This is a genomic window from Streptomyces sp. B15 (genome assembly GCF_018070605.1).
GTDB lineage: Bacteria > Actinomycetota > Actinomycetes > Streptomycetales > Streptomycetaceae > Streptomyces > Streptomyces smyrnaeus.
Genome location: NZ_JAGPXJ010000005.1, coordinates 1 through 56450, shown reverse-complemented (window position 1 = coordinate 56450; position 56450 = coordinate 1). Strand labels below are relative to the sequence as shown.

Annotated in this window: 54 protein-coding genes (1 of these 54 running past the window's edge); 39 read left to right on the top strand and 15 right to left on the bottom strand. The window is 73.5% G+C overall.

Annotated elements, in window-relative coordinates; translation table 11 throughout:
• Window positions 1–3, bottom strand: partial view of an SDR family NAD(P)-dependent oxidoreductase gene (locus tag KBY19_RS04300; RefSeq protein WP_210965186.1) — the start only. 795 nt of this gene lie to the left of the window's left edge; 3 of the gene's 798 nt are visible here — the first part of the coding sequence; it begins with the start codon at window positions 1–3; the stop codon falls past the left edge of the window.
• The gene (locus KBY19_RS04295; RefSeq protein ID WP_185016899.1) at window positions 3–1370 is read right to left on the bottom strand and encodes a hypothetical protein; all 1368 of its coding nucleotides are present in this window, start codon (window positions 1368–1370) and stop codon (window positions 3–5) included. The genes KBY19_RS04300 and KBY19_RS04295 overlap by 1 nt, the downstream gene beginning before the upstream one ends.
• A 299-nt stretch (window positions 1371–1669) precedes the next feature.
• Between KBY19_RS04295 and KBY19_RS04290 the strand changes: the two genes are divergently transcribed.
• Window positions 1670–2959 (top strand): DUF4185 domain-containing protein, encoded by a 1290-nt coding sequence (locus tag KBY19_RS04290; RefSeq protein WP_099881110.1) that lies wholly within the window; start codon window positions 1670–1672, stop codon window positions 2957–2959.
• Between the two features lie 9 nt (window positions 2960–2968).
• Here the strand turns inward: KBY19_RS04290 and KBY19_RS04285 are convergent, their stop codons facing one another.
• Entirely contained in the window at window positions 2969–3457 is a 489-nt protein-coding gene (locus tag KBY19_RS04285) for a YbaK/EbsC family protein (protein WP_099886517.1), read from the bottom strand.
• Window positions 3458–3514: 57 nt separating this feature from the next.
• Window positions 3515–4942, bottom strand: a complete 1428-nt coding sequence (nhaA, locus tag KBY19_RS04280) for a Na+/H+ antiporter NhaA (protein WP_210965185.1) — start codon at window positions 4940–4942, stop codon at window positions 3515–3517.
• Window positions 4943–5397: 455 nt separating this feature from the next.
• Here nhaA and KBY19_RS04275 point away from each other — a divergent pair, with 455 nt between their 5' ends.
• From KBY19_RS04275 to KBY19_RS04225, 11 genes are all read left to right on the top strand, one after another.
• Complete coding sequence (locus KBY19_RS04275; RefSeq protein WP_099881105.1) at window positions 5398–6147, top strand: hypothetical protein; 750 nt, start codon at window positions 5398–5400, stop codon at window positions 6145–6147.
• A gap of 206 nt (window positions 6148–6353) precedes the next feature.
• Window positions 6354–7700, top strand: coding sequence for a hypothetical protein (locus KBY19_RS04270; protein WP_210965184.1), 1347 nt, complete (start codon window positions 6354–6356; stop codon window positions 7698–7700).
• An 8-nt stretch (window positions 7701–7708) separates the two neighbouring features.
• Window positions 7709–9010 carry a CpaF family protein gene (locus KBY19_RS04265; protein ID WP_099881103.1) on the top strand — a complete coding sequence of 434 codons (1302 nt, stop codon included), beginning with the start codon at window positions 7709–7711 and terminating at the stop codon, window positions 9008–9010.
• A gap of 4 nt (window positions 9011–9014) precedes the next feature.
• Entirely contained in the window at window positions 9015–10040 is a 1026-nt protein-coding gene (locus KBY19_RS04260) for a type II secretion system F family protein (protein ID WP_099881101.1), read from the top strand.
• Window positions 10040–10969, top strand: a complete 930-nt coding sequence (locus KBY19_RS04255) for a type II secretion system F family protein (protein WP_210965183.1) — start codon at window positions 10040–10042, stop codon at window positions 10967–10969. Before KBY19_RS04260 ends, KBY19_RS04255 begins: the two co-directional genes overlap by 1 nt.
• Before the next feature lie 53 nt (window positions 10970–11022).
• Entirely contained in the window at window positions 11023–11277 is a 255-nt protein-coding gene (locus KBY19_RS04250) for a hypothetical protein (RefSeq protein WP_099881097.1), read from the top strand.
• Window positions 11278–11363: 86 nt separating this feature from the next.
• A complete protein-coding gene (locus KBY19_RS04245; RefSeq protein ID WP_247690594.1) occupies window positions 11364–11744 on the top strand; it encodes a TadE family protein in 381 nt (126 codons plus the stop codon).
• Complete coding sequence (locus KBY19_RS04240) at window positions 11744–12181, top strand: TadE/TadG family type IV pilus assembly protein (protein WP_210955280.1); 438 nt, start codon at window positions 11744–11746, stop codon at window positions 12179–12181. Before KBY19_RS04245 ends, KBY19_RS04240 begins: the two co-directional genes overlap by 1 nt.
• Window positions 12178–12660 carry a TadE/TadG family type IV pilus assembly protein gene (locus KBY19_RS04235; RefSeq protein WP_099881093.1) on the top strand — a complete coding sequence of 161 codons (483 nt, stop codon included), beginning with the start codon at window positions 12178–12180 and terminating at the stop codon, window positions 12658–12660. Before KBY19_RS04240 ends, KBY19_RS04235 begins: the two co-directional genes overlap by 4 nt.
• Before the next feature lie 136 nt (window positions 12661–12796).
• Window positions 12797–16366 (top strand): BTAD domain-containing putative transcriptional regulator, encoded by a 3570-nt coding sequence (locus KBY19_RS04230; RefSeq protein ID WP_307843432.1) that lies wholly within the window; start codon window positions 12797–12799, stop codon window positions 16364–16366.
• A 112-nt stretch (window positions 16367–16478) separates the two neighbouring features.
• Window positions 16479–18092: a von Willebrand factor type A domain-containing protein gene (locus KBY19_RS04225; RefSeq protein WP_247690580.1), complete on the top strand. Its 1614-nt coding sequence runs from the start codon at window positions 16479–16481 to the stop codon at window positions 18090–18092.
• Window positions 18093–18185: 93 nt separating this feature from the next.
• Here the strand turns inward: KBY19_RS04225 and KBY19_RS04220 are convergent, their stop codons facing one another.
• Both KBY19_RS04220 and KBY19_RS04215 read right to left on the bottom strand, forming a co-directional pair.
• Entirely contained in the window at window positions 18186–18863 is a 678-nt protein-coding gene (locus tag KBY19_RS04220; protein ID WP_099881087.1) for a transglycosylase family protein, read from the bottom strand.
• A gap of 291 nt (window positions 18864–19154) precedes the next feature.
• The gene (locus tag KBY19_RS04215) at window positions 19155–19994 is read right to left on the bottom strand and encodes an endonuclease I family protein (RefSeq protein WP_210955282.1); all 840 of its coding nucleotides are present in this window, start codon (window positions 19992–19994) and stop codon (window positions 19155–19157) included.
• Between the two features lie 348 nt (window positions 19995–20342).
• On the opposite strand from KBY19_RS04215, the gene crcB (KBY19_RS04210) reads away from it, so the two are divergent.
• From crcB (KBY19_RS04210) to crcB (KBY19_RS04200), 3 genes are read left to right on the top strand one after another with little or no spacing between them, the layout of a single operon-like run.
• Complete coding sequence (gene crcB / locus KBY19_RS04210) at window positions 20343–20789, top strand: fluoride efflux transporter CrcB (RefSeq protein ID WP_247690593.1); 447 nt, start codon at window positions 20343–20345, stop codon at window positions 20787–20789.
• Window positions 20786–21217 carry a DUF190 domain-containing protein gene (locus tag KBY19_RS04205; protein WP_099881082.1) on the top strand — a complete coding sequence of 144 codons (432 nt, stop codon included), beginning with the start codon at window positions 20786–20788 and terminating at the stop codon, window positions 21215–21217. The genes crcB (KBY19_RS04210) and KBY19_RS04205 overlap by 4 nt, the downstream gene beginning before the upstream one ends.
• Window positions 21214–21588 (top strand): fluoride efflux transporter CrcB, encoded by a 375-nt coding sequence (gene crcB, locus KBY19_RS04200; RefSeq protein ID WP_185016891.1) that lies wholly within the window; start codon window positions 21214–21216, stop codon window positions 21586–21588. The genes KBY19_RS04205 and crcB (KBY19_RS04200) overlap by 4 nt, the downstream gene beginning before the upstream one ends.
• Before the next feature lie 21 nt (window positions 21589–21609).
• On the opposite strand, the gene KBY19_RS04195 is transcribed toward crcB (KBY19_RS04200), so the two are convergent.
• Window positions 21610–22029, bottom strand: coding sequence for a pyridoxamine 5'-phosphate oxidase family protein (locus tag KBY19_RS04195; protein WP_099881078.1), 420 nt, complete (start codon window positions 22027–22029; stop codon window positions 21610–21612).
• A gap of 20 nt (window positions 22030–22049) precedes the next feature.
• Window positions 22050–23120, bottom strand: coding sequence for a CdaR family transcriptional regulator (locus KBY19_RS04190; protein WP_099881076.1), 1071 nt, complete (start codon window positions 23118–23120; stop codon window positions 22050–22052).
• Between the two features lie 252 nt (window positions 23121–23372).
• Between KBY19_RS04190 and KBY19_RS04185 the strand changes: the two genes are divergently transcribed.
• The 5 genes from KBY19_RS04185 (at window position 23373) to KBY19_RS04165 (ending at window position 33095) form a co-directional block, all read left to right on the top strand.
• Window positions 23373–24002 carry a hypothetical protein gene (locus tag KBY19_RS04185; protein ID WP_099881075.1) on the top strand — a complete coding sequence of 210 codons (630 nt, stop codon included), beginning with the start codon at window positions 23373–23375 and terminating at the stop codon, window positions 24000–24002.
• A gap of 123 nt (window positions 24003–24125) precedes the next feature.
• Window positions 24126–26150: a hypothetical protein gene (locus tag KBY19_RS04180; RefSeq protein ID WP_099881073.1), complete on the top strand. Its 2025-nt coding sequence runs from the start codon at window positions 24126–24128 to the stop codon at window positions 26148–26150.
• A 115-nt stretch (window positions 26151–26265) separates the two neighbouring features.
• Window positions 26266–31209: a DNA repair ATPase gene (locus KBY19_RS04175; protein WP_210965181.1), complete on the top strand. Its 4944-nt coding sequence runs from the start codon at window positions 26266–26268 to the stop codon at window positions 31207–31209.
• A gap of 144 nt (window positions 31210–31353) precedes the next feature.
• The gene (locus tag KBY19_RS04170) at window positions 31354–32436 is read left to right on the top strand and encodes a PP2C family protein-serine/threonine phosphatase (RefSeq protein ID WP_210965180.1); all 1083 of its coding nucleotides are present in this window, start codon (window positions 31354–31356) and stop codon (window positions 32434–32436) included.
• Between the two features lie 71 nt (window positions 32437–32507).
• Entirely contained in the window at window positions 32508–33095 is a 588-nt protein-coding gene (locus tag KBY19_RS04165; protein ID WP_247690579.1) for a MarR family winged helix-turn-helix transcriptional regulator, read from the top strand.
• Between the two features lie 33 nt (window positions 33096–33128).
• Here the strand turns inward: KBY19_RS04165 and KBY19_RS04160 are convergent, their stop codons facing one another.
• Window positions 33129–34841: a chloride channel protein gene (locus KBY19_RS04160; RefSeq protein ID WP_210965206.1), complete on the bottom strand. Its 1713-nt coding sequence runs from the start codon at window positions 34839–34841 to the stop codon at window positions 33129–33131.
• Window positions 34842–35076: 235 nt separating this feature from the next.
• On the opposite strand from KBY19_RS04160, the gene KBY19_RS04155 reads away from it, so the two are divergent.
• Both KBY19_RS04155 and KBY19_RS04150 read left to right on the top strand, forming a co-directional pair.
• Window positions 35077–35535, top strand: coding sequence for a hypothetical protein (locus tag KBY19_RS04155; protein WP_099881064.1), 459 nt, complete (start codon window positions 35077–35079; stop codon window positions 35533–35535).
• Window positions 35532–35888, top strand: coding sequence for a transcriptional regulator (locus tag KBY19_RS04150; RefSeq protein WP_307842291.1), 357 nt, complete (start codon window positions 35532–35534; stop codon window positions 35886–35888). Before KBY19_RS04155 ends, KBY19_RS04150 begins: the two co-directional genes overlap by 4 nt.
• Window positions 35889–36032: 144 nt before the next feature.
• Here the strand turns inward: KBY19_RS04150 and KBY19_RS04145 are convergent, their stop codons facing one another.
• Window positions 36033–36362, bottom strand: coding sequence for a LysR family transcriptional regulator (locus KBY19_RS04145; protein ID WP_210965179.1), 330 nt, complete (start codon window positions 36360–36362; stop codon window positions 36033–36035).
• 354 nt (window positions 36363–36716) lie between these two features.
• Between KBY19_RS04145 and KBY19_RS04140 the strand changes: the two genes are divergently transcribed.
• From KBY19_RS04140 to KBY19_RS04080, 13 genes are all read left to right on the top strand, one after another.
• Entirely contained in the window at window positions 36717–37754 is a 1038-nt protein-coding gene (locus KBY19_RS04140) for an ABC transporter ATP-binding protein (protein WP_210965178.1), read from the top strand.
• Complete coding sequence (locus tag KBY19_RS04135) at window positions 37751–38866, top strand: ABC transporter permease (protein WP_099881058.1); 1116 nt, start codon at window positions 37751–37753, stop codon at window positions 38864–38866. Before KBY19_RS04140 ends, KBY19_RS04135 begins: the two co-directional genes overlap by 4 nt.
• Window positions 38866–40356 (top strand): YcaO-like family protein, encoded by a 1491-nt coding sequence (locus KBY19_RS04130; RefSeq protein WP_210965177.1) that lies wholly within the window; start codon window positions 38866–38868, stop codon window positions 40354–40356. The genes KBY19_RS04135 and KBY19_RS04130 overlap by 1 nt, the downstream gene beginning before the upstream one ends.
• Before the next feature lie 81 nt (window positions 40357–40437).
• Window positions 40438–41103 carry a TOMM precursor leader peptide-binding protein gene (locus tag KBY19_RS04125; RefSeq protein WP_099881054.1) on the top strand — a complete coding sequence of 222 codons (666 nt, stop codon included), beginning with the start codon at window positions 40438–40440 and terminating at the stop codon, window positions 41101–41103.
• Window positions 41104–41108: 5 nt separating this feature from the next.
• Entirely contained in the window at window positions 41109–42827 is a 1719-nt protein-coding gene (locus KBY19_RS04120; RefSeq protein WP_210965176.1) for a hypothetical protein, read from the top strand.
• The gene (locus KBY19_RS04115; RefSeq protein ID WP_210965175.1) at window positions 42824–43567 is read left to right on the top strand and encodes a nitroreductase family protein; all 744 of its coding nucleotides are present in this window, start codon (window positions 42824–42826) and stop codon (window positions 43565–43567) included. The genes KBY19_RS04120 and KBY19_RS04115 overlap by 4 nt, the downstream gene beginning before the upstream one ends.
• Window positions 43568–43660: 93 nt before the next feature.
• Window positions 43661–43828, top strand: coding sequence for a thiocillin family RiPP (locus KBY19_RS04110; protein WP_107488700.1), 168 nt, complete (start codon window positions 43661–43663; stop codon window positions 43826–43828).
• Window positions 43829–43881: 53 nt separating this feature from the next.
• The gene (locus tag KBY19_RS04105; RefSeq protein WP_099881052.1) at window positions 43882–44061 is read left to right on the top strand and encodes a thiocillin family RiPP; all 180 of its coding nucleotides are present in this window, start codon (window positions 43882–43884) and stop codon (window positions 44059–44061) included.
• A gap of 59 nt (window positions 44062–44120) precedes the next feature.
• Entirely contained in the window at window positions 44121–44297 is a 177-nt protein-coding gene (locus tag KBY19_RS04100) for a thiocillin family RiPP (RefSeq protein WP_107488699.1), read from the top strand.
• Between the two features lie 52 nt (window positions 44298–44349).
• Window positions 44350–44523, top strand: coding sequence for a thiocillin family RiPP (locus KBY19_RS04095; RefSeq protein WP_107488698.1), 174 nt, complete (start codon window positions 44350–44352; stop codon window positions 44521–44523).
• A gap of 202 nt (window positions 44524–44725) precedes the next feature.
• The gene (locus tag KBY19_RS04090; RefSeq protein ID WP_210965174.1) at window positions 44726–45835 is read left to right on the top strand and encodes a PqqD family peptide modification chaperone; all 1110 of its coding nucleotides are present in this window, start codon (window positions 44726–44728) and stop codon (window positions 45833–45835) included.
• Window positions 45832–48411, top strand: a complete 2580-nt coding sequence (locus KBY19_RS04085) for a hypothetical protein (RefSeq protein ID WP_210965173.1) — start codon at window positions 45832–45834, stop codon at window positions 48409–48411. Before KBY19_RS04090 ends, KBY19_RS04085 begins: the two co-directional genes overlap by 4 nt.
• Complete coding sequence (locus KBY19_RS04080; RefSeq protein ID WP_210965172.1) at window positions 48408–49316, top strand: lantibiotic dehydratase C-terminal domain-containing protein; 909 nt, start codon at window positions 48408–48410, stop codon at window positions 49314–49316. The genes KBY19_RS04085 and KBY19_RS04080 overlap by 4 nt, the downstream gene beginning before the upstream one ends.
• 79 nt (window positions 49317–49395) lie before the next feature.
• Here KBY19_RS04080 and KBY19_RS04075 read toward each other — a convergent pair whose 3' ends face one another.
• Both KBY19_RS04075 and KBY19_RS04070 read right to left on the bottom strand, forming a co-directional pair.
• Window positions 49396–49866 (bottom strand): DUF2267 domain-containing protein, encoded by a 471-nt coding sequence (locus KBY19_RS04075; protein WP_099881043.1) that lies wholly within the window; start codon window positions 49864–49866, stop codon window positions 49396–49398.
• A gap of 211 nt (window positions 49867–50077) precedes the next feature.
• Entirely contained in the window at window positions 50078–50512 is a 435-nt protein-coding gene (locus KBY19_RS04070; RefSeq protein WP_099881041.1) for an Hsp20/alpha crystallin family protein, read from the bottom strand.
• A gap of 137 nt (window positions 50513–50649) precedes the next feature.
• On the opposite strand from KBY19_RS04070, the gene KBY19_RS04065 reads away from it, so the two are divergent.
• The 4 genes from KBY19_RS04065 (at window position 50650) to KBY19_RS04050 (ending at window position 53813) form a co-directional block, all read left to right on the top strand.
• Entirely contained in the window at window positions 50650–51330 is a 681-nt protein-coding gene (locus KBY19_RS04065) for a type III effector protein (protein WP_099881039.1), read from the top strand.
• A 301-nt stretch (window positions 51331–51631) separates the two neighbouring features.
• Entirely contained in the window at window positions 51632–52537 is a 906-nt protein-coding gene (locus KBY19_RS04060) for a SigB/SigF/SigG family RNA polymerase sigma factor (protein WP_099881035.1), read from the top strand.
• Window positions 52538–52630: 93 nt separating this feature from the next.
• The gene (locus tag KBY19_RS04055; protein ID WP_099881033.1) at window positions 52631–52906 is read left to right on the top strand and encodes a DUF5133 domain-containing protein; all 276 of its coding nucleotides are present in this window, start codon (window positions 52631–52633) and stop codon (window positions 52904–52906) included.
• A gap of 298 nt (window positions 52907–53204) precedes the next feature.
• Complete coding sequence (locus tag KBY19_RS04050; protein ID WP_210965171.1) at window positions 53205–53813, top strand: universal stress protein; 609 nt, start codon at window positions 53205–53207, stop codon at window positions 53811–53813.
• A 15-nt stretch (window positions 53814–53828) separates the two neighbouring features.
• Here the strand turns inward: KBY19_RS04050 and KBY19_RS04045 are convergent, their stop codons facing one another.
• From KBY19_RS04045 to KBY19_RS04035, 3 genes are all read right to left on the bottom strand, one after another.
• Window positions 53829–54392, bottom strand: coding sequence for a type 1 glutamine amidotransferase domain-containing protein (locus KBY19_RS04045; RefSeq protein WP_099881029.1), 564 nt, complete (start codon window positions 54390–54392; stop codon window positions 53829–53831).
• A gap of 138 nt (window positions 54393–54530) precedes the next feature.
• The gene (locus KBY19_RS04040) at window positions 54531–55424 is read right to left on the bottom strand and encodes a polysaccharide pyruvyl transferase family protein (RefSeq protein WP_247690587.1); all 894 of its coding nucleotides are present in this window, start codon (window positions 55422–55424) and stop codon (window positions 54531–54533) included.
• Window positions 55425–55441: 17 nt separating this feature from the next.
• The coding region (locus tag KBY19_RS04035) for a glycosyltransferase family 9 protein (protein ID WP_247690578.1) at window positions 55442–56450 on the bottom strand (1009 nt) is incomplete at its 5' end.

The following is a 56450-nucleotide window of genomic DNA, read 5'->3' as shown; positions in this document are numbered from 1 at the left end:
CATCAGCGGTGGTCTCCTTCGCCGGTGTTCAGGCCCAGTTCGCGGCGGCGCCGGTGGCCGTAGAGCGCGGCGCCGACGGCGCAGCCCACCAGGACGGTGTCGGCGATGGCCGAGCCGACGAAGAAGCTCGTCAGGCCGGTCGGCTCCGACCGGCGCGGCCGTACGTCGCCCTCCGGGTCGGCGAAGACCCGCAGGGTGTCGCCCGCTTCGTCCTCGTCGCAGCCGATGACCAGGTTGTCGTCGGCCGTGACGTTGCCCGGGGAGAGGGGACGCAGATCGCAGGTGGGTTCCCCCTTGGCGTGGTGGTGCACCTCGGTCATCTCCACGCGCACCCACTCGCCGCGCTCCAGCAGCACGGAGGTGGAGTAGCCGTGCCCGGCGACCGGAAAGAGCGCTATGCCCGCGAAGATGACCAGCAGCAGATAGCGGCGGCGCGGCCCGTAGTGCGTCAGCTCCAGCAGCAGCACGATCAGATAGCCGGCGGTGACCGCGACCAGTACCCAGAAGAGCGGTCTGCCGCCGCCCACGTAGCGGGGCACCAGCATGATGCCGGCGGCCAGTGCGCAGCCCACCAGCGTCGCGGCCGTCGCCAGCGCCACCGCCGCGGGGCGGGACAGCCGCTGGATGCGGGCGTCCAGCCGGGGGCTGAGCCGGTGCGGGGCGGCGGGCTGGGAGCCGAGCCGCGAATAGAGGGGGGCACGGGGCGAGGCGGGGCGCGGCGGCCGTCTCGTGGGGCCTCCGGGGGCGGGGGTGCCCGCCTGGTAGGTGCCGCCGGTGGGAGCGTCGGGGCGCGGTCGGTAGCGGCGGACCTTGGCCGTCCCCGCGCAGCCGGCGGCCGTCAGGATCACGGCCCACGCGAGCAGCGCGCCGTAGACGGTGGGGTCGGGCTCCTCGTACGGGTCGGAGGAGAACGCCTGGGTGAGCCCCGCCGCGAGGAAGATGAACGCCAGGAAGAACGCGAGGACGCAGGCCGTCCACCAGCCGGCCCGCCGTCCGCGCAGCGCCTGTTCGGTCCTGCCCCGGCGGGCCGGTACTCCGTACAGCTCGATGAGCCTGCGCCGGTCGCGGCTCTTGCTGCGCAGCGGCAGCAGCAGCGCGAGGGCCGCCGGGACGAGTGCGGCACCGATGACCAGCGACAGGTTCGCGGCCAGGCCCTTGGGGCGGCTGACGTGGGTGTAGTCGTAGATGCCGGAGGCGAGGAAGCCGCAGCCCGCGCACAGTCCGACGATCAGCGCGATGCGGGTGAACAGTTCACCGGGTGCGAGTTCGGCGCGTACCAGGGCCTCTCCGTACGCGCGGTCGTCCGGGGTGTCGTCCCCGGCCGGTTCGCCGCCGTTCGCGGCCCGCTGGATGCCGGCCGTCCTCGCCATCTTCCTGCCCCCCGATCGTGTCGAGTCCCGCTCAGCTGCTCCGAGTCCCGTGCCCAGCACTCTAGGGGGCTCCACCGACAACGCCAGGGCCCGGGGCCCGGGACGAGCTGCGCGGGCGCACGATGAGGAGGAACCCGCCGACCGGCGGCAGCGCCGACTTCGCCGCCCCGCACCGCCGCTGCGGCTTCGTCCCGGCGGGACGCCTCGCCGAAGGGGCCGCCAACACGGTCGCTGGAGCGGCACCGTGCTGAGGCAGCTCGCCATCGAGCGGGAGCGGGAGACGCACTAGCCTGTGGCCGATGGCGGGTCAGGGGAAAGGGTTACCTCAGGGCACCCGGTGGCGACTGGGGGTCGGAGCGCTGGCTGCGCTCGTGCTGGTCGGGGTGCTGCTCGCGGTGCCCGACGGTACGGAGCGCCAGGAGGGCTGCTCCGGGGCGCGGGTGACCGGTTGGCGCGCCGACGACCGGATGACGCGGGAGCTGGCCCGGTACGGCGACGACAACGCGCGGTTCGACGACTGGACGGGCGGGGACGGCACCCGCTCGGTGCGGCTGCCCGACGGGCGGACGCTGTGGCTGTCCGCCGACACCTTCCTCGACCAGGTGCACGGCGCCGGGTACGGCGTTGCGAGCCGCAGACCCGATCCCGCGTGGGTGCGCAACTCGGCGCTGGTGATGTCCGAGGACGGACGGTTCGAGCGGACGCTGCTGGGCGGCGCCGCCACCCGGCCCACGGCCCTCTTCCCGGGCACGGCGACCGCCGACGGACGTGAGGTGTGGCGCTGGCCGGTGCAGGCGATGGTGGAGCCGCGCCGCCCGGGCTCGGCCGAGAAGGTGGTGCGGGTGCTGCTGTGGCAGCGCGAGGTGGGCCGGGCGCCGTGGATCTTCGGCGTGCCCCGGGCCTCGGAGGTGGCGACGCTGTCGCTGCCCGATCTGCGGTTGGAGGGCATCGAGCAGATTCACCGGCCGCGCCAGTCGGACGTCGAGCGGCGTGTCCTGTACGGCACCTCGGCGGTGGCCAGGGGCGGGTGGACGTATGTCTTCGGCGCGGACGAGGGCAGCGTGGACGGCAAGGCCTCCCGGGCCCACGTCGCCCGTGTGCCGCGGGGCCGGCTCGACGCCCCGGACACCTGGCAGTACTGGGCCGGGCCTGCCGACCGGGCCGACGGCGGGTGGCAGGAGGACCCGGCGCGCTCAGAGCCGATACTCGTGGGCAAGACCGTGCAGCGGGGCGCGACCGGTACCTACTCGGTGGTCCGGCACCAGGACAGCTGGCTGCTGCTGACCATGGACGCGGGGGCGCCGGACGGCCGCGGGGTCACCGACATCGTCTCGTACTGGGCGTGCGCGCCGACCGGGCCCTGGCACGGGCCCGGCCGGGTGGCGAAGCCGCCGCTGCCCGAGGGCGCCCAGGGCGTCGGCGCGGTGCCGTACAACCCGCAGGGCCACCCCGAGTTCGGGCGCGGCACCAAGAAGGGGCTGCTGGTCAGCTACGACGTGAACGTGCTGGACTCCGGCGGCGCCATCCACCGGGACGTGGCCCTCTACCGGCCGCGTTTCCTGCGTCTGACGCTCGCTCCGGCACGGTGACTGTGTCCGTCAGTCGCCGACCTGTGCGGCGAGGCCGTTGGTCAGGCGCAGGAGCTCGTCGAAGTCGGTGGCGAACATCGTGTACTTGTCGCCGCCCCCGGCCCAGACCACCTCGTGCTCCTTGAGCTGTACGTCGACCAGGGTGCGCAGCGGCTGCGGGTGTCCGACCGGGGCCACTCCGCCCACCTGCTGCCCCGTCGCCTCGGCGACGAACTCGGGGCTCGCCCGGCGCACCTTCCGCTTGCCGACGCCGAGCAGCGCGGCCACGAGCCCGGTGTCCACCCGGTGGGCGCCACTGGCCACCACCATCAGCGGATCGCCGTCGACGGCGAAGACCAGGCTGTTGGCGATCGCACCGACGGCGCACCCCAGTTGGTCGGCCGCGGCGACGGCGGTGGGCATGGGGACGGGGAATGCGCGGATCTCCCCGCCGGCGCCCCGCTCGCGCAACTGCTCGGCGACACGCTGTGCTGCATCGACGCGTTGTGCTGCATCCATGCGCACGAGCCTAATGAGGCGGGATCGCCGGTCAAACGGATTCCGGGCGGCCGGGGCTCACTCGTCCCGCTCCCGTTCCTGCTCCCGCTCGCGTTCCCACTCCCGCTCGCGGGCGCGCCGGGCCGCCTCCGTGGGGCGGCGTATCGGGTCCACTTCCTGGTCGATGTCGGGTATGCGGTCCAGGTCCTCGTCGCGGGTCTCCTCCTCCCAGAGTGCCCGGTATTTCGCGTCGCGCATCTTCAGCAGGACGCAGGCGACCACTGCGGAGAGCAGGGAGCCGACGAGGACGGCGGCCTTGGTGTGCTCGGTGACGGCGGCCTCGCCGGAGAAGGCCAGTTCGGACACGAGGAGTGAGACCGTGAAGCCGATACCGGCCAGCATCGCCACTCCGGCCACATCCGCCCAGGCCAGTTCGGAGCTGAGCCGGGCGCGGGTGAAGCGGGCGGCCAGATAGGTGCCGCCGAAGACGCCGAGGAACTTGCCCGCGAACAGGCCCAGCATCACACCGAGCGCCTCGGGTTGCCGGAAGGTCTCGCTCAGCGCCGATCCGGAGACGCCGACGCCCGCCGCGAACAGGGCGAAGACGGGTACGGCGAACCCCGCCGACAGCGGGCGGACCAGGTGCTCGATGCGCTCGGCGGGGGAGGAGCTGTCCGGGTCGTCGGGGTCCTCGGGCTTCACCCGCAGCAGCAGGCCCATGGCGACGCCCGCGATGGTGGCGTGCACGCCGCTGTTGTACATCAGCGCCCAGATGACCAGGCCCAGCGGTACGTACACGTACCAGCCGCGCAGCCGCAGATTGACGTGGAGGATCCGGAAGACCACCAGCCCCGCGACGGCTCCGGCGAAGGCCGCCCAGTTGAGGGTGGAGGTGTAGAAGACGGCGATGACCAGGATCGCGCCCAGGTCGTCGACGATGGCGAGGGTGAGCAGGAACGCGCGGATGCCGGAGGGCAGATTGGTGCCGATCACCGCGAGGACGCCGAGCGCGAAGGCGATGTCGGTCGCCATCGGGACGGCCCAGCCGTTCAGGTTGCCGTTGTCGAGCAGATTCACCACGACATAGCAGAGCGCGGGTACGACCATGCCGCTGGCCGCCGCGACCACGGGTAGCGCGGCGGCGGCCGGGCGGCGCAGTTCGCCGACGGTCAGCTCGCGTTTCAGCTCGATACCGGCCACGAAGAAGAAGATCGTCAGGATGCCGTCCGAGGCCCAGTGCTCCACGGACAGGTCCAGGCCCAGGGCGGGGATGCCGAAGTGGAAGGTGCGTACCGTCTCGTACAGATGTGCGAGCGGAGTGTTGGCCCAAACCAGCGCCACCACGGCGGCGACCAGCAGTACCGTCCCGCCGACCGTCTCGGTGCGCAGCGCGTCGGACAGGAGCCTGCGCTCCCGTGCGGAGGGGCGGGCGAAGAGCGAGGTGCCGGACTCGTCCTGTTGCTTGTTCTGCTGATCGCGGCTCTGGTCTGCGGTGGGCGGTGTCATGGGCGGCTCCCTGGATCGGCGCGTGCAGGGATACGGGGAAGGCCCCCGTACCGCCGACCAGACTTCCCGGCACACCTGTGACAAACCCGGCGCGATCTTGACGCCTTTCTGACACCGTACTCGAACAGGTGGGAATCGCACTGCCTGGGGATCCGGCGGAGGCTCGTATTCCGCCCCGTCTCCACCCCCGCCTCCGCCCCGGGATTCCGGGCTTCGGCGGCTTCTGCCGGGCCCTTGCGGCCCCGCCCGCACGGCGTTCGGATCCGCCTTGAGGGGGTCGGGGGGTGTTGATAATGTGCCCGGGATTTACATGGCGTAGTTGCCTGTCGGTACGCGGGGGTATGTCCGACATGGCGGTAGCGGCATGTCAACACGGGGCAGGTTCTCGACGTGACGCGACGTGTGACGCACACAGACCACAACACGGGGCAAGAACGGAACACGGGGGTGGTGAGGTGAAGACCCAGGAGCGGAGCTCCGCCGGGGTCGGACGCGGGGCGGCACTCACCGCACCGGCCGGGGACCGGCTGCCGTCCCCACCGCGCGAACGCAAGCCCGCGCTCGCCGCGCTGGCCGTCCTCCTCATTCTGCTCGGCGCGCTCGGCGCCACCGTTCTGGTGATGCGCGCCGGTGACCGGGTCGAGGCCATCGCCCTCACCAAGCGGGTCCCGCAGGGGCAGCCGATCCCGGACTCGGCCATCAAATCGGTGCTGGTCGCCGAGGACAGCGACATCAAGTACGTGCGCTGGGAACAGCGCGGCCTGCTCAAGAAGTACCGCTCGGCCGCCGATCTGGTCGACGGGACGGTGCTGGTGGGCAGCATGCTCACCAAGGAGAAGGGGCTCGGCCCCGGCAAGGCCGTGGTGGGACTCTCGCTCAAGAGCGGTCAGTACCCGCCGCGCCTGAAGGAGGGCGACACGGTCACCGCCTACCGGGTGGGCCGCGAGAGCTCCGCGGGCGGCGACGACGGTTCCGGTGACGGATCGAGCGGCGGGTCCGAGCGGGGCAGCGGCTCCACCGGCAACGCGACGATCGCCGAGGGCGCCAAGGTCCAGTCGATCAAGTCCGGCTCCGACGACTCCCTCGCCTCCAGCGGCAACCTCCCCGTCTCCGTCGTCGTCGACAAGAGCGACGCCGCCGTTTTGACCGCGGCCGCGTCCAACGGTGAAGTGTCCCTCGTCCTGGATTCCGACGGCGGAAGCTGACCGCACGCGCGGGCCGACCGCGCCGTGGCCGGGTGGACGGGGTGCGCCGTGACCGTGGACTCCGGGGACGCACCGTGGAACCGTCCACAGCGGAACGCCGTCGTCGGCTACGGCGGGACACGACAGGACACGACAGGGCACCACGGGCAGGACGACAGGACACGGATACCAGGGACACCACGGACACCAAGGAAAGGCGTAGCCGGATGGCGCTGATCGCACTCGCCGCCGACAAAGGGGCACCGGGGGTCACCACGGCCGCCGTCGCCCTCTCGGCGGTGTGGCCGCGCCGCGCACTGCTGGCCGAGATGGACACCGCGGGCGGTGATCTCGTCTACCGCAGCCCCGCGGCGAACGGCCGCCCGCTGGACCCCAACACCGGGCTGCTCTCGCTGGCCGCCACGGCGCGCAGAGGGCTCGCCGCCGAACAGCTGTGGGACCACTCCCAGCGGCTCTCCGGGGGACTCGAAGTGCTCGTCGGGCTCGGTAACGCCGAGCAGTCGGCGGGACTGGCCGGGCAGTGGGACACCCTGGGTCGTGCCTTCGCGACCCTCGCGGACTCGCCGCACCCGCAGTTGGCCGCCGACGTCATCGCCGACTGCGGGCGCATCGGCCCGGAGACCGCGTCGGTCGCCCTCTTCCCGCACGCAGCGCTGGTGCTGCTCGTCGCCCGGGACGAGCCCGAACAGATCGCCCGGGTACGGGACCGGGCACTGGCCCTCACCGCGCGGCTGCACGGCGCGGGCCGCGGTATGGCGCCGCTCGCCCAGCCGATGCTCGGCGTGCTGCTGGTCTGCCAGGCGCAGGGCGCCGCCAAGGTGGCGGGCCAGGTCAACGACATGCTGGTCGCCTCCCGCGCCGGTGCGCAGATCGTGGGTGTGCTCGCGCACGACCCCATGGGCGCCGAGCAGTTGGCGGGCCGCCGCCGCGGACGGGTCGAGCGCTCGCTGCTCGTCCGCTCGGTCCGCAAGATCGCCACCGACATCCATCAGCAGTACGGAGCCGCCTGGGCGCCCACCGCCCCGCCGCAGCAGCAGCCCCCGGCAGCGGGCGTCGGCCAGGGCCGGATGGGAACTCAGGGCCCTGCCCCCGCGCCGGTCGCGGGGCAGCCGGCCGGCCCCGCCGAGCCCCTCCCCTCCGCCCCGACGCCGCCTCCTCCGACGGAACGCCCCGGACAGCCGGGGCACCCCGGACAGCCGGGGCAACCCGGATGGCCAGGTCAGCCAGGTCAGCCCGGTTCCGTCCCGGACCGCACTCCGCCTCCGGGGCAAGGCCCGTCGTACGGCGGGCCCGAGTACGGTGCGCCGGGCCGGCAGGCCGCGGCCCCTCCGCAGGCGGCCCGCCCGCAACCGGTGCCCGCGCCGAGCGAGTCCGCGCGGGGCGGGCCCGTGCAGAGCGAGCCCCCGCAGGGCGGGTCCGCGCGGGGCCTCAAGGGGTTCCGCGGACGGCGTAGGCCGACGGCGCCCCAGCCCGCGCCCGCACCCGCGCCCACACCGCCGGTGCCGCTGCCCGGGAGCGGGGAGCGGACACGGGACGAGGGGGCCGCGTCGTGAGCGCGAGCATGGTCGACCACCAGTTGGTGAAGCGGTTCCGGCAGGAGGCCGGGGACCGGATCGCCGAGCAGCGGCGCATAGACCAGGCGTCCGGTGTGGCGCCGATGACGAACGAGGACGAACGGCAGTTCGCCCGCGCGGTGATCGCCCAGATCCTGGAGGAGTACGCGCGCTCCGAGATCACCTCCGGGCGCACCCCGCCGGACGCGCAGTCGGAGGAGGCGTACGCGGCCGCCGTGCACGCCGCGCTGTTCGGCGTGGGGCGGCTCCAGCCGCTGCTGGACGACCCCGAGGTCGAGAACATCGACGTCAACGGCTGCGACCAGGTGTTCGTCGGCTATGCCGACGGCCGCGAGGTGCGGGGCGAGCCGGTCGCCGAGTCGGACGAGGAACTGGTCGAGCTGATCCAGGTCCTCGGCGCCTACTCGGGCCTGTCCTCCCGCCCGTTCGACTCCGCCAACCCGCAGTTGGACCTGCGGCTGCCCGACGGCTCCCGGCTGTCGGCCGTCATGGATGTGACCCGGCGCCCCGCACTGTCCATCCGGCGGGCCCGGATGGGCAAGGTCTTCGTCTCCGACCTGGTGGGCAACCAAACGCTCACGCCCGAGCTGGGCAGCTTCCTGACGGCGGCCGTGCGGGCGCGTAAGAACATCATGATCGCGGGAGCGACCAACGCGGGCAAGACGACGCTGCTGCGCGCCCTGGCCAACGAGATACCCCCGCACGAGCGGCTGATCACCGTGGAACGGGCGCTGGAGCTGGGGTTGGACCAGTTCCCTGAACTGCACCCGAACGTGGTGGCCTTCGAGGAGCGGCTGCCCAACTCCGAGGGCCAGGGCACCATCAGCATGGCCGAACTGGTGCGGCGCTCCCTGCGGATGAACCCCTCCCGGGTGATCGTCGGTGAGGTGCTCGGCGACGAGATCGTCACCATGCTCAACGCCATGTCCCAGGGCAACGACGGCTCGCTGTCCACCATCCACGCCAACAGCTCCAGCGAGGTGTTCAACCGCATCTCCACCTATGCGCTCCAGGCGTCCGAGCGGCTGCCCATCGAGGCCACCCAGATGCTGATCGCCGGGGCGATCAACTTCGTCGTCTTCATCGAGCGCCGCAACGCCTTCGCCAGCGGCGGGCGGCTGTCCCGCTCGGTCACCTCCGTACGCGAGATCAACGGCGTGGACGGTCGGGTGCTCTCCAGCGAGGTCTTCGCCGAGGCACCGGACGGGCGGCTGCTGGCACACGCGCCGGTCTCCTGCGCGCGGGAGCTGGCCGCCCACGGATACCAGCCGACCGGAAACTGGGGGTGAGACCGTGCCTGTCGACGGCGGTGCGGGCGGCATCTTCTCCCTGCCCACCCTCTACGCACTCACCTGCGGTGTCGCCGTGGGCGGCGGTGTCGCGCTGCTGATCGTCGCGCTGCGCGGGCTGCCCGCCAAGCCGCCGGACGAGAAGCGGGACGCGGGCAGACGCGCCTCGGAGCTGGCCCGGTTCATGAGCCGGCGCGGGTCCATCGCGGTGTGCGCCGGACTGCTGGTGCTGCTGCTGACGCGCTGGCCGGTCGCGGCCATCGCCACCGGTGTCCTGGTCTTCGTGTGGGACCGGCTCTTCGGCGGCGCGGCCGAGGAGCGGGCCGCGATGAAGCGGGTGGAGGCGCTGGCGGCGTGGACGGAGTCGCTGCGCGACACCATCGCGGGCGCCGTCGGCCTCGAACAGGCCATCCCCGCCTCGGCCCGTGCCGCGGCCCCCTCGCTCCGCCCGCACCTGGACGCGCTCATCGACCGGCTGCGGGCACGCACCCCGCTTCCCACGGCGCTGCAGAATCTGGCCGACGAGTTGGACGACCCGTCGGCCGACATCGTCGTCGCGGCCCTCATCCTCAACTCCCGGCTGCGCGGACCCGGACTGCGCGAGGTGCTGGGCGCGCTGGCCAAGTCGGCGCGCGAGGAGGTGGACATGCGGCAGCGGGTGATGGCGCAGCGCGCCTCCACACGGCGCAGCGTGCAGATCGTCGTCGGTGTCAGCGTGGCCTTCGTCCTGGGCCTCGCCGTCTTCAACCGGGACTTCGTCGAGCCCTACGGCAGCCCGCTCGGCCAGACCGTACTGGCCTGTGTGTGCGCCATGTTCGCCTGCGGCTTCTGGTGGCTGCGCAAGCTGTCGCGGATCGAGACCCCCCAGCGGTTCCTGATCCACGCCGACCAGCAGGCACCGTCGGCCCGCGCGGGCCACCCGGCCGAACGGGGCGAGGTGCCCGTCGGCGGAACCCGCCCCGCTCCCGGTCTGCCGGGTGGCGCGGTCGGCGGGACATCCGGCAGCGGAGGAAAGGAGGCGCTGGGCTGATGAATCCGCTCACCCTCACCGCGCTCACCGGCGCCCTCGCGGGCCTCGGACTGTTCCTGCTGGTACGGGCGCTGGCCCCCGGTAAGCGGGGCGCCGTCGCCTCCGTCGCCGAGATCGACGCGCTGCGGGCCCGGGCCGCGCAGCACCAACCGGCCGCCGGCGGAGGGCCCGAGGAGGCCGGCCGGTTCGCCGCCGTGCGGGCGCAGCTGGGTGTCCGGGTCGCCGAGCTGTATCTGCGGCAGGGCTGGGAGCAGCGCAGCCTCCGTTCGGACCTGGAGGTGCTGGAGCGCCGTTGGGAGAACTTCCTGGCGACGAAGGTGCTGCTGGGTGCCGCTGGACTGTTCTTCGGGCCGTTCCTGTTCTCGATCGGCTGGCTGATCGGATTCGGCCGCAGCCCGCTGATCCCGCTGTGGCTGGCGCTGTTCTTCGCGGGGCTGTTCTTCATGCTGCCGGACCTGGAGGTGCGGCGCGACGCCGCGGCCAAGCGGCGCGACCTGCGGCGGGTGGTCGGCGCCTACCTCGACCTGGTGGCCATGAACCTGGCGGGCGGTCGCGGTCTGCCCGAGGCGCTGAAGGCGGCCAGCGAGGTCAGCGACGGCTGGGCGCTGCGCCGGATCCGCGACACCCTGGCCGACGCCCGGATCACCGGACAGAGCCAGTGGGCGGCCCTCGGCGACCTGGGAATCCGGTTGGGAGTCGACGAACTCAAGGATCTGTCGGCATCCTTGGCGCTGGTCGCCGACGACGGCGCCAAGGTACGCGCCTCCCTCTCGTCGCGCGCCGAGACCATGCGGCACCGGGAGCTGTCCGAGATCGAGGGCAGCGCGGGAGAGAAGTCCCAGTCCATGCTCGTCGCCCAGCTGATGCTCTGCGCGGGCTTCCTCGTCTTTCTCATCTACCCGGCGGCCATGCGCGTCTTCCAGATCTGACCGTCTGACCTTCCGACCCGCTGACCCGAAGACTCAAGAAAGGACTGAGAACGATGCCGAATCCGCTTCGCTCGATCAGTCATCCCGCCGTGGACTTCCTCGTCACCTTCTTGCGCGACCGGGTCCGGCGCGCCCGCTCGGGCGAGCTGGACCGCGGGGCCTCCGCCGTCGAGTGGGTGATCATCTCCGCGGTCGTGGTGGCGATCGTCGGTGTCGTCGCCGCCATCATCAACCTCGCGCTGAAGAACGGCGCCGACAAGGTGAGCGACTGCATCGACGGCGCCGACGAGGACGGCACCTGCAAGTAGGGGCGGCACCGGTGAGAGCGGAGCGACGGCTGGTCGTATGGGCACGCCGCAGATGGGAGGGGGCCTCCCGGCGCGGCGAAAGCGGCATGACCGCGATCGAGTTCGTGCTCCTCACCCCGGTGCTGTTCTTCCTGATCTTCGCGACGGTGCAGTTCGCGCTGTACTTCTTCGCGGACCACGTGGCACAGGCGGCGGCACAGGCCGGTGCCCGCAAGGCCCGGCAGGAGGCCGACGCCGATCCGGGCGGCTGGCGCGCCAAGGCGAGACAGACCTCCGGCGAATACATCGAACAGCTCGGCCCCGAACTGATCCTGGACCCCGATGTGAAGCTGCTCGGGCCCAACAACAACACCGTCGGTGTGGAGATCCGCGCCCAGGTCCCCTCCGTCTTCCCCGGGCTGGACATGGATGTGTACGCGATCTCCCAGGGCCCGGTGGAACGGTTCGTACCGGACGGGGGCGGCTGATGCGAGACCGACGGCGGGGCGGACAGGAGTCGCCCCGGTGGGGCGGCGACGCCGGACTGTCGACGATCGAGGTCGTCATCCTGGCGCCGGTGATGATCCTGTTCATCCTCGTCCTCGTCGCCTTCGGCCAGCTCGTGGACGGGCGCGGGGCCGTGGACAGTGCCGCGCGGGACGCGGCGCGGGCCGGATCGCTCCAGCACGGCAGCCACGCGGCGGCGATGACGGCCGCGCAGCAGGCGGCCGCCGCCACCCTCAAGGGCACCTGCGCGGGGAACGTGACCGTACGCGACGCGGGCAGCGACTACCGCTCGGGCGGGCTGTTCACCGTCGAGGTGAGCTGCCGGGTGCGCGGCCTGGGCATTCTCGGCCTGGACATCGCCAAGGAGATCACGGGCCGCTCCAGTTCGCCGATCGACCCGTACCGGAGGACCGGATGAGCCGGACCGGACGCGCGCCGGGTGAGCGCGCCGCGACCTGGCTGCGGACCAGACGCGCGGCCTGCGACGACAGCGGGTCCGGCGCCGCCGCGGTCATCATGTTCGCGCTGCTGTTCATGGTGCTGGCCGCTTTCGTGGTGGACGGCGGGCTGTCCATCTCCCAGCGCGAGCGCGCCGCCGACATCGCCGAGCAGGCCGCCCGCTACGCGGCGCAGGACATCGACGAGGAGGCGCTGCGGGCCAGCCAGGGCCGCAACGCGCCCATCAACTACGAGAACTGCCCGGCACGCGTCCAGGAGTTCGCCGGCCGGTCGGGGCTGTCGGGAGCGGACCTGGAAGCCTCCGGCTGCGTGTCCGCCAGCGCCCAGCAGGTCCGGGTCCGTATCCAGCTCACCTACCGTCCGGTCCTCACCGGGCTGTTCTACAGCGCACCCCTCACTGTCCACGGCACGGCGACGGCGGAGTCCGTGACCGGGTGACCGACGGTCCCACCGCCCCTCCTCCACGTCCGCACTTCTCACCTTGGGAGCACACGACATGGCGCGCCGCAGTTCGACACCGGCACCGGCCCCCGGCGGGCCCAGGTCCCGTTCGCGCTCGCGCACGCCCGTAACCGTGCGCACCCGGCGCACGTTCGGGGACGTGCTCAAGGCGTTCTGCGCGTTCGTCGCACTGGCCGCGCTGGTGGCCGGGGTGCCGTTGGCGCTGGCGTACTTCATCGGCTGGCCGCTGCCGCACCGGATGCCGTCGCTGGACATGCTGCGCGACGAGGTGAGCGTCGGGGTCTTCGTCAACGTACTGACGGTCGTCGTGTGGCTCGCCTGGGCGCAGTTCACCGCCTGTGTGCTGGTCGAGGTGAAGGCCGCGCTCTCCGGGGTGGGCCTGCCCGCACGGGTGCCGGGCGCCGGCCCCAGCCAGCTGCTGGCCCGGCAACTCGTCACCGCGATCCTGCTGCTCGGCTCCAGCACGGCGAGCTTCGTCCCGGGGCTGGCCCAGCTCGGGCACAGCGTGCAGCCGCACCAGCCGTCGCAGACCGTCGCCAGTGCCCAGCTCCTCCCCGGCCAGCAGCGGGCCGATGCCGCCGATCAGGTGGAAGGCGGCGGCCCCCACGTCATGGGCGGTGGCGGCCCGGACACGGTCGTACTGGCCCAGGGCGGCAGCGAGCGGGCCGGTACGGCGCGGCAGGCGTCCGCACCGGGGGACACCTCCCGGGCGGCGCAGACGAAGTTCTACCGCATCCAGCCCCCGGTGGGGCGACACCACGACTCCCTGTGGGAGATCGCCGAGCGGCATCTGGACGACGGCCGCCGCTACAAGGAGATCTACCGCCTCAACAAGGACCGGGTGCAGCCGGACGGCTCCCGGCTGTCCGAGGCGAGCCTGATCCGGCCCGGCTGGATCATGGAGATGCCGGCCGACGCGCACGGCGGCGAGCTGGTCGAGATGCCGGACGACGCCCAGGAGCTGGACGCCGAGGAGCGTGCCCAGTACGAGCGCTACCAAAGGCACGGGGCGGATCGTGACTCCGGCGGCAAGGGTGGCGGGGGCCACGGTGCCGCCGACGGCCGGGGAGACGCCGAGGGGCAGGGCGACGGCGACGGTCAACAGGACGGGCAGCAGCGGCAGAAGCCGCCGTCGCGGCAGGAAGGGGACCGGTCGGTCAAGGAGGAGCCCACCGCACCGGACAGCGACTCGACCCGGCGGGACTCCGCCGAGCCGGCGGAGAAGCCCTCCGACGACGCTTCCACGGACGGTCCCGGCGACGGTCCCGGCGACGCCCCCGTCCTGGAGCCGAGCATTCCGGAACAGCGCGACGACAGCTCGTCGCCCACCCGGCCCGACCAGGAGATCCCGGACGCCCCTGGCGGCACCGCCCCGGACGACCGGAGCGATCACGGCGGCGACCAGGACACCCGGGACGGCGGAGCCGACGGCTCACAGGGCCCGGACGGGGACGTCCGTCCGGACACGGACGTTCGCCCGGACACCGAGGAGAAGCTTGAGGTCCCGCCCGGCGAGCACGCGCCCGACCGGCAGGAGCAGTCCGTCCCCGAGACGCCGGCCGAGCGCCGGCCGGCCCACACCGAAGACCTCGGCGACGCGGAGGACGACGACGGGCTGCCCGGCCCCGGCATCTCCCAGCCGGACGACATCCGGCCCGGCGCCCCGGACACCCGGACGGGCGGCACCGCCCCGCACACCCCCGCCGAGGACGGGCCCGCCACACCGGCACCGGACGAAGGCGGGAGCGGCAAGGGCGACGACACCTCGACCGACCTCGACAACGCCGGGGCTCCGGAAGCCGACCGCGCCAACCAGCTCGACCGTGCTCAGGACACCGGCGCGGACGCCGACGACGGCGTCCTGGGGCCGATCGGACTGCCGGAAGCCCTGCTCGGGGCACCGCTGTTGGCGGCAGGGGTGCTGGCCGCGCTGGGCCGCCGACGGCGGACGGCGCTGTGGCAGGCGGTCACCAAGGGCACCCGCCGCGCGCCCGGCGACGACTTCGCACCCCCGTCCGACCCGGCCGCGCAGGCCCGCGACGCGCTCCTCGTCAGCGCCGACCCCGCCGCCGTACGCTTCCTCGACCGGGCGCTGCGCGGGCTGGCCGAGGACCTCGCCGACGCGGGCCGTCAGCTCCCGGTGGTCTACGCGGCCTGGCTGACCGGACAGGATCTGCACCTCCAGCTCGCCGAGGAGTCCGGACAGCCGCCCGCACCCTGGCGGTTCGGCCAGAGCCCCAGCTTCTGGACCATCCAGCGCACCCATACCCGCTTCGACGTGGACACCAGCGGGCCCTCGCCCTACCCGGCACTCGTCAGCCTCGGCCTGCGCGGGCAGGCGCGGCTGCTGCTCAACCTGGAGTCGGTGCCGGGACTGGTGTCGGTGGCGGGCGACCTGGAGCGGCGTACCGCCGTCCTGGCCTCCATCGCCGCCGAACTGGCCACCGGCAGCTGGTCGCAGGGCATGGGCCTCACCCTCGTCGGCTTCGGTGAGGAGCTGACCGCGCTCGCCCCCGGACGGGTGCGGTATCTGCCCGAGGTGGCGGAGCTGCTGCACGAGCGGGAAGGCGCTGCGGCGGCGCGGGAGGCGGCGCCGCAGGTGGTGCTCGTCGGGGTCGAGCCCACCGAGGAGGAGGCACGCCGCCTCGCGGCGCTCGCCACCGAGAGCGGAGGCCCCCGGGTCGGCTTCGTCGTCGGTGTCCCCGGCGGACGGCTGCCCAGCGTCGTATGGGAGTTCACCGTCGACGCGGACGGGACGCTCGCCGCGCCCCGGATGGGCCTGGAGGTACGGGCCCAGCTGCTGCCCGAGGACGTGCGCACCGCGGTGGTCGAGCTGTTCGCCGACGCCGACGACGAACAGGCCGAGGGCAGCGGCGGCCCCGGCTTCCGCGTCGACCTCAGCGCAGGCGGTCGCCCGGCGGTCTATGCGCGGATCATGGGCGGCTACGACGTCAGCGGTGTCGAGCCGCCCGAGGAGTCGCGCAGCGCGCTTCTGCACGAGGCGCTGGCACTGCTGCTGCTCAACCGGGACGGTGTGCACCCGCGCGTCCTGGCCTCCGCGCTGTGGCCCAAGGGGGTCACCGACGACGTCCGGGACGCGCTCGTCGACCGGCTGCGCGGCTGGCTGGGCATCGAGACCGACGGCACGCCCCGGCTGTCCACCGACAAGGACGGACGGCTGGTGCTGCGGCCCTCCGTCGTCTCCGACTGGGACGTGCTGCGCACCCTGCACCACGGCTGCACCTCGGAGCGCGGGGCCAAACTGGCGCCGCAGGTGCGGCGCCAGAAACTCGCCGAAGCGCTGGAGCTCGCGCGCGGGCCGCTACTGGCCGACCGCCCCGAGGGCCGGTACGGCTGGCTGGCGTACGACGTCGTCGAGGCGCAGCACCCGCTGCTCGTCGCCGAGGTGGGGCTGGCGCTGTGCGCCGAGCACCTCCGGTTCGGGGAACCGGAGGCCGCGGTGGGCGCCGTGCGGGCCGCGTTGCGGAGCGCTTCGGCGGACGAGCGGCTGTGGGACGCCCTGTTGCGGGCCGCGCATGCCACCGGTGAGCGCGGCGCGCTGGACGAGGCGGTCCGCTGGGTCACCGATCGCGCCGCCGAGCTCCACGGCGCCGAACGCGGCCTTCCGCCCCGGACCCGGGCCCTGCTGGAAGAGCTGGCTCCGGGGGCCTATCCGGGCTGAGGGATCGGCGGAAGCGGGTTCGTCATCGAATTGCGACCTTCCGCAGGGGTCCCGACGGGGGCGGGGGACGTCATATCGGGGCACGAGCCGAATGACGGTGTGAGGGGGCGCGATGAAGCGGGGACGGATGGCGGCGGTCGCCATCACGGTGGCGGCGGGGGTGCTGGCCGGGTGCACGGGCGGCACCCACAATCAGCGAACGGCCGACTCGGCGAAGGGCGGCGCTGCCCCCGGATACGCCGAGGGCGGCGGCTCCGCACCCGGGGACGTGTCGCCCGCGAAGCCGACCGAACCGGCCGACTTCCGGTCGACGTTCGCGCTGGACGTGGACACCGCGTCCTACAGCTATGCCCGACGCACCCTCCGCGACGGCGCCCGCCCGGCGCCGCGGACGGTGCGGACCGAGGAGTTCGTCAACAGCTTCCCGCAGGGCTATCGGCGGCCGAAGGGGGACGGCTTCTCCGTCTCGGCGGACGGCGCCCGCACCGGGGCGGCGGACTGGTCACTGATGCGGGTCGGGCTGGCGACGAAGAAGAGCGACCCGAAGGCGCCCCGCCGCCCGGCCGCGCTCACCTTCGTGCTCGACGTGTCGGGCTCGATGGCCGAGCCGGGACGGCTGGACCTGGTCAAGAGTGCGCTGCGGACGGCGGCGGACGAGCTGCGCGGCAGCGACTCCGTCTCGCTGGTGACGTTCAGCGGCGAGGCCGAGACCCTGCTGCCCATGACGCGGCTGGACGACGGCGGGCGCGGCAGACTCCGTGCCGCCGTCACCGAGCTGGAGCCGAAGTCGAGCACCAACCTCGGTGCGGGGATGAAGGAGGGCTATCGGCAGGCGGCGGAGCACCGCCGCTCCGGTGCGACCAACCGCGTCGTGCTGATGTCCGACGCGCTCGCCAATACGGGCGAGACGGACGCCGAGGCGATACTGGACGAGGTCGCGCGGCACCGCAAGGAGCAGGGCATCTCCCTGTTCGGGGTCGGCGTGGGCAGCCACTACGGCGACGCGTTGATGGAGCGCCTCACCAACAAGGGCGACGGCAACACCGTCTACCTCTCCACCCGGAGGGAGGCGGGCGAGGTCTTCGTCAACCAGCTGCCCCGCAACATCCAGCTGCGGGCCCGCGACGCCAAGGCGCAGGTCGTCTTCGACCGGGACGCGGTGGCCGACTTCCGGCTGCTCGGCTATGAGAACCGCGAGGTGGCCGACGAGGACTTCCGGGACGACTCGGTGGACGGCGGCGAGGTGGGCCCCGGCCACACGGTCACCGCGCTGTACGCGGTCCGGCTGAAGGACGGCGCGACGGGAAGGGCGGCCACCGCGACGGTCCGCTGGCTGGACCCCGACAGCCGGAAGCCGCACGAGGAGTCCCGCACGGTCGCCACCACGGCGCTGACCGGCGGGGACCTGTGGACGGACGCGGACGTCTCGCCGTATCTGCGGCTGTCGGCCGTCGCCGCCTACTTCGCCGACGCGCTGCGCACCGGGAAGGGCGGTCAGTCGCCGGACCCCGACCCCGACACCCGCACCGGTGGCGACACCGGCACCGGCAGCGAGCTCGGGCCCGGGGCGGAGTCCGGGCCCGCGAAGCCGGCCGTGGAGCCGCTGCCCGCCGCGCCCTCGCTCGGGAAGCTGCGCCGCGTGGCGGACCGCCTCGCCGAGGATCCGGGGCTGCGGTCGGCGGCGGGGCTGGCCAAGAACATCAGCCGGGCGCAGCGCGTCCACTGACGGGGCGGCGGAAAGGGGCCATGGCCCGCGCCCTCGGGGGAAGAGGCGCGGGCCATGGCGGTCGGAGGGAAGCCCTCGTCGTCGGCCGGTGGCTCAGCCGACCTGGAGCTTCTGGCCCGGCAGGATGAGGTCGGCGTCGTCGCCGATGGTGGACTTGTTGTCCGCGTAGATCTGCTGCCAGGTGGTGTCGTGCGCCTCGGCGATCCGGCCGAGGGTGTCGCCCGGCTCGACGGTGTAGTTGCCGTGCCCGGTCTTGGGGGCCTGCTGCTGCGGCTGGGCGGGCTTCGGCTGTGCGGGCTGCTGCTGCGGAGCCGCCTTCTTGGGCGCCGACTGCTGCTGCGGCTCGGTCTTGTTGCTGTCGCTCCCGCCGTCCGGGTTCACGTCGGCCGCGGGGCCGCCGGAGGTCAGGCCGCCGGCGCCGGCGCACGCCCAGGCACCGGGACCCTGCATCTTCAGCAGCTTCTCGGCGACGGCGATCTGCTGATCCTTGGTGGCCTGGTCGGCACGCGGCGCGTACTTGGTGCCGCCGGCGGCGGCCCAGCTGGAGTTGTTGAACTGGAGGCCGCCGTAGTAGCCGTTACCGGTGTTGGCGTGCCAGTTGCCCGAGGACTCGCACTGGGCGACCTTCTCCCAGGTGTCGACCGAGGCTGCCTGCGCGCCGGTGGCGGAGACCAGCGGAATGGCGACTGCGGCGCCTGCCACACCGGTCACGGTGGCGATGCGGGTGGCCCTGCCCGGACGACGGTGGCGGCCCTTGCCGGAGAACAGCATGGTCTTTCTTTCCTTACGGTCGCGGCTGTTCGCCTACGAGTTCGAGGCGAACGGATCGAGCGGGAGCGACCGTAAGCACAGCTGTCCGAATGCTCCAACGACGGGCAATAAAGATCATTGCGGCCGCTTGACACCCAACAGTGGCATCTGTGCTGGTGAATGCGGTTGCACAGAGATCGGAGCGGCCGGGTGTGACGTAGCCGTCGGAGACAAGCGTCACAGATATGGGCGTTTTGCGGCGGGTTGAGGAGGGTGGGGCCGACCCGTCGGCCGGCCCCACCCCCGGGTTGGTCAGGACCAGATCGCGTCGACCCACTCCGGGTGGTCGATGAAGGGGTTGCGGTTGTGCTGGAACTGGTCGTATATGACGTCGTTCCGGTTCTTCTCGAAGGCGCTCGGCGGGTCCTGCTCGTTCCACTTCTTCAGCACGGACAGCCGCCCATGGGCGGGCGCGGAGCCGTTGTCCACCTTGTCGTTGGGCTCCAGATCGGGGAAGGAGCCCTCGCCCTCGTACCGCACGGCCATGTAGAGAATCATGCGGGCCACATCGCCCTTGACCTCGTCACGCGGTTCGAAGGAGTCGCTGTCGGTGCGGTTGCCGGGCGCCTCCCCGACCTCCTCGCCGCCCTCGTCGAAGTCCTTGTTGCCCCGGGTGCTGTTGACGGAGGCGTCGGTGGGCCGCAGATGGTGGATATCGGTGCCGGGGCCGGTGGCGGTGCCGAAATCGCCGTGCGACTTCGCCCACACGTGCTCCCGGTTCCACTGGTCGGCGCCGCCGCCGTTGTCGTCCGCGCTCTGCGAACGGCCGGTGTACAGCAGGACGACGTCGGAGGGGTTGTCCGGATCCTTGTCGGTGGCCTTGAGCGCGTCCCACACCTGGTCGTAGGAGAGCGCGTCGGATTCCTTGATGATGCCGTGCAGGGCCGACTTCAGCTCGGGGCCCGTCTTGCCCTCGGCGTCCTGGTAGTAGTCGGCGGGGGCGTCGTTCGCGGAGGCGGGGAACGTGGGGGAGGTGGGAGAGGCGGGGGAGTCGGGTGTGAGGGGCATTGCCGTGGCCGGGGCCTGTGGGGACAGCACCAGCAGCGTCGCGGTGCCGAGGGCGGCGGCCAGAGGAGCGCGAAAGGCACGCATGGGGGGTCCTCTCGATGGCACGGGAGGCGCCCGGGCATCAACTCCCCCGAGAGCACCCCGTGTTGGCATGGGACGGGGGGAGCCTGCCAGATTTTCGAACACACGCAAGAGGGTCGAACACCGATGCCCTCCCGCCCGGGGTGGCGCGGGCCCGTCGGCTGCGGGTGCGGGGCCCGTGGGGCGGGCGTTAATCTGGGGGCGCGGCGACCCGGGGTCCCGCACGGCGGTGGGGCTCGCCGTACACGAACCGCGGCAACGGTGCCGCCAACGGTCCCTGCTTGCGATGGCGCGCGCCCATGGGCGCCCGGCGAGTAGGAGACAGCTGTGGAGAGGCTTTCGGGCCGCGCCCTGCGGCCCCGGCGGCCCCTTGGGCTCCCGCGTCCGCCCGTGGCGCTGCGCGGCCAGGGACCGGTCGTCGCGGTCGTGGCGCTGGGCGGGGTGCTCGGCGCCTGCGCGCGCTACGGCGCCGCGCTGCTGTGGCCCGCCCCGCACGGCGCCTTCCCCTGGACCACCCTGGGCGTGAACGTCGCCGGGTGCGCCGTCATCGGGGTCCTCATGGTGCTGATCACCGACGTCTGGGCGGCCAAGCGGCTGGTACGGCCGTTCTTCGGCACCGGCGTGCTGGGCGGCTTCACCACCTTCTCGACGTACGCGGTCGACATCCAGCGGCTGCTGGAAGCGCACCGGCCCGGTCTCGCGCTGGGCTACCTCGGGCTGACGCTGCTGGGTGCGATGTCGGCGGTATGGCTCACGGCGGCGGGCACCCGCCGACTGATCTCAGGGAGGCGGCGATGAGGGATCCGGCACGGCGGCCGGCCGGGCCGCAGGGCACCGCGCTGCGGCTGACGGTGCTGCTCGGCGAGGGCGACCAGTACCACCACAGGCCCGCCTACGCCGAAATCGTGCACCGGGCACGGGAGGCCGGACTCGCGGGCGCCGGCGTCTTCCGCGGCATCGAGGGCTTCGGCGCCTCCGGTCTGGTGCACACCACCCGGCTGCTGTCGCTGAGCGAGGACCTTCCGGTGGCCGTCGTCGTGGTCGACGAGGCCCCGCGCGTCCGCGCCTTCCTCCCCGAGCTGGAGGAGCTCACCCGGGACGGCCTGGTGCTGCTGGACGAGGTGGAGGTCGTCCGCTTCCCCGGCCGCGACGAGGCGGCCGACGGCGGGCCGACCGGCGGTGGGGCCTCCGGCGGCGAGGCGATCGGCGGTGGGGCGGGCGCGTGAACTGGCTGCTCGTGATCGCCGGGGCCGCCGTCGGCGCGCCGCTGCGCTATCTGACCGACCGCGCCGTCCAGGCCCGGCACGACGCGCTCTTCCCCTGGGGCACGTTCGTGGTGAACATCGCCGGCTGCCTGCTGCTGGGCCTGGTCACCGGAGCGGCGCTGGCCGGAGCCGCCTCCTCGTCCGTCCAGCTCCTGCTGGGCACCGGGCTGTGCGGAGCACTGAGCACATACTCGACGTTCTCCTACGAGACGCTGCGGCTCGCCGAGCAGGGCGCGGCCCGCTACGCGCTGCTCAATGTGGCCGCCAGCGTATCGGTCGGGCTGGGCGCCGCCTGCGCGGGCGTGGCGGTGGCCCGGGCGGCCTGGGGATGAACGGCGCGGCTGCGGACCGCTTCACCAGCCCGGGGGTTTCGCGGTGCCCATCGCACGGGTGACGGTGATCTCGATGACGACCCGCTCCGGGTTGGGCCGCGGCGGCTTGTAGCGCCGGGTGTACCGCTCCTCGGCGTCGGCCACCGACTCCGGGTCGTCCCGGACCACCGCCGTGCCCTCCAGCGTGCACCAGCGTCGCCCCTCCGCCTGGCTCACCGCCGCGTGTGCGCCGTTCGGCCCGGCGGCCAGCACGTTGCGCACCTTCTTGCTCGAGCGGCTGCTGATGACCCGTGCGATCCGCGTCGCGGGGTCGTAGGTCACCCCGACCGGGACCAGGTGCGCGGTGCCGTCGGGGCGCGGCGTGGTGAGGAAGCAGATGCGGCGCTCCTCCCAGAAGCCGGGCTCCTCCCGGGAGCTCCCGGAAGAGGTCTGTGTGCTCATGGAGGGAACGCTACCGGCCGTCACGCCGTACCCAGTGGTGTGGTCGGCCAGCCGAGCAGGCGGGCGCCGATCACAGCTGTCTGCAGCATGTAGCGGTGGGACGGGTCGGTGGGGTTGGCTCCGGTCAGCTGGCGGATGCGCTCCAGGCGGTAGGTGAAGGCGCGGACGCTGAGCGTGAGCCTGCGGGCCGCCTCCGCCGCCACACAGCCCGAGTCGAAGTAGGCGGTGAGCGTCTCCAGCAGCGGCTCGACCCCGCCGCGGGCCGCCGTCAGCGGGCCCAGCGTCGCCTGGACGAGGTCGGCCATGGCCTGCCGGTCGCGGGTCAGCACGGGGTAGACGAGCAGTTCGGAGGCGTGCAGCACCGGTTCGCGCAGCTCCAGCCGCGCACCGAGGTCGAGAACACTGAGGGCCTCCTCGTAGGACTGCACCACGCCGCCCGGACCCGGCTGGGAGCGGCCTATCGCCACCTGTCCGCCGTCCATCGCGGCGTAGCACTGCTTGGCGAAGTAGGTGAGCACCTCCGGCTGGTCGCCCGGCGCGACGCACAGCAGCCGGCCGTCCTTGGTGGTCAGCAGGATGCCGCGGTCGTGGAAGCGGGCGATCAGCGCGCGTTCGACCTGCCGCGCCACCTGGTGCCCCTCGTCGTAGGCGGCCGGCCCGCGGGCGACGGCCACCGCGTGGGTGTGCGAGAGCCGCAGCCCGAAGCGCTCGGCGCGCTCCGCCAGCCGCCCCAGGTCGCTGCGCCCGTGCAGCAGGTCGTCGATGAACTCCCGCCGGGTGGCCTCCTCCTGACGGACCGCCTGCCGCTGGGCGCGCTCGTACCCCTCCGCCACCGCGTCGACCACCTGGTGCATCCCCGTCAGCAGGCTGTCGGGGTCGCCCGGCAGGGACGGCCTGGCCTCCCGTGCCGCCGTCAGATGGGCGCTGACCAGATCGCGCAGCCCGTATCCGGCGTCCGCCGCGCGTTCCCCCAACTCCCGCCGGGTCTCCAGCTCCTGCCGTTTCAGGCGGCGGCCGGTCGCGCAGACGTCGGCCAGGAGGGCGACGTACCCCTCCAAGTAGGTCCCCGGTATGCGCGCAGCGCCACTCACCCGTATCTCCGCTCTCCTGATGTTCCGCTGACGGTTCCTTGACGCCGTCCGGCACGCAGACCCTAGAGAACTCTGCCGGGTTCCGGCAATGCGTATGGGGTGACCCGGACGCCAGAATGTTCGGCGAGGGGGGCACAACAGGGGGAAACCGGGGGGAAACCGGGGGAGCCTCAGTGCCGCGCACCGACAGGGGGTGCCGTACACCGGCAGGTTCGCGGCGCTGAGGCAACGGGGACGACGGAGGGGATGGCCATGGGAGCGTTCTTGCGAGCGGCCGTGGCCTTCCCCACCGTCGTGTTCTCCGCCGCCTTGCTCGTGGTCGTCGTCTGCTGGCTCCTCGCCGCCCTCGGCACCGTGGACCCGGAGGGGTTCGAGGGGCCCTTCGGGGCTCAGGTGTGGGGGCTGGGCGGACTGCCCGCCGCCGTCGGACTCTCGCTGCTGACGGCGTTCGCCTGGCTGCTGAGTCTCACCGGCGGGGCTCTGCTCGACAGGTCCGGGCTGTCACCGGGGCTGCAGACCGCGGCCGGTGCCGGGCTGCTGGTCGCCGCGCCACTGGCCGCCTGGCCGCCCGCCCGGGCGGTGGCGCGCGGGGCGGCGCGGCTCCTGCCCGCGGGTACCGGCCCCTCGCGGCACGACTTCGTCGGTCTGACGTGCACCGTCCGCACCCGGCGGGTGGATGAGCGGTTCGGCCAGGCCGAGGTCACCGCCGAGGACGGCTCCAGCGCACTGGTGCAGGTGCGGCAGACGGGCACCGACCGGCTGACGCTGGGCAGCCTCGGCCTGCTGTACGCGTACGACGACGAGGGCGAGTTCTTCTGGGTCGCGCCCTTCGACACCGCGCTCGATCCGGGCCGGCCCCTCGGCCGGCCGTCCCCCGGCTGACCGCTGCCGACCGGCCGGCGCCACCGGCCACCGGTCACCGTCACCGGCCACCGGCCTCGGTTCGCACCGATCGGCTCACCGGCCCGGCTCCGCATTCCTTACACACTTCGCAAAGGGCGTCACATGGATACCATTTCCCTGGGCCTCGGCGTACTCGTCGCCGTCGTCCTGCTGATCGTGCTCGTCGCGCTCCTGGTCGTCTCCCGCCTCTTCCGCAAGGTGGAACAGGGCCGCGCGCTGATCGTCTCCAAGATGCGGAAGGTCGATGTGACCTTCACCGGACAGGTCGTCCTCCCCGTCCTGCACAAGGCCGAGGTCATGGACATCTCGGTCAAGACGATCGACATCTCGCGCACCGGCCGGGACGGGCTGATCTGCAAGGACAACATCCGCGCCGACATCCGGATCTCGTTCTTCGTCCGCGTCAACAAGACCGCCGAGGACGTCATCAAGGTGGCGCAGGCCATCGGCACGGAGCGGGCGAGCGACAAGGGCACCCTCCAGGAGCTGTTCAACGCGAAGTTCTCCGAGGCGCTCAAGACCGTCGGCAAGCAGCTCGACTTCGCCGACCTCTACACCAAGCGGGACGAGCTGCGCGACCGCATCATCCAGGTCATCGGCACCGATCTGAACGGCTACAGCCTCGAGGACGCGGCCATCGACTACTTGGAGCAGACGCCGCTGGCCCAGCTGGACGCCGCCAACGTCCTCGACGCCCAGGGCATCCGGAAGATCACCGAGCTGACGGCCGTCGAGCATGTGCGCACCAACGAGTTCCAGCGCGGCGAGGAGAAGGAGATCACCCGGCAGAACGTCGACGCGCGCGAGGCGATCCTGGAACTGGAGCGGCGGCAGGCGGACGCCGAGATCAAGCAGCGCCGTGAGATCGAGACCGTACGCGCCCGTGAGGAGGCCGAGACGGCACGCGTCGTGGAGGAGGAGCGGCTGCGTGCCCAGGCGGCGTTCCTGCGCACCGAGGAACAGCTCGGGGTGCAGCGCGAGAACCAGAACCGCGAGATCGCCGTGGCGCAGAAGAACCGCGAGCGGGTCATCGCCATCGAGAGCGAGCGCATCGAGAAGGACCGCCTGCTGGAGGTCATCGCACGGGACCGCGAGACCGAACTGACCCGTATCTCCGCGGAGAAGGAGGTCGAGGCGGAGAAGCGGGACATCGCCGAGGTCATCCGCGAGCGCGTCGCCGTGGACCGCACCGTCGCCGAGCAGGAGGAGTCGATCAAGAAGCTGCGCGCGGTCGAGGAGGCCGAGCGCGAGCGCCAGGCCGTCATCATCGCAGCGGAGGCCGAGGCGCAGGAGAAGCTGGTCAAGGACATCAAGGCGGCCGAGGCCGCCGAGCAGGCCGCCACCCACCGGGCGGCCGAGGAACTGACCCTCTCCGAGGCCCGGTTGAAGGCCGCCGATCTGGACGCCAAGGCCAAGGTCCGGCTCGCCGAGGGTATCCAGGCCGAGAACGCCGCCGCCGGGCTCGCCGAGGTGCAGGTGCGCGACAAGGAGGCCGAGGTCCTGGAGAAGGCCGGGCGCGCCGAAGCCGAAGCCGTCGCCGCACGGCTGCGTGCCGAGGCCGAGGGCGCACGCGCCAAGGCGCTCGCCGAGGCCGAGGGCGCCCAGGCACAGGCTGCTGCCGACGCGGCGGCGGTCGGCGAGAAGCTGAAGGCCGAGGCCGAGGGGCTGACGGAGAAGGCCGCCGCGATGGCGGCACTGGACGAGGCGTCCCGCGAGCACGAGGAGTACCGGCTGCGGCTGGAGGCCGACAAGGACGTACGGCTGGCCGGGCTGGACGTCCAGCGGCAGCTTGCCGAGGCACAGGCCACGGTGCTGTCCAAGGGCCTGGAGAGCGCCGAGATCAACATCGTCGGCGGTGAGTCCGTCTTCTTCGATCGGCTGGTCTCCGCCATCTCGCTCGGCAAGAGCGTGGACGGCTTCGTCGACAACTCCCGCACGGCGCAGGCCCTCGCCGGGTCGTGGCTGGACGGCACGGGGGACTTCACCGGTGATCTGACCAAGGTGCTGGGCTCCTTGAGCACGGGTGACGTCCAGAACCTGAGCGCCTCCGCGCTGATGACGAAGCTCATGAAGGACGCCGCACCCGCACCCGCACCCGCGAACGGGCACGGCCAGGGCCAGGGCTGAGGGCGAGCCCGAAGGGCGCGGAGAACCGCGCACTCGGCCACGACACACCCGCAGTCGGCGGACGGCGCACAGGCGCAGCCCGCTGACCGGTGACACGCTGAAGGAGGACGTCGCGATGGAGACCGGTCCGGACACCGGAACGTACGAGGTGCTGCGCGACCGGCTCGCCGCGCAGGGCGCCGAGCTCGCACGCAGGGCCGAAGAGCTCAACACCCTGCGCACCGAGCAGTTCGGTGCCCGGCGGCTGGAGCTGAGCGACACCGGGCAGCTGCGCACCGAGCGCCCGAGCCTGCCCCGCGACGTCGTGGCCGTGGGCGAGCGGCTGCTGTTCGGCTACCACGCCGTGCCGGCCCCGGCCGACGGGGAGACCCGCCCGGCCGATGTGCTGGCCCTGCACGACCGGGAGCTCAACCCGCTGCCCGCCGACGCGGTGCCCGGACTGCTGGACGACGCCGACTTCCAGCGCGAGTTCGCCGCGCTGCACCGCTACTACCGGCACGCCCGGCTGCTGCGGCTGCGCCCGGTCGAGGGCAAGCTGCTGGCCGTCTTCCAGACCGGTGAGCGCCCCACCGACATCCGTGTCCTGCGCTGGGCGCTGGCCCAGGACGGCGGCGGCGCCCGGTTCCTGGACGCGCGCGGCGAGCGCGACCACACCTTCCCGCCGGCCCATGACCTGGCGTGGACGGAGGCCACCCGAGAGGACCACGTTCCCGGGCGCCATCCCCATGTGGCCGTCGGCCACGGCCTGTGCGTCTCGACGGTCGGCGGGTTCCTCACCGTCAAGGACGTCGACGACACCGACAGCGGTGCGGGGCTGCACCGTGAGCCGGTCACCGACCCCCTCCAGTCGCTGGCGGACGCCGAGATCGCGCACGCCCGGGTGGGACCACTGGTGCTGCTGCGGGTCAAGCCCTACAAGGAGGAGCAGCGCAGATACCTGGTCGTCAACACCTTGACCCGGCAGGTGGTGCGGCTGGACGGGATCGGCTCGGCCTGCCGTCGACTGCCGGACGACGGCGGGCTGGTCTTCCCCGGCGGCTACTACCTGACCTCGGGCGAGTGGAAGACCTTCGACGCCGTGGCCGCGGACGGACCTGGCGGCGACGGGACCGGCACCGGCTTCGGCTTCGAGACCGCCGTGCGCGCACCGAACGGCGAGGACGTGCTGTTCGCCTTCCACGCTCCTCAGGAGGGCGGTCGCGACCTGCTGCTGTCGTACAACACGATGCGCCAGGAGGTCGCCGCGCCGCTGGTGTGCAAGGGGCACGCCCTCTTCGACGACGGCACGCTGGCCGTGCTGCGCGCGGACGGCGGGGACCGGGCGGAGCCCGCCCAGGTGCACACGCTGCAGTGGTGGGACTCGCCCTATCCCGCGGACACCGTCGAGGCGGGCCGTCAGGCCGACGCGGGACCGCTGGCCCGGATCGGCAACCGGGAGCTGGTCGGCGGCATCTCCGCCTGCCTGGCCGTCGCCCGCAGCGCCGCACCCGCGCACACGGGACCGACCGCCGAGAGCTACCAGGCCCTCGTCGCCGCCTGCGAGCGCACCGCCGACGGCCACCCATGGCTCGGCGACCGGGAGACCGGCGATCTGCGCACCCCGCTGGAGGAGCTGCGCAGCACCGCGGCACAGGTGCTCGCCGAGCACCGGACCGTGCGGGAACTCACCCAGCAGGCCGCCGAGGCGCTGGAGGAGGCGGCAGCCCGGCTGGCCTCGGTGGTACGGCGGCTGCGCGGCGAGGCACCGCGCTCGGCCGCCGCCTGGGTCGACGGGCTGACCGAACTGCGCGCGGCCCAGGGCAAGCTGCTCGGCTGCGCGGAGATGCGGTACGCGGACACCGCAGGCGCGGCCGAACTGGCGGCCGAGGCCGAGACGGAGCTGGCCGACTTCGGACTGCGCGCCGTCGAGCGGCTGTGCGAGGAAGACGCGTTCGCGGGCCACCACCAGGAGATCGAGGAACTGCTCGGGCGGGCTCGGGAGCTGGGCACGGCCGCCGAAGCCGGACCGGTCGCCGACCGGATCGGCGCGCTGGAGGAGGGCCTGCGCACCGTCACCGAGGTGATCGGCGGGCTGGACGCGGGCGACGCCACCGTCCGTACCGCCGTGCTGGAGCGGGTCTCGGAGGTGGCCGGCGGACTCAACCGGGCCCGCGCCACGCTGGAGGCCCGCCGCCGCGCCCTGCTGGCCGACGAGTCCAAGGCGGAGTTCGCCGCCGAGTTCGCGCTGCTCGGACAGTCCCTCACCGCCGCGCTCGGCGTCGCCGACACCCCGCAGCAGTGCGAGACCCAGCACGCGCGGCTGCTGGCGAAGGTGGCGGAACTGGAGCAGCGGTTCGCCGATTCGGCCGACTTCCTCGCCGAACTCGACACCAGGCGCACCGAGCTCAACGACGCCTTCGCCGCGCGCAAGCAGGCGTTGTCCGAAGCCAGGGCGCGCCGCACCCAGCAGCTGGTCACCTCCGCCGAGCGCACCCTGCGCACCCTGGCGCGCCGCGCCGGTGAACTGGCCGACACCGAGGCCCTGGCAGCGTTCTTCACCTCCGACCCCATGACCGGCACCGTACGGCGCACCGCCGCGACACTGCGCGAGCTGGGCGAGTCGGCCCGGGCCCAGGAGCTGGAGGACCGGCTGGTGACCGCCCGCCAGGAGGCGGCGCGCGCCCTGCGGGACCGCGGCGAGCTCTACCTGGACGGCGGCAGCGTGCTGCGCCTGGGCCGCCACCGGTTCGCCGTCAACACCCAGCCGCTCGACCTCACCCTCGTTCCCGACGGGCAGGGCCTGGCGCTCGCCCTGACCGGCACCGACTACCGGGCGCCGGTCACCGACCCCGAGCTGGTGGCGCAGCGGACTCTGGGCGGGCGGCTGCTGCCTTCCGAGTCCGACGAGGTCTACCGCGCCGAGTATCTGGCGGCCCGGCTGCTGGACGAACACGGCCCGCGGGCCCTCGACGCGGCCGGGGATCTGGCCGGGCTCGTACGGCAGGCCGCGCGCGAGGCCTACGACGAGGGCTATGAGCGCGGCGTCCACGACCACGACGCCACACTCGTCCTGGAGGCGCTGCTGCGGCTGGAGGAGGGCGCCGGAGTGCTCCGCCACGAGCCCGGCGCCCGTGCCGCCGCGCAGCTGTTCTGGGCGCACGGCACCGCCCCCGCTCAGCGTGCCGCCTGGAGCCGCCGTGCCGTCTCGCTGGCCCGCGCGGGCGAGACCTTCGGCGGGGTGACGGCCGGTGACCGGCTCCGCGCCGAACTCGCCGACCGGATCGCGGCGTTCACCGCAGCGTTCGAGGAGTCGAGCCCGCCGGGCGAGGGCGCCACCGCCCGACCGGTGGCCGCGGCCGGCTATCTGCTGGAGGAGTTGACCACCGCGCCGGCCGGATTCGTTCTCGGCGCCGAGGCCCGCACCCTGCTGGAGAAGTTCCGCCACACCCTCGACGCCGACACCTACGACACCTACGTCGCCGACCTCGCGGCGCTTGAGACCCTCGCCGAGCAGCACCAGCTGGCCTCCGCCTGGCTGGCCTCCTACGCGCGCTCCACCGGGACCGATCCGGCCCCGGGCGACCTGGCCGAGGCGGTCGCCGCGCAGCTGTGCCCCGAGCTGGAGCGCTACTCCGCCGAGGCGCCGCTGACCCGCACCGTGACCGGGCTGCTGGGCTCCCACCCCCGCATCCGGGACGGGCAGCTCACCGTCCGGCTGGACGAGTTCCTCGCCCGGACGGGCGCCTTCCGCGCTCACGAGGTGCCGGCCTTCCGCGCCCACCAGCGGCGCCGCGCCCAGCTGGTCGCCGACGAGAGGGACCGGCTGCGGCTGGCCGACCACCGGCCGCGCGCCCTGCCCGGATTCGTCCGCAGCCGGCTGATCGACGAGGTCTGGCTGCCGCTGATCGGCGAGAACCTGGCCAAACAGCTGGGGACCGACGCCCGGGTGGGCGCCCCGGGTGGTCTGCTGCTCCTGCTCTCCCCGCCGGGGTACGGCAAGACGACGCTGCTGGAGTACGTGGCCGAGCGGCTCGGGCTGCTGCTCGTCAAGGTGAACGGCCCCGCCCTCGGCCGGACGGTGACCTCCCTCGACCCGGCGCAGGCGCCCGGCGCGACCGCCCGGCAGGAGGTGGAGAAGATCAACTTCGCGCTGAAGGCGGGCAACAACACGCTGCTGTACGTGGACGACATCCAGCACACCTGTCCGCAGTTCCTGGAGAAGTTCATCCCGCTGTGCGACGGCACCCGCCGGGTGGAGGGCGTGTGGCAGGGCGAGCCGCACACCTACGACCTGCGCGGCAAGCGGTTCGCCGTCTGTATGGCGGGCAACCCCTACACGGAGTCCGGCAGCCGCTTCAGCGTGCCCGACATGCTGGCCAACCGGGCCGATGTGTGGAACCTGGGCGAGGTGCTGACCGGCAAGCAGGACGCCTTCGCCCTCAGCTTCGTGGAGAACGCGCTGACCTCCCACCCGGTGCTGGCGCCGCTGGCGGACCGGCCCCGCGCGGACCTGGAGGTGCTGGTCGCCCTGGCGCAGCAGGACGCCACCGCCGCCGCACGAACCGACCAGCTGTCCCGGCCCTGCCCACCCGCCGAACTGGAGCGCATCCTCGCCGTGCTGCGCCATGTGCTGACGGTGCGTGGGACGGTGCTCGCGGTCAATCGGGCCTATATCGCCTCCGCCGGGCAGGCCGACGCGAGCCGCACCGAGCCGCCGTTCCGGCTGCAGGGCTCCTACCGCACCATGAACAAGATCGTGCAGCGGATCGAGCCCGTCATGAACGACGCCGAGGTCAGCGCCGTCGTCGACGACCACTACTCCGCCGAAGCGCAGACGCTGACCGGCGACGCCGAGGCCAACCTGCTCAAACTCGCACAGCTGCGCGGGGCGCTCACCGCCGAGCAGGCCGACCGGTGGGCGGAGATCAAACGGGCCCATGTGCGCACCCAGGCGCTCGGCGACACCGACGCGGACCCGATGGCGCGCGCCGTTGCCGCCCTCGGTCTGCTGGCCGACCGCGTCGCCGCGGTCGAGTCGGCCCTCGTCCGCGCCACCTCCGCGCGCTCCGCGCCGCGGTGATACGGCCGACGGGCACGCCGCTGCGATCGGATAACGAGACGGCCGGGGTGTCCGTTGCCCGTGGGGCCGTTGCTTAGGGTGAAGCTCCGAGCGTAGGACCGCGACGGAAGCGGTTGCGTAGACGTGACGTCGCAAGGGAGCGCCATGGCAGAGGGACGCGAGCCGCGTACCTACATCGTGCTGGCACTGCTGCCCTTCCTGGTGATGGCGCTGGTGGCCGGCGTCGATCTGCTGGCGGGGCCCGAGGTGGGGTTCCTGCCGCTGGTCTCCCTCGGCCCCGCCTTCGCCGGACTGGTCGGCACCTGGCGGCGCACCGTCGTGGTCGGCGCGCTGGCGATGGTGCTCTGCGGTGGGCTGGGGCTCTACGACGACCTCCTCATGACGCGGCGCGGCTACACGGCTCTGGCGTCCGTCGCCGGGGTCACCGTCGCCGGTGTGGTGGCCGCCATCATGCGGGGGCGGCGCGAGGAGGAACTGGCCAGCGTCCGGTCCATCGCGGAGGTCGCCCAACGGGTCCTGCTGCGGCCGGTGCCGCGCAGCGCGGGCCCGCTGCGGGTGGCCGTCTCCTACACCTCCGCCGTGGCCGAGGCACGCATCGGCGGCGACCTGTACGAGGTTGCCGCGGGGCCGGACCGGATACGGCTGATCGTCGGTGATGTGCAGGGCAAGGGGCTGACGGCGGTGGAGACCGCCTCCGTGGTCCTGGGCACCTTCCGGGAGGCCGCCTACGAGGAGCCGGATCTCGCCGCGCTGGGGGCCCGGCTGGAGCGCAGCGTGGCGCGCGAGCTGGAGGACGAGAGATTCGTGACGGCCATCGTCGCGGAGGTGCGGCCCAAGGAACGCACCGTCGTCTTCCTCAACCACGGCCACCCGCCGCCGATGCTCGTACGCCGCGACGGCACCGTCGATTTCCCCCGGCCGGACACCTACGCCCTGCCGCTCGGTCTGGCCGCGCACGGTGGGGAGCCGCCCGGCCTGTTCAGCGCCGGGTTCGTCCCGGGCGACCAGCTCCTCCTCTACACCGACGGGGTGACCGAGGCCCGGAACGGCGCGGGGGACTTCTACCCGCTCAAGGACAAGGGGTGGCTGCTGCGCTCCGGTGACGCCCAGGCGGCGCTGGACACGCTGCGCCAGGACGTGGACCGCTACACGGGAGGCGTCCAGGACGACGACGCGGCGATGCTCCTGGTGCGCTACCGCCCCGGGCGCGGCCCGGGGCGTGACTGAGGCCACGGGGCCGAAGAACGCAGAAGAACGCAGAAGAACGCCGAAGAAGCAGGAAGCGGTAAAAAGGGGACATGGCCGAGCGCGGAGACCCGCTGCAGGGTTTGGACGACGTGGACGCGGTCACGCGCGCCGTGCTGACCGCTTCCCGGGTGCTGGTGGCGGTGTCGGCCAGTTCGTTGGCCGAGGTCGAGGACCGGGTGACGCTGCCGCAGTTCCGGATGCTGGTGGCCCTCTCCTCGCGCGGTGCCACCAAGCTCGTCGCGCTGGCCGACCTGCTGCGGGTGGCGCCCTCGACCGCCATGCGGATGGCGGACAGGCTGATCACGGCCGGGCTCGTGGACCGGCAGACCAACCCGCACAACCGCCGGGAGACCCTGCTGACCCTCACCGACGAGGGGCGGCGCACCGTCGGGACCGTCACCTCGCGCCGCCGCCGGGAACTGGCCGCCGTCGTGGAGCGGCTCGCCCCCGGCCAACGCGCCGCCCTCGTCGAGGCGTTGACGGCGTTCAACGAGGCGGGCGGCGAGCCGGCGGTGCCGCCCACGGACATCGACGTCCCGTATCCGCTCGGCTGGGCCGACCTGGCGCAGCCGGCCCCGTCCACCGGGCCCACCCCATCGGCGCCGGCCTCCCCGCGCACGCCCTCGGAACCGCACTGACGCCATCGGGGGCGGCGCCGGGCGGCACCGCCGTCACACCAGTGCCGACTCCTGGGCCGGAGCCGGGGCGGTACGGGTGTGCAGGGCCCGCAGCGCGCTGCGGTGGCTCAGCCAGCCGACCGGCGCGCCCTTGTCCGCGTCCAGTACCGGCATCCCGCTGTCCACCGAGTCCGCCAGCGTGTGCAGCGCCGTGGCCAGTGGCTCGTCGGGCCTGACGGCGGGGGGCCGCCGGGCCAGGTCGCCGACCGTGGCGGGGGCGCCCTCCGGCTGTTCGGTCAGCGCCTCGGCCACCGCCCGCGTGGTGACGACCCCCGCGTACCGGCCGGCGGGGTCCAGTACCGGGAGCGCCCCGTTCCCGGACAGGCTCAGCACGTCGGCGGCCTCGGTGAGCGGGGTCGTGGTGGTCAGCGGCTCGGGCAGCGGTTCCATCACGGCGCCGACCGACTGGCCGCCCAGCGGCGCTCCCTGCGCCGGGCCGTCCAGATCGATACCGCGGCGCCGCAGCTTGAGGGTGTAGATCGTGTCCCGGGACAGCAGTCGCCCGGTCGCGGTGGCCAGCGCGATCGCCAGCATCATGGACAGGATGATCGAGTACTCGCCGGTCAGCTCGAAGAGGATGACCACGGCCGTGATCGGCGCCCGGGAGGCCCCGGCGAAGACGGCGCCCATGCCCACCAGCGCGTAGGCGCCGACGGCGCCCGCCGTGCCCGGCAGCAGCCGGTGCAGCACCGCGCCGTAGGCGGCGCCCAGCATCGCGCCCATGAACAGGCTCGGTGCGAACACACCGCCGGAGCCGCCGATGCCGATGGTCACGCTGGTCGCCAGGATCTTGCCCACCAGCAGCACCAGCAGGAAGCCGATCGCGTACTCGCCCTCGGTGGCGTTCTCCAGCACCGGGTAGCCCACCCCGTACATCTGCGGCAGGGCGAGCAGCAGCAGGCCCAGCACCAGCCCGCCCGCCGCGGGCCGCAGCCACTCGGGCCCGCGCCAGGCCCAGTCGCAGGCGTCCTCGATCGCGTACAGGACGCGCGAGAATCCCACTCCCACGGCCCCGGCCAACACTCCGAGCAGGGCGAAGAGTCCGTACTGGCCCAGGTGGTCGACGTGGAAGGGCGGCAGTTCCAAGAAGGCCACGTCTCCGAAGGCGGCCCGGCCGATCACGCTCGCGGTGACGCTGGAGAGCACCGCGGCGCCGAACGCCTCGGCGCTGAACGTCATCAAGATCAGCTCCATGGCGAAGAACACCCCGGCCAGCGGTGCGTTGAAGGTCGCCGCGATGCCGCCTGCCGCGCCGCACGCCACCAGCAGCCGCATCCGCCCCTCGCCGGCCCGCACCAGGCGGCCCAGCGTCGCGCCGAGGGCCGAGCCGACCTGCACGATCGGCCCCTCCCGGCCCACCGAGCCGCCGGAGCCGATGGTCAGCGCGGAGGCGAGCGTCTTGACGACGGCGACCTTCGGGCTGATGCGCCCGCCGCGCTGTGCCACCGCGAGCATCACCTCCGGTACGCCGTGCCCGCGCGCCTCCCTGGCGAAGCGCTGCACCAGCGGTCCGTACAGCAGCCCGCCCACGACCGGGGCCAGCACCACGAAGAAGGGGCCCAGCCAGGTCAGATGGGGATGGGCCGAGCCGGGGTCGGCGGCGTAGTCGTCATGGCCGGACAGGAGCCGGGTGAACTGCTGGATGCACCAGCGGAACACGATCGAACCGACACCGGCTCCCGCGCCGGTGAGGACGGCCAGCAGCAGCAGTCCCCATGGCGCGGAGCGCATCCGTGCCCTCGTACTCCTGTTGCCACCTGTCCGTGCACCGACCATTCCTGCTCCTTTCTTACTTTTGCATTATGCAAAGCTTGTCAAGTACACGGACGGTGCGCGGGGCGGTGATGTCCGGACGGGACGGTTCGGCTTGCCGTGAGGGAGGTACATGGTTGTCAGGCACGTACTTGCCAATCTGGAAAGTTCATGCCTACTCTGAAAACAGATGAGCGACCGACTGCACGGGAGGCAGATCATGGAGGCAGCGGAGGCACGCTCCGCGCTCGCGCGGCGGGACGCGGTGCAGCGGACCGGACGCCGGGCGCACGCCGACTGGTACGCGCGGTATCTGCTGGGGTTCCTCGGCTACACCGTGCTGCTGCTCGGCGCCGCCGCGGTGGCCGGTACCGAGCCCGCGGTGGCCGTCGCGCTCAACGCCGCCGGCGCGGTGGTCGGTGTGGCGGCGATGGGATACGCGGGCACCCGCCCCGTCGTCACCCGCGACTTCCGCCGCTTCCATCTCGTCTTCAGCCTGGGCTGGACGGGGCTGTACGTGGCGGCCGTCGTCATCGGCTCGGTCTGGAGCGGGGGCGCACCGCTGCTGTGGTGGCCGGCTTCGCTGGCCGTGCTCGCCGGGTGGACCCTGGGGGCGGCGTTGCTGGTGCGCAGGGCGGGAGCGCGGTGAAAGGCGCACGGCACCCCCGGCACCGGCTGGAGCCGCTGCTCCAGTCCCCGGTGCGGTTCTCGGTGATGGCGGCGCTGGCTTCGGCCGAGCGGCTGGAGTTCCGGTTCGTCCGGGACGCGGTCGAGATCAACGACTCGGCCCTCTCCAAGCAGTCGGCGGCACTGGAGGAGGCGGGGCTGGTCGAGGTCGAGAAGGGCTATCTCGGCAAGCGGCCCCGCACCTGGCTGAAGGCCACCCCGAAGGGCCGTGAGGTCTTCCAGGAACACTGCGCCGGTCTGCAGGCGATCGCCCGGGGCCTGGCGGCCGACCCGCCGGCGGAATCCCTCGACCGGCCGACGGGCGGAGAGGGCTGAGTCCCTGTCAGGTACCGCCGCCGGGCACGGGGGTAGAAGAACGGAAGGCGGGGAGCGATGCTTCGCCCATCGCTCCCCGCCTTCGTATTGCCTGCGCGTCTTTTGTGTTTTCTTGCGCGAATATCCCCGTCAATGCATGGTGAATTACGCGGTGCGGCGCACCGTATGTACTTCGCGCAGCGGCGCCGACCGGTTTTCCCGGCGTCGCCTGGAACGTGAGGGTATTGCTTCGCAGTGGCAGAGCAGATCCATCCGCGAGAGAATGTCGTGCGCCACCGGAACCATGCGCCTACCCGCCTCGGTCAGGTTCATGCCTCCGGGTGTGCGCCGGAACAGAGGCTGGCGGGTGTGGACTTCGAGCTGGCGGATCTGGTCGCTGATGCTGGCGGCCGAGTAGCCCAATTCGGTGGCGGTCCTGGTCACACTGCCCGTCCGCGCGCAGGTCACGAACGCGCGAAGCATCCGATCGTTCACTGAGTCTCCCCGTGTGGCAAATCATGCAAACTCGGTGTGTAGCGGACACAAGGGCGCCCACCTGTGGTGGTGTCCGGGCGTGGGAGGTCATCCCGCGGTATCCGCCTGGTCGGACGGCTTACTATTCCCCGTAAGTCCCGGGAGACACAAGCACACTGACGGGTAGCCGGTTCCCGCTACCGTCGAACTCCCCCCGTATGTCGCCGGGTTCCCGTATTCGGTCTCTCCGAACACCCCTTGCCGCGCGTTCCGCCCAGCGGCCAGCATTGCTCGCGATCACCGCCGACCAGTCGACCTGCCGCATAGCGCACAACGCCACGACGTATTGCGCGGGACGTGGGGATGCAGCGTCAAATGTTCACGATTCAAGAACGCCGCGAACAGCCGGATTCCGAGCCCGATCACGAGGCCGCCGAAGGTGGCGCCTCGCCTGCCCTCGCAGTCCGGGAACTCACCGTCCGCTATGGGGACTTCACCGCAGTGAACGATGTGGAGTTCACCGTCGGGCGCGGCGAGATCTACGGTCTGCTGGGCCGCAACGGCGCGGGCAAGACGAGCACCATCGCGGCGGTCACCGGATTGCTGCGGCCCGCCGCCGGCCGGATCGACGTCCTCGGCAGACCGGTCGGGCCCGGCCGCCACAGCTCCGCCCGGCTGGGCGGCGCGCTGGCCCTGCAGCCGCAGAAGACCAGTCTCTTCCCCCGTCTCCAGGTCGACGAGACGCTCCACATGTGGGCGTCGCTCTATCCCGACCCCCGCCCGGTGCCCGAGCTCATCGAGGAGCTGGGCCTGGCCGACCAGGCCCGCACCAGGGCCGCCAAGCTCTCCGGCGGCCAACAGCAACGGCTGCTGCTCGCCACCGCGTTGGTCGGCAACACCCCGCTCGTCGTCCTCGACGAGCCGACCACGGGGCTCGACCCGCATGCCCGCCGCGACGCCTGGGCCGTCATCAACCGGGCCCGCGCGGGCGGCACCACCTTCCTGCTGAGCACCCACGCCATGGAGGAGGCCGAGGAGATGTGCGACCGGCTGGCCATCCTCCACGACGGCCGGCTGCGCACCTCGGGGACACCGGCACAGATCGTGCGGAGCCTCACCCACGGCAGCACCGTCACCGTCCGCTCGGCCCAGGAGGACCTGCTCGCCGCCGCCCGCGAGGAGTTCGGCGCCGACGCGGTGACGGCGCAGACCCAGGGCACCACGCGGTCGAGCAACGGCGGCGGCGTCCCGCGGTTCTCCGTGGCGACCGAGCCGCCCGAGCGCGCCGTCGCCTGGTTCGAGGAACGCGCGCCCGCAGCCGACGTACGGATTCATCGCCCGACGCTGGAGGACGCGTTCTTGGCCGCGACCGGCACCGGGGCGCCCGGCCCGGACGAGGGGAGCGAGCAGTGAGCACCGTCCCGACGAGCCGCAGCCGCCCCGACACCACCGCCCGCACCCCCGTCCCCGCTTCCCCGGCCCCGCCCGCCGCCGCGCCGCCGCCGGGGCAGTTCAAGGCGCTGGCCAAGGGCATGACCAAGGAGCTGGTGCGCGACCCGATGGCGCTGTTCTTCAGCGTCGTCTTCCCGGTGCTGCTCGCCGGGCTCTTCGTCGCCATCATGCAGCTCACCTGGGCCGGCGGCCCGTACAAGATCGCGGTGGTGGGCAGCGGTACCCAGGCCGCCCAGCTGCGCGACGCGCTCGGTGACGGCTCGAAGGTCGCCGCCGTCGACTCCCCGCGCGACGCCCGGGAGGGTACGGACGCGGTGATCGCGCCGTCCGCCGACGGCGACAGCCTGCGGCTGGTCACCGACCCCGAAAGCCCCTCGGTCGTCTCCGCGGTGCGCGACGTGCTGCCGCAGACCGGCTGGGAGGGCCGGCACCTCGACGCCGTGGGGACCGACGGCAGTCCGCCGTTCGAACCGATGCCGTTCGTACTGCCCGGTGTGCTCGTCTTCGCCCTGATGTCGCTCGCCCTGAGCGCCACCGCGGGCACCCTGGTGTCGCTGCGCGCCAACGGCACCCTGCGGCTGCTGCGCACCACACCGGCCAGGCCGCAGGCCATCCTCACCTCGCTGCTGCCCGCACGCGGCGCGCTCGGTCTGGCGCTGCTGGCCGTCGCCGGGGCGATCGCCACGGTGCTGGGGCTGCTGACGCCGCTGTCCGGGCTGACCATGCTGCTGACGACGGTGCTCGGAATGTGGCTGCTGATGTCCGTGGGTTTCCTGCTCGGCGGCACCCTGCGCTCGCCCGAGCTGACCAACGCCATCTCTGGACTGCTCACCCCCCTGCTGCTGATGGGTTCCGGCGTGCTGTTCCCGCTGGAGCTGATGCCGGACGGGCTCGCGGACGTCCTGTCCTGGAACCCCGTCGCGCTGCTGGGTGACGCGCTGAGGCACGACGTCACCGGTGGCGTCACCCGGCACGCGCAGTGGCTCGACTGGCTGCTGATCGCCGCCACCGCCGCGCTGTTGACCGTCGTGGCCGTCCGCGCCTTCCGCTGGGACACGGAGAAGAAGAGCTGATGAATCCGAATGCGACCACCACGCTTCCCGGGCCCCGGGAAGCGGCCGACGCCACCGCCGCGGCCACACCCGAAGCTGCCACGCCCGCCGCTGCCGCATCTGACGCGGCCGCATCCGACGCGTCCGCGCCCGACGCGGCGCCGCCCGCCTCGCTGCGCCGGATGGGCGATCTCGTCTCGCCGTACGGCCTCGTCAGCGGCGCCGCACGGCTTCCCGGCAGCCCCGGCGACCCCGACTTTCCCATCTTCACCGCCTCGCTCGGCGATCCGGGACATGTGCTGACCGGGCACGAGGACTGGGACCTGGGGGCCGAGCACGGCAACTTCGACGGCGCCGGCGGCGATCTGTCACCCGAGCGGGCCGCGCTGCTGGCGGTCGCCGAGTCGCTGGAGCGCTACTCCTCCTGCGCCCGGGACGCGGGCCGCACCCGCTGGGCGACGGCCGCCGAACTGGGCGACGAGGCGGTGCCGCTGGACGCCTGGCCCAAACTGTCGGCCGCCGAACTCGCGGCGGGCGGACACGGGCTGGTGGGCCCCGACCCGGACGCGCCCCTGCGGTGGGTGCGCGGCTGGTCGTTCACCCGGCGGCGGCCGGTCTGGGTGCCCGCGGTCCATGTGTGGCTGAAGAATCCGCCCGAGGCGCTGGGCGAGCGGATCAGCCACCCCGTCTCCACCGGCTGCGCCGTCCACACCGATGTGACATCCGCGGTCGTCAACGGGCTGCTGGAGGTCGTCGAACGCGACTCCATCGCCCTGACCTGGCTGCAGCGGCTACGGCTGCCCCGGCTGACCGTCGAGACCGACGCTCTGACGCCCACCCAGCGCCGGTTCGTGGAACGTGCCGCCAACCCGCATGTGCGCACCCGGTTCTACGACGCCACCACCGATCTGGGCATCCCGGTGATCTACGGCGTGCAGCTCGCGGACCACGATCCCCAACTGGCCCAGGTCGTCGCCGCCACCTGCGAGCCCGACCCCGGCGACGCCATCGCCAAGCTCCACCGCGAAGCCGCGTCCCTGCGGATCGCACTGCGGCACCACATCACCAACTCGGCGGGCCGGACGCGATCGGCCGCCGAGCCGGGCGAGGGCGGGGAGCAACTGGTCGATGTCGTCGGCGGTGCTGCGCAGGCCGGGCCCCTGGCGGCCCGCGACCGCTTCGCGTTCCTGCTGGAGGGCGAGCGGGAGGAACGGCCGCTGTCCGCGCTGCCCCGCCCCGCCGCCGCCGACCCGCGCACCGTCCTGGACTGGCTGCTGGAGCGACTGCACGCCCGGGGCTGCGAGGTCGTCGCGGTCGACCTGACCACCGACGAGGCCCGCCAGGTGGGGGCCACCGTCGTCCGGGTGACGGTGCCTCAGCTGATGCCCCTCTCCTTCGTGCACCGGGCCCGCTATCTGGGCCATCCGCGGCTGTACGAGGCACCGCGCGCCATGGGCCACCCGGTGCTGGACGAGGACGAGATCACCCAGCTCCCACAGCCGTTCGCCTGACCCCGCCGTCCCCCTCACCGGCGCGCACGCGCCGTACGCGCCACCGGCGCACCGCCACCACACCACCGGGCAGGAGAAGCGATGCACACCGGAACGACCGGTCCCCGCAGACCGCTGTTTCTCGCGGCGGGGTCCTTCGGGCACGCCGTCACCGAGCGGCTGGCCAAGGCGTACGCCGGCGCCGTCGTCATGGGCGTCGACGAGGGCAGCCACCCCAGCTTCTGGCCGGTCGGCGACCTGCTGGTGCTGGTCACCGACCACCCCAGGCAGACGCTGGCCGAGGCAGTGGAGTCCTCGGCCTACGCCTGGGGCGTGCCCTGGTTCCCGATCGAGCTGGAGCCCACCGAGCTGCGCTGCGGCCCGGCGGTACGGCCCGGCGACGGCGCCTGCCACCGCTGCTTCATCCGGCGCCGCGCCCAGCACGACCGCTCGCCCGTCCCGCGCGCGGCCGGCACCGATCCGACGCGGGTCACCGGCTACGCACCGCACCACGTCGGCATGGCCGTCGCGCTGGCCCGCGCCGCCGTGCACGATCTCTTCGACGGGCAGCGCGACCGGGACCAGGAGCGCGACGAGGTGGAGCACCCCGCACGGGTGCGTTCGGTCAACCTCGCCGACGGCAGGACGGCCCGCAACCACGTCGTCGCCGTCGACCAGTGCCCCCGCTGCCGCCCCGCACGTGACGGCGGGGACACCTCGTGGCGGACCTTCGAGCGGCTGACGGCCGCCGCACCGGTGGGGAGCTGAGACATATGCCGAACGGGGACGTACTGACTGCCGAGCAGACCGGAGCGGCCGCGCTGCGCGACCCCCAGTTGTCCGTACCGGCGCTGCCCCGGCTGCGCCGCGGCCTGGCGGTCCAGCCGGTCAGCGAGGGCCTGGTCGTCGAAGGGCTGCCCGCGCCGCAGGTGTTCCGCGGCAAGGCCGCCACCGCGCTGCTGCCCCGGCTGCTGCCGCTGCTGGACGGCACCAAGGACTGCGCGGCGCTCGCCGAGGAGCTGGGCATCGCGCCGCGCGCCGTCTTCAAGGCCCTCTCGCTGCTGTGGATGTGCGGCGTCATCGAGGACACCCCGTCGGCCGGGAGCGAGCAGTCCGCCGCCGGGGACGCGCTCGCCGCCGAACTCGCCGACCACCTCTCCCGGATGGGCGACTCCACCGGGGCCAACAGCTGCTGGGAGCAGGGCGCGCTGCGGCTCACCACGGCCCGGGTGGCTCTCTTCGGCACCGGGCCGACGGCCACCGCGCTGGCCGAGGAGCTGGGGCCGTCCGCGCCGGTGGTCCGGGTGACCGGCACCGACGGCGTACCGCCCGAGGGCACCACGCTGGCCGTTGCCGCCGAGCTGCCGGCGGCCGAGCTGTCCGCCGTCGCCGCCGCCTGCCGGGAGCGGAACCTGCCACTGGTGCGGGTGGCCGTCTTCGCAGGCCGGGCCCGGCTGGGGCCGTTCGTCCACCCGGACTGCACCCCGTGCCTGGACTGCCTGCTGGCCGAGGAGGCGGACACCGAGGACGACCCCGGAACGCCGGAGGCCGACGAGGAGGCGGCCGCGCTCACCGCGGCCCTGGCCGCGCACGACCTGTTCGGTTTCCTCTCGCGCTCCGTCCCCTCGCCGTACCCCAACCAGTGGCGCACCGTCGCGCTGGACGATCTCAAGCAGCGACGGCACAGCGGCGCCACCCGCCCCGGCTGCCCCACCTGTTCCGCTGCCCGGCCCGCGGACCCGGCGCCGGAGGCGACCGCGGTCACCGAAGACCCCCGCCCCGCCCCGCTGGCCGCGCGCTACGAGGCGTTCATCGGTTTCCCGCCGCACGAGTACATGGACCCCAAGGGCCACCAGCAGCACTACAAACCCTCCAACCTGGCCCTCCAGCGCCAGGAGAAGACCTGGCCGGTCTGCCCCCGGGTCGAGCTGCCGGACCCGGACACCGCACGCCTGGCCGGCCGGGCGTACGGACCCGAGGAAGCCGGCCCGGACGCGGCCGCCGACGTCGATGCGCAGACCCTCTCGCTGGTCCTGGCCACCACCGCGGGCATCCGCGTGGGCGACCCGGACTTCCTGCGCCGCTGGACACCCAGCGGCGGCAACATCGGCTCCGTCCTCGCGCACCTGGCCGTACGCGACGCGGCGGGGCTGGAGCCCGGCCTCTACGGCTACGTACCCGGCGAGCACCGGCTGGCCCTGCTGGCGCCCGGCACCGCCGCCCTCGCCGGAGTGCCCGGGAGCGGCCCGGCCACGCTGGTGCTGACCGGCAACCTCGGCAAGGTCGCCAAGAAGTACCACTCCTTCGCCCTGCGGGTGACGCTGCTGGACGCCGGCTGCGCGCAGGCCACCCTGCGCCGCGTCTGCCGCACCCTCGGCCTGCCCCGCACCCCGGTGCGGCGCTGGGACGAGCGGGCGGTCACCGGGGCGCTCGGTGTCGACCCGCGCGTCGAGCCCGTCACCGCCGTCACCGACCTCGGGAGGCCGCTGTGATCGCCCCGGACGACCTCGCCCTCCAACTCGTCGACTCCTTCGCGGACGCGCCCGCGCAGCCGCGCACGGAGGCCGCGCCGTTGCGCGCGGCCCCGCCCGCGCCGCTGGGTCCCGACGTACCGGTGGGCACCGGCCGGGACCAGGACACCGGCGCCGGCCGGCTCGACCTGCTCGCCACCCTCCGGGCCCGCCGCGCCAACCGCGTCTGGTCGCCCGAACCGCTGGCCGCGCTGCTGCTCGCCGACATCATCGCCGAGGGAGTAGAGACGGACGCGGAGGAGTGGCCGGACGAACAGCCGTACACCCCGCTGGAGATCACCGTCGTCGCCTTCCGGGTGGCCGGCCTGGCGCCCGCCGTGCACCGCTTCGACGGGCTCGCCCGCACCGCGCGCCCGGTGATGGAGCTGCCGCCGCCCGAGCGGCGCCACACCCTCACCCTGCAGGCCGAGTTCGCGGACGCGCCGGTGATCGTCTCCGTCGCCGTGGACCTGCGGACGGCCGAGGCGCGCGACGGCGGCCACGGCTACCGGACGCTGCTGACCCGTGCCGGCGCGGCCGTCCACACCATGTGGCTGGCCGGGGTCTCGCACGGGCTGACCGGTTCGGCCTTCGCCGGGTTCATCCCCGCCTCCGTCCGTACGCCGCTGCGCTCCGACGGCACCAGCAGGCAGCAGGTGTTCGCCCTCGCACTCGGCCACCCGCCCGCGGCCCCGCCGGGCGGCGGACCCGCCGCCCCCTGATCGTCCGACGGCGCGCCCCGGGCCGGCCACGACCCCCGGCACGCGCCGTCGGATGCGCCCCATCCACATCGAGCGACGAAAGGAAGTGATCCCGTGGAAGACGTCATCGACCTGTACGCCGTGGCCGAGGACGAGCTGGCACTGGAGGAGCTGCCCGAGGGCAACGCCCTGGCGAGCTTCTCCACCTCCACCAGCGCCAGCACCGCCTCCTGCCCGGCGACCAGCGCGTCCAGCGCCTCCAGCGTCTCCAGCTACGGCTGAGCGGCGCCCAGCACAGGAACCGACAGTAAAGACCGACAGGAAGAGGTACCTCCATGGAGCCCATGGACCACCTGGAACTCGACCTCTACATCGAGGATCAGGACCTCGCCGTGGAGGAGCTGCCGGACGGCAACGCACCGGGCGGCTGCTTCGCCTGCGCGGGTTCGGCCTCCACGGCGTCCTGCCCCGGCTCGTCGGCGGCGACCGTCGGCAGCGCCTCCTGCATCGGCTGACAGCCGGTACCCGGCACGGCCACCACTTCGGCACCCGACTCGCAGAAGGGAGATGAGACATGCACAACAGCGACGACCTCGATCTGTTCGTCGAAGCGTTCGACGACGACCTGGCGGTCGAGGAGCTGAGCGAGGGCACCGCGCTGAGCACCTGGGGCAGCGCCACCACGGCAGGCTCCGCCTCCTGCCCGTGGAGCACGGCCTCGTCCTCGTCGTCCGCCTCCAGCTTCGGCTGACCGGCGCGAGGACATCCACCCTTACCGACGACGAAGGAGGGAGGTGACACGCATGGACACCAACAGCGTCGACCTCGAACTGTGGGCCGAGGACCTGGAGATGGAGGCACTGCCCGAGTCGGACAGCCCCTTCACCACCTTCGGCTGTGCCGCGACCGCGGGCTGCGGCAGCTGCCCCGCCGCCTGCCTGGGCACGGCGGGCTGCTTCTCCTCCAACGGCAACTGAGCGACGGAACGCACCGTTCCACACAGCTCGACAGCGGCCTGGTGACACGCGAGCACCGGACCGCGCCGTGAGGTGAGACCCCGGTTCCGGAGCGGGCGAAGCGCCCCGGAACCGGGTGCTCGCGGACGCGACCCGCGAGCACGCTCAGGCTACGACGCGGCCCGCGCGCCGAACCGCCACCAGGTGCACCAGGGAGTTGTGCATGGAGACCCTCACCCGACCGAAGCTCCGCGAGGGCCTGGAAGTCATCCGCGGGATGGACGACCACCCGCTGCTGTACGACGCGTCCTCCGGTATCTACCACCGGCTCAGCCGGTCGGCCGCCGGCCTCGTCCAGCGGCTCGACGGCTCCCGGTCGCTCGACGACATCGCCGGACTGATGGCGGCGCGCGGCACCAAGACCCCCGAGGCGGCCCGCACCGAGCTGGACCGCTTCGTCAAGAACCTGTACGACAGCGGCCTGCTGGACGGCTCGCCCACCCCGCAACGGGCCCGGGACGCGGGGCGGCGCGGCAGACGCAACCAGATGATGCCGCGCTTCGTCGTCAGCCGCACACTGCTGCCCCGGCTGCTGGAACCGCTCGCGGCAGTGCTGCGCAAGATGCCCGGCGGCGCGCTGGCGGGCGGCCATATCGCGGGCGGCGTGGTGGGTACCGTCCTCGCCGTGTGGGCGCTGCTGGCCGGGCCCTCCGCCGACCCGAAGCTCGCACACTGGACGACGCTGCTGGCGCTGGTGCTCTTCCTCGGACAGATCGTGCTGCACGAGGCGGCGCACGCGATGGTCGCGCAGTTTCTGAAGGTGCCCGTGCGGGGCTTCGGGTTCGCGCTGCTCTTCTACTTCATGCCGCTGGCCTACGTCGACCGCACCGACGCCTACCGACTGCGCTCCCGGGCCAGCAGAGTCGTCCTGGCGCTGGCCGGGCCGGTCAACGACGGCTGGGTCGCCGGACTCACCGCGCTGGTCGCCACCACGGCGGACGGCACCGTGGCGACCGTGGCCGCGACGATGCTGGTCTTCCAGCTCCTGAGCGTCATCACCAACCTCAACCCGCTGCTGCCCAGCGACGGTTACGCCGCGCTGGAGGCCGGCATGGGCACCGTCGACGCCCGCGGCCGCGCCTTCGGCCTGCTCAAACACACACTGCTGCACCGCCCGCTGCCCTCCCACCTGGCGGCCCTGACACCCGCCGCACGCAGGCTGCACCTGGCCTACGGGGCACTGTGCACGCTGTATGTGCTGGTGCTGGCGTATGTGGCGGTGGTGGGCACGGTCTTCTCCTACGGCAGCGTCCAGGGGATGTGGGGCCGGTGACCTCCCCTTCCGCCGACCGCCTCCGGGCACGGTCGGGCGTTCCCGAGCTGACCCGTGTCGCCGGGCTGCCCGCCGCCTGCTGCCCGCTTCCCGGTGCCCGTACAGCCGAACTCCTGGACCGGCACGCCGAGCTGAGCGGTGCGCTCGAGGAGCTTCGGCCCCAGGTGGAGGACGTCCTCTACGCCCTGGTGCCGCTGCTGGACGACGCGCGCGAGCTGCGCCGCGCCGTCCTGGCCGCGCGCCGCGCCGCACACCGCGCCGCCCCGCCGGGCTGGGACGAGCAGACCGGGGCGCGGGTGGGGGAGTACGCCGACGAGGAGGCGCGCGCCACCCTGCGCCGCTGGCAGGAGCTGACCGCCGCCGCGCAGGCAGTGGCCGCGGAGTTGGACAAGGAGGTCGCACGGGACCGCGCGGCGGCCGAGGAGACCCTGACCGCCGCGCTGGAAGACCCCGGCTTCGCCCACTCCCTGGCGCTGGCCACCCCCGACTGGGTGCGCTACGGCAGCGCCCGCAGGGGCCGCAAACGGCAGCGCGCGATGCGGACGCTGTACTCCTACACCGTCCGCGCCGCCGCCAAGACCAGCCCCTTCGCCCGGTTGACGACGGTCGGCGCACCGGGCCGGGACCACGACGGCGAGGCGGTGCAGCAGGTGTCGGCCACCGTCGCCTTCACCGCCCTCCACGCCCTGGCACGCTCCCCGCACACGGCGCCCCTGCTCCGCTACCGTCCGGCAGCCGTCCGCCAGGCGGCCGTCCGCCCGGCCGGACCCGGCGAGGAGGCGGCGGAAGAGGACGTGCGCGAGCTGATGCTCCACCCCGAGTACGTCGCCACCGGCAGCGTCACCTGGCGCATCGACCACGTGGGAGAGGCGGGACCGGCGGCGCACTGGGCCCGCCGGCTGGCCGACGGCTGCGACGAGGACGACGGCACGCTCTGCCACGAGGCGGCGCTGCGCGCGCTCGGCGGCACGGACCCCTTCCGCCGCTTCCTGCGGATGCTCGACAGCGGTGTACTGGCCCCGGTGGCTCCCTGGCGGCGCGGCGAGGACCCGGTGTCGGTCCTGCTGGGGCTGACGGCCGGCGCGGGGAGCGACGGCCCGGCCGTCGTGCGGCAGCTGCGCGAGCTGGCCGCCGGCCAGGCGCGCATGGCCCGGCCGGCGCGGGCCGGGGACGACGGGCCGCGGCGGCGGGCCCAAGCCGTCGCGCGCGTGCGCGAGCTGGCGCGGGACTGGGCGCGGGAGGCCGGCTGGGACCGGTTCGAGCCGACCGAGGTCTGGTACGAGGACGCGGTCACCGATCTGCGGCTGCCGCCCGTGCTGGAGGACGAGGACACCGCGGCCGACCTGCGCCGCCTGGGGGCCGAGATCCGCCCGCGGCTGTTCCGTTCGCACCTGTACGACGAACTGGTGCGCCGGTTCGTCGCCACCTACGGCAAGGGCGGCAGCTGCACCGATGTGCTCGGTTTCGCCATGCGCTGCGGGGCCGAGACCGACCGCGACCCGGAACTGGAGCGCGCCGCGCAGCTCGACCTCGCCGCACGGGAGGACCCGGGGGAGCGGGCCTGGCTCCCGGTGGGCCCGAGCAGTGCGCCTCCGGCGGCGGCGGTGCTCTTCCAGCGGATCGAAGGCGGACGGGGCGTGCGGGGCGAGGGCGGCCCCCGGATGGTCGTCAACCAGTTCAACCCCGGCACCGGCGGTCTGCTCACCCGCTTCAAGGGGCTGCTGGGCGACGCTTTCGCGGACGCGCTCCGTACCCATGTGCGCCGCTGCTGGCCGCACGCCGTGCACCACCACGAGATGGTGCTGTGGACCGAGTGCAGCACCGCGCAGGCCCAGTCCTCCGGGCTGCTGCCCCCGCTGACCCTCCCCGGGGAGCTCGACGCACCCGGCGCCCTCCCGCTGAGCGCCACCCGGCTGGTCCACGACCCGCGCCAGAACACCCTCACCCTGCTGGCCCCGGACGGGCAGCCGCTGGCCGCCGCCTACACCGGGCTGGTGCCCACACATCTGTTCCCCAAGTTCGCCCGGTTCCTCGCGGTGCTGGCCGATCCGTGGGTCAACGGCTCGCCGCTGTCGGACTACCGCATGCCCTTCCAACTGCCCCGCGAGCCCGAGCGGGTGGTCGCGCTGGACAGGAGGACGCTGGGCGGCGAGGGCCGGGTGGTGACACGGCGGGCCTCGTGGATCGTGCCCGTGGACCGGCTCCCGCTTCCCGCGGCCGGATCCGGCGGCGACGCGGAAGCCGTGGCGGCAGCCGACGCGTTCCGCCGTACACACGGCATGCCGCGTGAGGTGTTCGCCTATCTGCTGCCCGCGGCCGGGGGCGGGATGAGCCCGGACCACGACCGCAAGCCGCTGTGGATCCGGCTGGACTCGGCCGTCTCGCTGGACGTCCTGGCCCACTGGATCACCCCGAGCACCGGCCATGTACGCCTCGTCGAGGCGTTGCCCGCGCACGATCAGCACCCGCAGCGTGACCGCGACGGCGAACGGCGCGCCACCGAGCACGCCGTACTGCTGTACTGGGCCGGTACCGAGGCCGGCCCGTCCGGCACGGACCGAGAGGGGGAGCGGTGACCGCGACGCCTGCCCGCAGCGCGGCGGCTCGTCAGCAGGACGCCGAGGAGCCGTGGGACTGGTGGTACGTGAGGGCCTATCCCGGCGGCCCCGCCCGGATGGACGCGGCCGTGGTCGCGGCGCTGCCGTGGCTGGCCGGGCGGGCGGCCGAACTGGCGGCGCCCGCCTGGCACTTCCTGCGCTACTGGGACGCGACCGGCCACCATCTGCGGCTGCGCATCCGCTGCACACCCGAGCAGGCCGACACGCTGCACGCCCGTACGCCGGAGCTGCGCGCGCTGATGGCCGCCCTGCCCGAGCAGTCCCCCGAGCCGGACGGCGGCGGTCTGCTGCCCGCCGAACCCACCATGGCCCCTCGGCACCAGCCGACCGGGGTGAGCCCGGCCCCCTACGCGCCCGAACAGGCCAAATACGGCGGCGCGGCGGGCATCCGGTCGACCGAGGAGGTCTTCACCGACTGCTGCGCGATGCTGGCCGAGACGGAACTGGTGGCCCTCCCCGCCGGCTACGAACGTGCCGCGGCCGCCGTCGACCTCACCGGCATGCTGGTGGCCTCCTGCCTGGCACCGGGTGAGCGGGACGCCTTCTGGACGGCGCACCGGCGCCGCTGGCTGGCCCGGCTGCGGATGGTCCTCCCGGGCGACGAGGCACGGGACCGGCTGCGCACCCTGGCGCGGGAGGTGCGGCAGGCGCCGTGGCCGCGCGAGCCGGTACGCGGCAGGCTGGCGGCGCATGTCGCGGTGGTGGCGGGGTCCCTGGACCGCTGTGCGGCCTCGCACGTCCCCGTGCCCCGCGCCGAACTGCTGCTGCACCACCTCCATATGACCTTCAACCGGCTGGGCTTCCCACCGGCGGAGGAGGCGGCGCTGGTGCTGGCCGCCCGCGCGCTGACGGCGCGGGAGTGACCCGGCCCGACCGGCGCCGCCCGGTCCGGCACCCTTCGGCCGGGGCCGCGGCCGGGGCCGGGCGTGCGGGCCGCGGTCTTCAGGCGGCCTGTGCGGGCTGCGGCGTCCGGGCGGTGGGGGAGACGGTGGGCCGGGTGAGCTCGGCGCGCCCGAACAACAGCGCGTACCCGGGCGGGAGTCGGTCGATGATGCGGCTGATCAGATCCTCACCGGCGAGCCTGGCGACCAGCGCGAGGACGGTGCCGGTGTCCCAGCGGGTGGTGGCGGCGGTACCGCCGGTCCGGGAGGCGAGGTCCTTCACGAACTCCCAGCCGGTCAGCTGAGCGGACTCGGGGATCTGCGCGGTCAGGACGCGCGCTGCCTCCGTCGGGAGGACGGCGGCGAGGTCGACGCGTTCGTCGCCGGTCAGGCGCCGTCCGAGTGCGGAGAGGACGGCGTGTATGACGGCCTCGGCTCGTTCACGGGTGGGGTAGGCGCCGTCGTACCGCACGCGTTCGACCAGTTGGTCGTACGTCATGCCTTCCGTGACGGGGCCGGCCTGGGGCTTCATATGCGTCAGTGACACGTTTCGATCTCCGGTTGTGGTCGAGGGGCGGGCGCTCCTTGCCAGGACCGCTGCGGTCCTGGGGGCGCCCGCTCCGTGGGCTTTCTCCCGTACGGCGGAGGCGTGCGTTTCGAAGGACGGGACCGGGCGGCTCCCGTCCTCCACCCCTCCTGTGCCGCCCTGCGCCGTGCTGGCGCTGGTGTGCCGCCGCGCGGACTCAGCTGCTGATCTGCTTGCGGTCGGCCCCGTTGCCGACGGTGATCTTGCGGGCCTTGGCGCGTGCGCTGACGGGAATGCGGACGGTCAGTACGCCCGCCTCGTAGTCGGCCCTGATGTTGTCGGTGTCCAGCGTGTCGGCCAGCACGACCTGGCGGGAGAAGACGCCCAGCGGCCGCTCGGCGAGCTCCATGTGCACCTCGTCGCTCCCGGCGACGGGGCGGCGCTCCGCCTTGACGGTGAGCATGTTGCGTTCGACGTCGATGTCGATGGCGTCCGGGGAGACACCCGGCAGGTCGAGGGCGAGCACGTAGTCGTCGCCGTCCCGGTAGGCGTCCATCGGCATGGCGGACGGCCGGGACCAGGTGCCGCCCGTGCCCAGGAACTGCTGGGCGATCCGGTCGAGCTCGCGGAAGGGGTCGGTGCGCATCAACATTAGGAAACACCTCCGATGAGCTTGGGCAGTATCTGTGTCTGCCAATGCGCTGCACCTGTCACTCCTTGTACCATGTCAACGGAACGATGACAAGCGTGGTTGTCGCCCTATGGACGACATTGCGAGGGGGGATCCCCGTGCCCACACCTGAAGAACAGCCCCTGCCGCCCGCCCGGAGCCATCCGGCTCCCGCCTCCTTCCTCGCCGCCGCGGCGGCACTGAACCGGATCCAGGAGGCGGTCCGCAGCGCGCAGGTCCCGCCCGGTGACATCCCGCCTCCGGACGCCTCGCCCCCCAGCTGCGACCAGGCGCTGACCGCGCTGCTGGCGCTGCGCCAGGTGCGCGACCAACTCGCCGGCTGGGAGACGTCGCTGATCGAGACCGCCCGCACGGCAGGCGCCAGCTGGGCGGACCTGGCCGCCCCGCTCGGCGTCGCCTCCCGGCAGGCGGCCGAACGCCGCTATCTGCGCGGCCGGCCCGGCACCCCCGGTGCCACGGGCGAGCAGCGGGTGCGGGCCGCCCGCGACCGCCGCGCGGCCGACCGGACCGTCGCGGCCTGGGCCCGGCGCAACGCCTCCGACCTGCGCCAGCTCGCCGGTCAGATCACCGCGCTGCCCGACCTTCCCGCCGAGCCCCGAGCCGTGCTCGCCGGTGCGCTCGCCGACGACGACGCCGCCCGGCTCGTCGCCCCGCTGATAGGAGCACAGCAGCATCTGTCCGGCAGCCATCCGGAGCTCGCCGAGCGCGTCGACACGCTCGCCTGCCACACCGGGCGGCTGCGGCGCGGCGCCGGCGAGACGCGCGGCGCCGACGCCTGAGCGCGTACGGGCCCCACCCGGCGCGAACCAGGCAGGGCCCGGGGCGTGTTGTCCTCCGCTCCGAGCCCCCGGCCGCTGAGGGTGCCGGAAGGCGGGGCCGCAAAGATCTTCGACAGGGGCGACGCAAAAAAATCCGATCAACAGGTTTGACTCCCCGGCCGACGGTTAAACGGATCTGCAAGTGCTTGGGAGAACAGGCACATCGCGGGAGGCGACCGCTCAGGCCCCCGAGGTGTATCTCCTGAGCAGCTCTCTTCCCGCGAGTGTGACCACATCAGCGAGACGGGAGGAGTAGCCCGACATGTGCGCAGTCCGCTACCGCCCGCAGAACGCCCGCCACAGCCACGACGATGCTCCCGACACCGCGAAGGACTTCGAACGGCTGGCCGCGCTGCCGGAAGGACCCGAACGGGAGGAGCTGTCCAGCCGCCTCGTGGAGGCATGGCTGCCGATGGCCCACCGGCTGGCCGCCAAGTACCGCAACCGCGGTGAATCCCTCGAAGACCTGGAGCAGGTCGCGGCGCTCGGCCTCGTCAAGGCCGTCAACCGGTACGACCCGGCGCAGGGAACGCCCTTCGTGCCGTTCGCGATACCCACCATCACCGGTGAGATCCGCCGCCACTTCCGGGACCGCACCTGGGACGTGCACGTACCGCGCCGCGTCCAGGAGCTCCGCAACCGGGTGCGGACCGCCGTCCGGGAGCTGAACACCGGTCTGGACGACGGCCTTCCGTCCGTGGAGCGGATCGCCGAGCACACCGGCATGTCCGAGGAGGATGTGAGGTCCGGGCTGGAGGCCATGGACAGTTTCCGTTCCCTGTCCCTCGACGCCACGGGACCCGACTCCGACGACGGCTTCTCACTGGCCGACACCTTCGGCGAGTCGGAGCCGGAGTACGAGACGGTGGTCGCGCGGGAGGCGGTCAAGCCGTGCCTGCGCGAGCTGCCCGAGCGGCAGCGCCGCGTGCTGTACATGCGGTACTTCCGGGACATGACCCAGTCGCGGATCGGTCAGGAGCTGGGCATCTCCCAGATGCACGTCTCCCGGCTGCTGTCCAAGAGCTGTGAGCGGGTCCGCCAACAGGTCGAACACGACCGCCGCACCCAGCGCGTCCGCCGCACCGAGCGCAGCCACCGCGTCGAACGGGACCGTGCGGCCGAACCGGGCCGCCGACGCCCGGCGCGCTCCCACGCCGCCGCTGCCTGAGCCCGCGCCGTCAGGGCTCCACGTGTTGCCGGAGCAGGCCGATCCGGCTCCGCATTCGCTTTCGCGTCCGCGCTTTCCGAAAGGAGCACCAGCATGCTGCTCGCACACCCCGCTGTCCTCCGGAACCTGGTCGGCGAGTACGAGGCACTCGCCGTTCTGCACGCCGAGAACGGGTCGCCGCAGGTGCGGCAGCGGATGAACGACCTCGCCTACACACTGTGCGTGTCCACCGGCACCCGCGACATCGACGCCGCTCTCATCGCCGCTCGGCACCGTCTGCCCGGTGCCCGCCCGGAAGACGACTCCCTGCTTCAGCGGTCCGGTGGACCGGCGGCCGGGGAACCCGTCCGGCAGATGTCGGCCGCCTGATCCCGTCTTTCCCCACCACCGCGCGGACGGCATCTGCCGTCCGCGCGGTGGTCTGCTCAGGGCCCTGACCCGGTCCCCGGCACCGTCCCGGTGGCCTGTCTTCTCGGCGCCGTACCCGTGTTCTGGCTTCGCCCTGACCCGTCATGGCAAGCCAGAGCGAGCCAATTCCTCTTCATTGGCTCTGTCGCACCAGTCCAATCGGCACCACACTCTCTTGCACAGCGGCTCCTCGGGTGGGCCGCGTCGCCGGTGAGCAGACCAACGGACGTATTCGACGGGCAGGCAGGAGGGGCGAGCGGTGGAAGGAACAGACGGCGCCGGAGGGCGGAGGCGAACGACGCCGGGCGGGGAGGGCGACCACGGGGCACGGCCCGGCCGGCTGGTCGTCGGCGTGAGCGGGTCGCTCGCCAGTCTGGCGGCCCTGCAGGCCGCGGCGCGCGAGGCGCGCAACTGCGGTCGTCCACTGCTGGCGGTGCTGGCCTGGCAGCCGCCGGACGGCGAGGCCGGATACATGCTGCGGCCCGACCGGGTATGGGCCGAGAACTGGCGCCGGGAGGCCCGTGCGCGGCTGGACCGCGCCTTCGACGAGGCGTTCGGCGGTGACCCGCCCGGGGTCGCCGAGGTCGAACGGCGGCTGGTTCGCGACCGGACCTGGCGGGCCCTCGTCGCGACGGCGGACCGTCCCGACGACCGCCTGGTGATCGGGGTGCGCGCCACCCGCCGGGGCCTGTTCGGGCACGGCGGTACGACGCGCCGGGTCCTGGCGCGTGCCCGGTGCCCGGTCCTCACCGTCCCGGCTCCCCGCTTCCCGGCGCTCATGCGCACCCGGCTCCGCCATGCCAGCACGGCGGACTTCCTCCCCGAGGGGATGCGACTTCCCAAGGGGCCGGGCCAGGCGCCCGCCTGAGCGGCCGGGCGCCGGTCAGGCGGGTTGGGGGGCCCGTATCCCGGCCACCTGCCGCACGAGGGCGGCGCAGAAGGCCGGAAGGTCGTCGGGGCCGCGGCTGGTGATGAGGTTCCCGTCGATGACGACCTCCTCCTCGACGACCTCCGCGCCCGCGTTGCGCAGGTCGCTGCGGATACTGGGCCAGGAGGTGAGACGCCGGCCGCGCAGTACATCCGCCTCCGCCAGGGTCCAGGGGCCGTGGCAGATCGCCGCGACGGGTTTGTGCGCGCGCATGAACTCCCGGGCGAAGGCGACCGCGTCGGGATCGGTCCGCAACTGGTCGGGGTTCATGACGCCGCCCGGCAGCACCAGCGCGTCGTAGTCGTCGGCGGACGAGTCGGCGACCGTCCTGTCCACGGTGAACGTGCCTGCCGGATCGATGTCCATCTGGCGGGCGTTGATCTCCCCGGTGTGCAGCGAGATCACCTCTGTCCGCGCCCCCGCCCCGTGCAACGCGCCGCGCGGCTGCTCCAGCTCGACGCGTTCCACGCCGTCGGTGGCCAGCAGAGCCACCGTTTTGCCGTGCAGTTCGTCAGTCATGATGCGGCTCCCTTCGGCCGGGCCTCCGCTCTCGGCGCGTGGCGGGCGAGGCCTGACACGGCCCGGCCACACCTCCTCCGAACAGGGTCCCACTCCTGTAAATCATGTCAAATGGTACAAAAATCGTCGGCCGGGCCGTCAGCGCCCCGCGCGCTGAGAGGCGTCCCCCAGGCAGGCGCGCAGCGCACGGGCGAGGGGTTCGGGCGGCGGCGCGGCGGCGTGTGCGGCCGCACGGCTGCGGCCCTCCCGGCGCGCCCACTCCCACCAGTGCGCCAGCGCCTGGTCGTCCAGCCGCTCGGCGGGGACCACCGCCGGCCAGTCCAGCGCCCGCGCCTGCGCGCTCACCTTCGCGCCGCCCGCCACCGGATCGACGGCGATGGCCGGCACCCCCGCCCGCAGCGCCAGCACCAGACCGTGCAGCCGGTTGGTCAGCACCAGATCGACGCGGGCCAGCACGGCGTCCAACTGCTCCGGGGTGCCGCACAGCCGCCAGTCGCGGGAGTCCAGCCGCGTCTCCAGCTCCAGCAGCGCGCAGTCCCGCGCCCCCAGCCAGGAGGTGACGCGGCGCACCGTCTCCTCGTGCCGCCGCTGTCCCGCGTACTCGTGCTGCCCCGTGGTGAGCAGCGTCGCGACCACGGGCGGCAGCCCGTCGGCCGGAGGGCGGGTGCCCACCGACAGGTCGGGCGACGGCTCGCAGGAGGGCCCGTCCCGGGCGATCACCTCGTGGAATCCCGTCACCGCCGGTTCCGCGGGGTCGACGACGGAGACGCCCACGGCGACGCGGTGACAGTGCGCGAAGCGCTCGTGCAGCGCGGCGGTCTGCGGGCCGCTGCACGGTCCGCAGACGAAGAGCAGCAGATCGTACTCACCGGGCCGCACCGTCTCCAACGACAGCTCCCCGGGCCGGAACCCGGGGCTCCACGCCACGTCGTACTCCACCCCCGCCTCCCGTACGACCTCCTCGGCCCTCCGCAGCGCCAGCACGTCCCCCGCCGTGGCCTCCCCCTCGACAAAGCTGAACCACCCCGTCAGCAAGGCCCTCCGATACCTCACGGACCCGCCCCCGAGGCGCCGGCCGCCAGCGGGGCCGCCGGGCGCGCTCCACTCGGCGCACCGCACGCGGGCAGGGCCGCGCAGGCGTCCAGGACCTCGGCCGGGTCCAGGCGCAGCAGCCGGGGGTCCGGCTCCACGCCGTGCGGGTTCCCGGGCCGTACCCCGTCGCCGGGCAGCGGCCGCCACAGCGGGTGGTGCCGGGGGAGCGCGGGCGGCCCCCACAGGGTGGGGGAGACGGGGCCGAACAGGACGACCGACGGGGTGGCGAGGGCCGAGGCGAGGTGGGCCACTCCCGTGTCGCCGACGACCACCGCACGCGCCTGGCCCACCAGCGCGGCCAACGTGTCGAACGGCAGCCCCGCCGGCGCGCCCGCCACAGCGGCGGCGGACAGTCCGGCGCGCTCGGCGACGCCGTACGCCAGCTCCTGTTCGCCGGGCCCGCAGGTGACCACCACCGGCTGCCCGTCCGCCCGCAACCGGCGGGCGACGGCGGCGAACCGCTCGGGCGGCCACCGCCGCGCCCCGGCGTCGGCGCCCGGATGCAGCACCACGGCCCCGGGGGCCGGGGAGGTGGCGGCAGGACGCCGCAGCAGCAGATCGTCCGCCTCGGCCCGGATGCCGTACCAGGTCAGCAGGCGGCACCAGCGCGCGCGTTCGTGCTCGTCGGGCCGCCAGCGGGGCGCCGAGCCGTCCGCGTACGCCAGCAGCCGCCCGGGAGCCAGCCGTGCGAGCACCGCGCGGCTGGCCGGGCCGTTGCCGTGCAGATCGACGGCGAGCCGGGGCGGGGCCCACGGCCACGGCACCCGCGCCGGGACCTCGCGGTCGGCCGCACCGGCGGGCACCAGGACGTCGACGGCGTCGACCGCCCGTACCGCGTCGGTCAGCCATCCGGGGGCCGCCAGCACCAACTCGTGGTCCGGGAGCGCACGGCGCAGCGCACGCAGCGCGGGCACAGCGGTCAGCAGGTCCCCGAGCCCCAGGGCGCGCAGCACCAGGGTGCGCGGC

Excerpts from the sequence above, each read along its gene's own strand:
- KBY19_RS04195 (WP_099881078.1), bottom strand. The coding sequence starts at position 22,029 with ATGAGCACACAGACCTCTTCCGGGAGCTCCCGGGAGGAGCCCGGCTTC.
- KBY19_RS04250 (WP_099881097.1), top strand. The coding sequence starts at position 11,023 with ATGCCGAATCCGCTTCGCTCGATCAGTCATCCCGCCGTGGACTTCCTC.
- KBY19_RS04175 (WP_210965181.1), top strand. The coding sequence starts at position 26,266 with ATGGAGACCGGTCCGGACACCGGAACGTACGAGGTGCTGCGCGACCGG.
- KBY19_RS04240 (WP_210955280.1), top strand. The coding sequence starts at position 11,744 with ATGCGAGACCGACGGCGGGGCGGACAGGAGTCGCCCCGGTGGGGCGGC.
- KBY19_RS04255 (WP_210965183.1), top strand. The coding sequence starts at position 10,040 with ATGAATCCGCTCACCCTCACCGCGCTCACCGGCGCCCTCGCGGGCCTC.
- KBY19_RS04205 (WP_099881082.1), top strand. The coding sequence starts at position 20,786 with ATGAGGGATCCGGCACGGCGGCCGGCCGGGCCGCAGGGCACCGCGCTG.
- KBY19_RS04105 (WP_099881052.1), top strand. The coding sequence starts at position 43,882 with ATGGAGCCCATGGACCACCTGGAACTCGACCTCTACATCGAGGATCAG.
- KBY19_RS04140 (WP_210965178.1), top strand. The coding sequence starts at position 36,717 with ATGTTCACGATTCAAGAACGCCGCGAACAGCCGGATTCCGAGCCCGAT.
- KBY19_RS04245 (WP_247690594.1), top strand. The coding sequence starts at position 11,364 with ATGACCGCGATCGAGTTCGTGCTCCTCACCCCGGTGCTGTTCTTCCTG.
- KBY19_RS04220 (WP_099881087.1), bottom strand. The coding sequence starts at position 18,863 with ATGCTGTTCTCCGGCAAGGGCCGCCACCGTCGTCCGGGCAGGGCCACC.
- KBY19_RS04095 (WP_107488698.1), top strand. The coding sequence starts at position 44,350 with ATGGACACCAACAGCGTCGACCTCGAACTGTGGGCCGAGGACCTGGAG.
- KBY19_RS04045 (WP_099881029.1), bottom strand. The coding sequence starts at position 54,392 with ATGACTGACGAACTGCACGGCAAAACGGTGGCTCTGCTGGCCACCGAC.
- KBY19_RS04060 (WP_099881035.1), top strand. The coding sequence starts at position 51,632 with ATGTGCGCAGTCCGCTACCGCCCGCAGAACGCCCGCCACAGCCACGAC.
- KBY19_RS04120 (WP_210965176.1), top strand. The coding sequence starts at position 41,109 with ATGCCGAACGGGGACGTACTGACTGCCGAGCAGACCGGAGCGGCCGCG.
- KBY19_RS04290 (WP_099881110.1), top strand. The coding sequence starts at position 1,670 with ATGGCGGGTCAGGGGAAAGGGTTACCTCAGGGCACCCGGTGGCGACTG.
- KBY19_RS04235 (WP_099881093.1), top strand. The coding sequence starts at position 12,178 with ATGAGCCGGACCGGACGCGCGCCGGGTGAGCGCGCCGCGACCTGGCTG.
- KBY19_RS04165 (WP_247690579.1), top strand. The coding sequence starts at position 32,508 with ATGGCCGAGCGCGGAGACCCGCTGCAGGGTTTGGACGACGTGGACGCG.
- KBY19_RS04180 (WP_099881073.1), top strand. The coding sequence starts at position 24,126 with ATGGATACCATTTCCCTGGGCCTCGGCGTACTCGTCGCCGTCGTCCTG.
- KBY19_RS04075 (WP_099881043.1), bottom strand. The coding sequence starts at position 49,866 with ATGAAGCCCCAGGCCGGCCCCGTCACGGAAGGCATGACGTACGACCAA.
- KBY19_RS04090 (WP_210965174.1), top strand. The coding sequence starts at position 44,726 with ATGGAGACCCTCACCCGACCGAAGCTCCGCGAGGGCCTGGAAGTCATC.
- KBY19_RS04170 (WP_210965180.1), top strand. The coding sequence starts at position 31,354 with ATGGCAGAGGGACGCGAGCCGCGTACCTACATCGTGCTGGCACTGCTG.
- nhaA (WP_210965185.1), bottom strand. The coding sequence starts at position 4,942 with ATGACACCGCCCACCGCAGACCAGAGCCGCGATCAGCAGAACAAGCAA.
- KBY19_RS04265 (WP_099881103.1), top strand. The coding sequence starts at position 7,709 with ATGGTCGACCACCAGTTGGTGAAGCGGTTCCGGCAGGAGGCCGGGGAC.
- KBY19_RS04130 (WP_210965177.1), top strand. The coding sequence starts at position 38,866 with ATGAATCCGAATGCGACCACCACGCTTCCCGGGCCCCGGGAAGCGGCC.
- KBY19_RS04125 (WP_099881054.1), top strand. The coding sequence starts at position 40,438 with ATGCACACCGGAACGACCGGTCCCCGCAGACCGCTGTTTCTCGCGGCG.
- KBY19_RS04055 (WP_099881033.1), top strand. The coding sequence starts at position 52,631 with ATGCTGCTCGCACACCCCGCTGTCCTCCGGAACCTGGTCGGCGAGTAC.
- KBY19_RS04185 (WP_099881075.1), top strand. The coding sequence starts at position 23,373 with ATGGGAGCGTTCTTGCGAGCGGCCGTGGCCTTCCCCACCGTCGTGTTC.
- KBY19_RS04215 (WP_210955282.1), bottom strand. The coding sequence starts at position 19,994 with ATGCGTGCCTTTCGCGCTCCTCTGGCCGCCGCCCTCGGCACCGCGACG.
- KBY19_RS04155 (WP_099881064.1), top strand. The coding sequence starts at position 35,077 with ATGAGCGACCGACTGCACGGGAGGCAGATCATGGAGGCAGCGGAGGCA.
- KBY19_RS04295 (WP_185016899.1), bottom strand. The coding sequence starts at position 1,370 with ATGGCGAGGACGGCCGGCATCCAGCGGGCCGCGAACGGCGGCGAACCG.
- KBY19_RS04225 (WP_247690580.1), top strand. The coding sequence starts at position 16,479 with ATGAAGCGGGGACGGATGGCGGCGGTCGCCATCACGGTGGCGGCGGGG.
- KBY19_RS04270 (WP_210965184.1), top strand. The coding sequence starts at position 6,354 with ATGGCGCTGATCGCACTCGCCGCCGACAAAGGGGCACCGGGGGTCACC.
- KBY19_RS04100 (WP_107488699.1), top strand. The coding sequence starts at position 44,121 with ATGCACAACAGCGACGACCTCGATCTGTTCGTCGAAGCGTTCGACGAC.
- KBY19_RS04070 (WP_099881041.1), bottom strand. The coding sequence starts at position 50,512 with ATGTTGATGCGCACCGACCCCTTCCGCGAGCTCGACCGGATCGCCCAG.
- KBY19_RS04285 (WP_099886517.1), bottom strand. The coding sequence starts at position 3,457 with ATGGATGCAGCACAACGCGTCGATGCAGCACAGCGTGTCGCCGAGCAG.